General features: G+C 72.4%; 50 protein-coding genes and 1 tRNA gene (2 of these 51 only partly in view). 36 read left to right on the forward strand and 15 right to left on the reverse strand.

The window, feature by feature from the left end:
• The 6 genes from ACZ4TW_RS13050 to ACZ4TW_RS13075 all read right to left on the reverse strand — a co-directional run.
• Positions 1–334, reverse strand: partial view of a Fe-S oxidoreductase gene (locus tag ACZ4TW_RS13050; RefSeq protein WP_465543159.1) — the 5' portion only. The gene continues 86 nt to the left of window position 1, outside the view; only the first 334 of its 420 coding nucleotides appear in the window; its start codon is at positions 332–334; its stop codon lies off the left edge, out of view.
• Entirely contained in the window at positions 331–1,785 is a 1,455-nt protein-coding gene (locus ACZ4TW_RS13055) for a dihydrolipoyl dehydrogenase family protein (RefSeq protein WP_465543160.1), read from the reverse strand. The genes ACZ4TW_RS13050 and ACZ4TW_RS13055 overlap by 4 nt, the downstream gene beginning before the upstream one ends.
• An 88-nt stretch (positions 1,786–1,873) precedes the next feature.
• Entirely contained in the window at positions 1,874–2,716 is an 843-nt protein-coding gene (locus tag ACZ4TW_RS13060; RefSeq protein ID WP_465543161.1) for an arginase family protein, read from the reverse strand.
• Between the two features lie 59 nt (positions 2,717–2,775).
• Positions 2,776–3,393, reverse strand: a complete 618-nt coding sequence (locus ACZ4TW_RS13065) for a J domain-containing protein (RefSeq protein ID WP_465543162.1) — start codon at positions 3,391–3,393, stop codon at positions 2,776–2,778.
• Between the two features lie 84 nt (positions 3,394–3,477).
• Positions 3,478–4,224, reverse strand: a complete 747-nt coding sequence (locus tag ACZ4TW_RS13070) for a PspA/IM30 family protein (RefSeq protein WP_465543163.1) — start codon at positions 4,222–4,224, stop codon at positions 3,478–3,480.
• Positions 4,225–4,276: 52 nt separating this feature from the next.
• On the reverse strand, positions 4,277–6,286 hold the full coding sequence (locus tag ACZ4TW_RS13075; RefSeq protein ID WP_465543164.1) for a TPM domain-containing protein: 2,010 nt from the start codon (positions 6,284–6,286) through the stop codon (positions 4,277–4,279).
• 337 nt (positions 6,287–6,623) lie between these two features.
• Between ACZ4TW_RS13075 and ACZ4TW_RS13080 the strand changes: the two genes are divergently transcribed.
• Positions 6,624–7,787, forward strand: coding sequence for an IS481 family transposase (locus tag ACZ4TW_RS13080; RefSeq protein ID WP_465543165.1), 1,164 nt, complete (start codon positions 6,624–6,626; stop codon positions 7,785–7,787).
• A 54-nt stretch (positions 7,788–7,841) separates the two neighbouring features.
• On the opposite strand, the gene ACZ4TW_RS13085 is transcribed toward ACZ4TW_RS13080, so the two are convergent.
• Together ACZ4TW_RS13085 and ACZ4TW_RS13090 are read right to left on the reverse strand one after the other, a co-directional pair.
• Positions 7,842–7,914, reverse strand: a tRNA-Arg gene (locus ACZ4TW_RS13085).
• Positions 7,915–7,973: 59 nt separating this feature from the next.
• Entirely contained in the window at positions 7,974–8,600 is a 627-nt protein-coding gene (locus ACZ4TW_RS13090; protein WP_465543166.1) for an iron ABC transporter ATP-binding protein, read from the reverse strand.
• 39 nt (positions 8,601–8,639) lie between these two features.
• On the opposite strand from ACZ4TW_RS13090, the gene ACZ4TW_RS13095 reads away from it, so the two are divergent.
• The 8 genes from ACZ4TW_RS13095 to prfA all read left to right on the forward strand — a co-directional run bounded on the left by ACZ4TW_RS13095 (position 8,640) and on the right by prfA (position 19,667).
• Complete coding sequence (locus tag ACZ4TW_RS13095; protein WP_465543167.1) at positions 8,640–10,313, forward strand: arginine--tRNA ligase; 1,674 nt, start codon at positions 8,640–8,642, stop codon at positions 10,311–10,313.
• 11 nt (positions 10,314–10,324) lie between these two features.
• Positions 10,325–11,131: an LmeA family phospholipid-binding protein gene (locus ACZ4TW_RS13100; protein ID WP_465543168.1), complete on the forward strand. Its 807-nt coding sequence runs from the start codon at positions 10,325–10,327 to the stop codon at positions 11,129–11,131.
• A gap of 162 nt (positions 11,132–11,293) precedes the next feature.
• The gene (gene lysA, locus ACZ4TW_RS13105) at positions 11,294–12,733 is read left to right on the forward strand and encodes a diaminopimelate decarboxylase (protein WP_465543169.1); all 1,440 of its coding nucleotides are present in this window, start codon (positions 11,294–11,296) and stop codon (positions 12,731–12,733) included.
• On the forward strand, positions 12,730–14,040 hold the full coding sequence (locus ACZ4TW_RS13110) for a homoserine dehydrogenase (protein WP_465543170.1): 1,311 nt from the start codon (positions 12,730–12,732) through the stop codon (positions 14,038–14,040). Before lysA ends, ACZ4TW_RS13110 begins: the two co-directional genes overlap by 4 nt.
• Positions 14,037–15,134, forward strand: coding sequence for a threonine synthase (gene thrC / locus ACZ4TW_RS13115; RefSeq protein WP_465543171.1), 1,098 nt, complete (start codon positions 14,037–14,039; stop codon positions 15,132–15,134). Before ACZ4TW_RS13110 ends, thrC begins: the two co-directional genes overlap by 4 nt.
• A complete protein-coding gene (gene thrB, locus ACZ4TW_RS13120; protein WP_465543172.1) occupies positions 15,131–16,090 on the forward strand; it encodes a homoserine kinase in 960 nt (319 codons plus the stop codon). Before thrC ends, thrB begins: the two co-directional genes overlap by 4 nt.
• A gap of 259 nt (positions 16,091–16,349) precedes the next feature.
• Complete coding sequence (gene rho / locus ACZ4TW_RS13125) at positions 16,350–18,587, forward strand: transcription termination factor Rho (RefSeq protein ID WP_465543173.1); 2,238 nt, start codon at positions 16,350–16,352, stop codon at positions 18,585–18,587.
• A gap of 3 nt (positions 18,588–18,590) precedes the next feature.
• Positions 18,591–19,667, forward strand: a complete 1,077-nt coding sequence (gene prfA, locus ACZ4TW_RS13130; protein ID WP_465543174.1) for a peptide chain release factor 1 — start codon at positions 18,591–18,593, stop codon at positions 19,665–19,667.
• Positions 19,668–19,698: 31 nt separating this feature from the next.
• Here prfA and epsC read toward each other — a convergent pair whose 3' ends face one another.
• Positions 19,699–20,292, reverse strand: coding sequence for a serine O-acetyltransferase EpsC (gene epsC / locus ACZ4TW_RS13135; protein WP_465543175.1), 594 nt, complete (start codon positions 20,290–20,292; stop codon positions 19,699–19,701).
• A gap of 30 nt (positions 20,293–20,322) precedes the next feature.
• Entirely contained in the window at positions 20,323–21,258 is a 936-nt protein-coding gene (gene cysK, locus ACZ4TW_RS13140) for a cysteine synthase A (RefSeq protein ID WP_465543176.1), read from the reverse strand.
• 132 nt (positions 21,259–21,390) lie between these two features.
• Here cysK and prmC point away from each other — a divergent pair, with 132 nt between their 5' ends.
• Entirely contained in the window at positions 21,391–22,230 is an 840-nt protein-coding gene (gene prmC / locus ACZ4TW_RS13145; protein WP_465543220.1) for a peptide chain release factor N(5)-glutamine methyltransferase, read from the forward strand.
• Between the two features lie 28 nt (positions 22,231–22,258).
• Here the strand turns inward: prmC and ACZ4TW_RS13150 are convergent, their stop codons facing one another.
• Positions 22,259–23,185 carry a TetR/AcrR family transcriptional regulator gene (locus ACZ4TW_RS13150; RefSeq protein ID WP_465543177.1) on the reverse strand — a complete coding sequence of 309 codons (927 nt, stop codon included), beginning with the start codon at positions 23,183–23,185 and terminating at the stop codon, positions 22,259–22,261.
• A gap of 107 nt (positions 23,186–23,292) precedes the next feature.
• On the opposite strand from ACZ4TW_RS13150, the gene ACZ4TW_RS13155 reads away from it, so the two are divergent.
• The 15 genes from ACZ4TW_RS13155 to ACZ4TW_RS13225 all read left to right on the forward strand — a co-directional run bounded on the left by ACZ4TW_RS13155 (position 23,293) and on the right by ACZ4TW_RS13225 (position 36,213).
• A complete protein-coding gene (locus tag ACZ4TW_RS13155) occupies positions 23,293–24,216 on the forward strand; it encodes an ATP-binding cassette domain-containing protein (protein ID WP_465543178.1) in 924 nt (307 codons plus the stop codon).
• Positions 24,213–25,040 (forward strand): ABC transporter permease, encoded by an 828-nt coding sequence (locus tag ACZ4TW_RS13160; protein ID WP_465543179.1) that lies wholly within the window; start codon positions 24,213–24,215, stop codon positions 25,038–25,040. Before ACZ4TW_RS13155 ends, ACZ4TW_RS13160 begins: the two co-directional genes overlap by 4 nt.
• 68 nt (positions 25,041–25,108) lie before the next feature.
• Positions 25,109–25,960: an L-threonylcarbamoyladenylate synthase gene (locus tag ACZ4TW_RS13165; protein WP_465543180.1), complete on the forward strand. Its 852-nt coding sequence runs from the start codon at positions 25,109–25,111 to the stop codon at positions 25,958–25,960.
• Positions 25,957–27,234, forward strand: coding sequence for an MraY family glycosyltransferase (locus tag ACZ4TW_RS13170; protein ID WP_465543181.1), 1,278 nt, complete (start codon positions 25,957–25,959; stop codon positions 27,232–27,234). The genes ACZ4TW_RS13165 and ACZ4TW_RS13170 overlap by 4 nt, the downstream gene beginning before the upstream one ends.
• Complete coding sequence (locus ACZ4TW_RS13175) at positions 27,231–27,710, forward strand: hypothetical protein (RefSeq protein ID WP_465543182.1); 480 nt, start codon at positions 27,231–27,233, stop codon at positions 27,708–27,710. Before ACZ4TW_RS13170 ends, ACZ4TW_RS13175 begins: the two co-directional genes overlap by 4 nt.
• Positions 27,711–27,953: 243 nt before the next feature.
• On the forward strand, positions 27,954–28,751 hold the full coding sequence (gene atpB, locus ACZ4TW_RS13180; protein ID WP_465543183.1) for a F0F1 ATP synthase subunit A: 798 nt from the start codon (positions 27,954–27,956) through the stop codon (positions 28,749–28,751).
• Positions 28,752–28,797: 46 nt separating this feature from the next.
• The gene (gene atpE, locus ACZ4TW_RS13185) at positions 28,798–29,031 is read left to right on the forward strand and encodes an ATP synthase F0 subunit C (RefSeq protein ID WP_022888426.1); all 234 of its coding nucleotides are present in this window, start codon (positions 28,798–28,800) and stop codon (positions 29,029–29,031) included.
• A gap of 29 nt (positions 29,032–29,060) precedes the next feature.
• A complete protein-coding gene (locus tag ACZ4TW_RS13190; RefSeq protein WP_465543184.1) occupies positions 29,061–29,630 on the forward strand; it encodes a F0F1 ATP synthase subunit B in 570 nt (189 codons plus the stop codon).
• 3 nt (positions 29,631–29,633) lie between these two features.
• On the forward strand, positions 29,634–30,425 hold the full coding sequence (locus tag ACZ4TW_RS13195) for a F0F1 ATP synthase subunit delta (RefSeq protein ID WP_465543185.1): 792 nt from the start codon (positions 29,634–29,636) through the stop codon (positions 30,423–30,425).
• A 59-nt stretch (positions 30,426–30,484) separates the two neighbouring features.
• On the forward strand, positions 30,485–32,122 hold the full coding sequence (gene atpA, locus ACZ4TW_RS13200) for a F0F1 ATP synthase subunit alpha (protein WP_465543186.1): 1,638 nt from the start codon (positions 30,485–30,487) through the stop codon (positions 32,120–32,122).
• A 96-nt stretch (positions 32,123–32,218) separates the two neighbouring features.
• Entirely contained in the window at positions 32,219–33,127 is a 909-nt protein-coding gene (locus ACZ4TW_RS13205) for a F0F1 ATP synthase subunit gamma (protein WP_465543187.1), read from the forward strand.
• A 27-nt stretch (positions 33,128–33,154) separates the two neighbouring features.
• Positions 33,155–34,612: a F0F1 ATP synthase subunit beta gene (gene atpD, locus ACZ4TW_RS13210; protein WP_465543188.1), complete on the forward strand. Its 1,458-nt coding sequence runs from the start codon at positions 33,155–33,157 to the stop codon at positions 34,610–34,612.
• Between the two features lie 2 nt (positions 34,613–34,614).
• A complete protein-coding gene (locus ACZ4TW_RS13215) occupies positions 34,615–34,875 on the forward strand; it encodes a F0F1 ATP synthase subunit epsilon (protein WP_067947101.1) in 261 nt (86 codons plus the stop codon).
• A 10-nt stretch (positions 34,876–34,885) separates the two neighbouring features.
• Positions 34,886–35,458, forward strand: a complete 573-nt coding sequence (locus ACZ4TW_RS13220) for a P-loop nucleotide/nucleoside kinase family protein (RefSeq protein ID WP_465543189.1) — start codon at positions 34,886–34,888, stop codon at positions 35,456–35,458.
• Positions 35,458–36,213, forward strand: coding sequence for a YaaA family protein (locus tag ACZ4TW_RS13225; RefSeq protein WP_465543190.1), 756 nt, complete (start codon positions 35,458–35,460; stop codon positions 36,211–36,213). Before ACZ4TW_RS13220 ends, ACZ4TW_RS13225 begins: the two co-directional genes overlap by 1 nt.
• Positions 36,214–36,229: 16 nt before the next feature.
• Here ACZ4TW_RS13225 and ACZ4TW_RS13230 read toward each other — a convergent pair whose 3' ends face one another.
• Complete coding sequence (locus ACZ4TW_RS13230) at positions 36,230–36,838, reverse strand: DNA-3-methyladenine glycosylase I (RefSeq protein WP_465543191.1); 609 nt, start codon at positions 36,836–36,838, stop codon at positions 36,230–36,232.
• Positions 36,835–37,326, reverse strand: a complete 492-nt coding sequence (locus tag ACZ4TW_RS13235; protein WP_465543192.1) for a methylated-DNA--[protein]-cysteine S-methyltransferase — start codon at positions 37,324–37,326, stop codon at positions 36,835–36,837. Before ACZ4TW_RS13235 ends, ACZ4TW_RS13230 begins: the two co-directional genes overlap by 4 nt.
• A gap of 200 nt (positions 37,327–37,526) precedes the next feature.
• Here ACZ4TW_RS13235 and ACZ4TW_RS13240 point away from each other — a divergent pair, with 200 nt between their 5' ends.
• A complete protein-coding gene (locus tag ACZ4TW_RS13240; protein WP_465543193.1) occupies positions 37,527–38,738 on the forward strand; it encodes a DUF4192 family protein in 1,212 nt (403 codons plus the stop codon).
• 69 nt (positions 38,739–38,807) lie between these two features.
• Here the strand turns inward: ACZ4TW_RS13240 and ACZ4TW_RS13245 are convergent, their stop codons facing one another.
• Complete coding sequence (locus ACZ4TW_RS13245) at positions 38,808–40,280, reverse strand: aspartate aminotransferase family protein (protein WP_465543194.1); 1,473 nt, start codon at positions 40,278–40,280, stop codon at positions 38,808–38,810.
• Between the two features lie 31 nt (positions 40,281–40,311).
• Positions 40,312–40,794 (reverse strand): Lrp/AsnC family transcriptional regulator, encoded by a 483-nt coding sequence (locus tag ACZ4TW_RS13250; protein ID WP_465543195.1) that lies wholly within the window; start codon positions 40,792–40,794, stop codon positions 40,312–40,314.
• 165 nt (positions 40,795–40,959) lie between these two features.
• On the opposite strand from ACZ4TW_RS13250, the gene ACZ4TW_RS13255 reads away from it, so the two are divergent.
• The 10 genes from ACZ4TW_RS13255 to ACZ4TW_RS13300 form a co-directional block, all read left to right on the forward strand.
• Positions 40,960–42,390, forward strand: coding sequence for an aminobutyraldehyde dehydrogenase (locus ACZ4TW_RS13255; protein WP_465543196.1), 1,431 nt, complete (start codon positions 40,960–40,962; stop codon positions 42,388–42,390).
• Positions 42,391–42,419: 29 nt separating this feature from the next.
• On the forward strand, positions 42,420–43,583 hold the full coding sequence (locus ACZ4TW_RS13260) for an FHA domain-containing protein (RefSeq protein WP_465543197.1): 1,164 nt from the start codon (positions 42,420–42,422) through the stop codon (positions 43,581–43,583).
• Positions 43,580–44,389 (forward strand): PP2C family protein-serine/threonine phosphatase, encoded by an 810-nt coding sequence (locus ACZ4TW_RS13265; protein WP_465543198.1) that lies wholly within the window; start codon positions 43,580–43,582, stop codon positions 44,387–44,389. Before ACZ4TW_RS13260 ends, ACZ4TW_RS13265 begins: the two co-directional genes overlap by 4 nt.
• Positions 44,390–44,513: 124 nt before the next feature.
• The gene (locus ACZ4TW_RS13270; RefSeq protein ID WP_465543199.1) at positions 44,514–45,926 is read left to right on the forward strand and encodes a serine/threonine-protein kinase; all 1,413 of its coding nucleotides are present in this window, start codon (positions 44,514–44,516) and stop codon (positions 45,924–45,926) included.
• Positions 45,926–51,802 (forward strand): Ig-like domain-containing protein, encoded by a 5,877-nt coding sequence (locus ACZ4TW_RS13275; RefSeq protein WP_465543200.1) that lies wholly within the window; start codon positions 45,926–45,928, stop codon positions 51,800–51,802. The genes ACZ4TW_RS13270 and ACZ4TW_RS13275 overlap by 1 nt, the downstream gene beginning before the upstream one ends.
• 19 nt (positions 51,803–51,821) lie before the next feature.
• A complete protein-coding gene (locus ACZ4TW_RS13280; RefSeq protein WP_465543201.1) occupies positions 51,822–52,793 on the forward strand; it encodes an AAA family ATPase in 972 nt (323 codons plus the stop codon).
• On the forward strand, positions 52,790–54,160 hold the full coding sequence (locus tag ACZ4TW_RS13285) for a DUF58 domain-containing protein (RefSeq protein ID WP_465543202.1): 1,371 nt from the start codon (positions 52,790–52,792) through the stop codon (positions 54,158–54,160). Before ACZ4TW_RS13280 ends, ACZ4TW_RS13285 begins: the two co-directional genes overlap by 4 nt.
• Positions 54,157–56,502: a transglutaminase TgpA family protein gene (locus ACZ4TW_RS13290; RefSeq protein ID WP_465543203.1), complete on the forward strand. Its 2,346-nt coding sequence runs from the start codon at positions 54,157–54,159 to the stop codon at positions 56,500–56,502. Before ACZ4TW_RS13285 ends, ACZ4TW_RS13290 begins: the two co-directional genes overlap by 4 nt.
• On the forward strand, positions 56,499–57,119 hold the full coding sequence (locus ACZ4TW_RS13295; RefSeq protein WP_465543204.1) for an FHA domain-containing protein: 621 nt from the start codon (positions 56,499–56,501) through the stop codon (positions 57,117–57,119). Before ACZ4TW_RS13290 ends, ACZ4TW_RS13295 begins: the two co-directional genes overlap by 4 nt.
• A 464-nt stretch (positions 57,120–57,583) precedes the next feature.
• On the forward strand, positions 57,584–57,671 hold the 5' end (the start) of the coding sequence (locus tag ACZ4TW_RS13300; RefSeq protein WP_465543205.1) for an FtsK/SpoIIIE domain-containing protein. The gene runs 2,504 nt beyond the window's last position; 88 of the gene's 2,592 nt are visible here — the first part of the coding sequence; its start codon is at positions 57,584–57,586; its stop codon lies beyond the right edge, outside the window.

Consider the following 57,671-nt stretch of genomic DNA (forward strand, 5'->3'; position numbering starts at 1 on the left):
TCTCGAACCGGTTCGTCAACGGATTCCGCCCCGACATCCAGTACAGGATCGGGAACAGCATCCCGTACGTGCGCCACTGCTGCCGATGCACGGCCTCGTGCCCGAGGACCGCCTCGGAGACGTTGCGGTCGGTGAGGTAGCAGCCGCCGACGCAGGATCCGCCGCGGCCGAAGGTCCACTTCGGCATGCCCCGGAACACCACGAGGCCATGCCTCACCTCGATCGGTCCGCGGCTCCACAGGAAGCCCCAGGCGAACCCGATCGTGGTCGCCCACCAGTAACCCGCCCGGCTGACCGGCGAATCGGTGAGCCGGATCCGCACCACCCGGCTCATCCGCGCGCCTCCGGCCGGCCGTCGGCCTCGAGCAGCCGCAGCCAGATCTCGCTCAGCGTGGGGAACGCGGGCACCGCGTGCCAGAGCCGTCGGACGGGCACCTCGCCGACGATCGCGATCGTGGCCTGGTGCGCGAGCTCGGCGACACCCTGGCCGACGAAGGTCGCGCCCACCACCACGTCGCGCTCGTCGTCGATGACGAGCCGCGCCCGGCCGTCCCAGTCGTCGCCGAGGATGCCGGCGCCGCTCACGCTCGCGAACGACGCGTCGGCGACCCGCACCGACAGGCCGGCCTCCTCGGCCTTCGCCGCCGTCAGGCCGACCGCCGCGACCTCGGGGTCGCCGAACACGATGTCGGGCACCGCGACGTGGTCGGCCGTCGCCGCGTGCACTCCGAACCGCGCGTCGTCGACGGCCCGGCCGAGCGCGCGGGCCGCGATCACGTCGCCCGCCGCGCGCGCCTCGTACTTCCCCTGGTGCGTGAAGTGCACGCGGCCCGTGACGTCGCCGACCGCGTAGAGCCAGGGTGCCTCCGCGCCGGCGGGGGCGACGGATGCCGCGGCGAGCGTCTCGTCGACCTCGATCCAGGCTCCGGGCTCGAGCCCGACCGTCTCGACGCCGAGGCGATCCGTGCGGGCGCGCCGTCCGGTCGCGACGAGGACCTCGTCAGCGGTCACGGACGTGCCGTCGTCGAGCTCGATCACGACGCGGCCCGCCGGATCGCGGCTCACGCGGACCGGGGAGACGCCGAGTCGCACGGTCGCGCCGAGCGAGCGAAGTCCGGCCATGACGGCCTCGCCCGCGAAGGGCTCGAGCCCGCGCAGCATCGTGCTGCGGACGAGCACCGTCACGCGCGTGCCGAACGACGTGTAGGCCGAGGCCATCTCGGCGGCGACCACGCCACCGCCGATCACCGCGAGCGTCGCGGGGACCTCCTGGGCGCCCGTCGCGTCGCGGCTCGTCCAAGGGCGGGCCTCGGCCACCCCGGCGATGTCGGGCAGGACCGGGTCGGAGCCCGTGCACACCGCGACCGCGTGCCGTGCCCGGAGCACCTCGTCGTCGCCACCGCCCGCGGGGGAGACGATCACCCGGCGCTCCCCGTCGAGACGCCCGTGGCCGCGCACGAGCTCGACGCCCACGCTCTCGAGCCAGCGCTGCCCGCCTCGATCGGTCCAGTCCGAGACGAACGCGTTCCGGCGCGCGAGCGTGGCGGCCACGTCGAGGCCGCCGGTGACGGCCTCTGCCGCACCCGGCACGCGTCGTGCGGCCCGAAGCGCCGAACCGCTGCGCAGCAGCGTCTTGGAGGGCACGCACGCCCAGAACGAGCATTCGCCGCCGACGAGTTCGTGCTCCACGATCGCGACCTCGAGCCCGGCGGCCCGAGCGCGGTCGGCGACGTTCTCGCCGACGGGCCCCGCCCCGAGCACCACGACGTCGTACTCCCGCACCATCCCGGCTCCCTTCCGTGCCGGGCGCCGCCCGGCCGTCCGGACCAGCCTAGGGAGCCTTCGGGACGCGGGCCACGGACGGCGCGGCGCGTCAGCTCGCGCCGGACGCGAGCGCCCCGACCAGGCGGAGGATGGTGGGCAGGTCGTCGATCGCCGCGTCGGGCGACGCCGGGGCGAAGCCCGCGATCGAGGCGCCGGCGAGCGGGAAGCGTGCCACGACCTCGCGGACCAGCGCGACGAGCGAATCGGGCTCCGCGCCGAACGGGAGCGGATACGAGAGCCCCGAGATCGCCGACGGGTCGAGCACGTCGAGGTCGACGTGCACGTACACCCGGGACGCGCCGGTGGCGGCGATGGCGCGGACCACGGCGGCGGCATCGGCGAAGTCGTCGACGCCCAGGACCGCCATCCGCTCGGCATCGATGAACGCCTGCTCGCCCTCGTCGATCGCCCGCACTCCGCCGAGCACGATGCGCGACGCGGGCACGCGCTGGTCGCCCTCGAGCGCGAGCCCATCGGCGCCCTCACCGGTGATCGCTCGCAGGACCATGCCGTTGAAGGCCCCCGACGGGCTCGTGGCGGGCGTGTTCAGGTCGGGGTGCGCATCGAGCCAGAGCACGGCGAGCTCATCGGGGTGGCGGGCGGCCGCCGCCGCCACGGGGGCGAGCGCGATGCCGCAGTCACCGCCGACGGCGATGGGGGTGCCGCGCGCGGAGCCGAGCGCCGCCGCCGTGCGCTCGCGCACGCGCCGGACCGCACTGTAGCGATGGACCCCCGTGCCCAGCGAGTCACCCGCCTCGACGGGCACCTCGACGAGCACGGTCGCCGACGACGGCAGGTCGCCATGGATCGCGAACGCCCCGTCGGCGTGACTCATCGCGCGCGAGGACACGGAGCCCTGCCACTCGGGGACGACGAGGAAGGTGGCCGGCATGACTCCCAGTATGTTCCCCGGCGGGGTCGCGCACTACCGGCGCCCTCTCCTGGTTCCCGCTACTGGTCGGGGAAGCGGACCAGCCCGGCCTGCACGGCGAGCCCGACGCACGCGACGGCCATCAGCCCGAGCCCCAGGAGGCCCGTGATGGTCGTGGACGCGATCACCGCCGCCGCGCTCAGGACCAGCAGGGCGAGCGTGATCCACCACATCCAGCGCCGGCGCGTGAGCGACGTGGCGAGCGCGAACGCCACCAGCAGGCCGAGCCGTCCCCACAGGTCGATCGGTGCCAGGATCGGTCCGGTGCTCGTAGAGAGGACCGCACCGACCAGCAGCACGAGCGCCCAGGCGGCGAAGAGGCGCCAGCTGAACCGGGGGACCGCAGCCGAGGCCCGGCGTGCCGGCGCGCCGTACGCGTCGGCGCCGCGGTGGGCGTCGCTTCCGGATGCCGGTCGACGGCTCGCGGCGGCGACGAGCACCTCGTGCGCCCGTGCGACCTCGACGAAGCGTGCCGCGGCGGTCGTCGCCTCGTCGACCGGGCGGCCGACGAAGCGATCGGGATGCAGCTGGCGCGCGAGCCGCCGGTACGCGCGCTCGATCTCGGGCAGGTCGGCGCCGGGCGGCACGCCCAGCACGTCGGCCGCCTCCTCCGGGCTCATGTCGGGCACGCGCGCCACGCACGACTCCTTCCCGGAGGCGGTCGACAGGACGGACGGCGCGGATGCCGCGGGGCGACGGCCCGGCGGCATCCGCGACCCGGATCAGGACCCGGCGATCTGGCCCTGCGACGAAGGCGAGCCGCCCGCCTTGAGTTCGGCGAGCCGCGCCTCGACCTCGGTGAGCTCGCCGAGGTCGTCGAGCTCGTTGAACTGAGCATCGATGCTCGACGCGGCGATCTCGGCCTGCCCGCGGGCCTTGGCCTCCTCGCGACGGATCTTGTCCTCGAAGCGACCGATCTCGCTCGTCGGATCGAGGATGTCGATCGACTTGACGGCTGCATGCACCTGCTGCTGGGCCTGCGCAGTCTTGGCTCGCGCGATGAGCTCGGACCGCTTGTTCTGCAGGTCGACGAGCTTCTGCTTCATGCCGTTGAGGCCGCTCTTCAGCTTGTCGACGACCTCGGTCTGCGCGGCGATCTGCGGCTCGGCCGCCCTCGCCTCGTTCTCGGACGAGATCTGCCGGCTGAGCGCGACCTTGGCGAGGTTGTCGAACTTGTCGGCCCCGGCGGTGTCACCCGCCGAGCGAAGCTCGTCGGCCTTGCGACTGGCGGCGAGCGCCTTGTCGCCCCACTCGCGCGCCGCCTCGAGGTCCTCGCGGTGGTCGTCCTCGAGCAGGCGCAGGTTGCCGATCGTCTCGGCGATGGCCGCCTCGGCGTCGGCGATCGAGTTGGTGAAGTCGCGCACCATCTGGTCGAGCATGACCTGGGGGTCCTCGGCCTGGTCGATGAGGGCGTTGACATTGGCTCGCAGCAGCTGCGAGATGCGTCCGAAGATGGACTGCTTGGTCATCCTGGTCTCCTTCCGTGGGATGGTCAGTGCCGTGTCGCTGGATCGAGTCGGTTCAGAAGCGGCCTCCGCTTCCGCGTCGGCCACGCGTCCCCGAGCCTCCGAAGCTTCCGGGGGAGCGTCCGCCGCCGAAACCGCCCCCGAAGCCGCCGCCCCGACGGCCTCCGCCGCCGCCGCCGAACATCCCGCCTCCGCCGCCGCCCCCGAGGACCGAGTTGATGAGGATGCCGCCGAGCACCGCACCGAATAGGTCGCCGCCCCCGCCGCCCTGCGGCTGGGGGACACCGCCGTACCCGCCGTACCCTGCGCCGAAGCCGCCCACATCCTGCTGCGCCAGCGACATCGCCTGGCCGGCGAGCTGCTCGGCGCGCCGCGCCGACGCGAGGGCCCGGGCCGGGTCGGTGGCCGCGACCGATTGCGATTCGACGAGCAGCCGACCCGCCTCGGCGAGCCGCGTGCGCGCCTCGGCTCCGATCGCGCCGCGCCGGGCGACGAGGTAGTCCTCGGCGGCCTGCACCTGCGACCGCGCTGCGAGCAGCGTCCGGTCGAGCTCGGCGCGGGCGCGCTCGGCCGCGACCTGCGCGTCGCGCGCGCCCTGCACGGCCTGGTCGATCTCGGCGTTCACCCGGTCGAGGCGCGCCTTCAGCTCGAGGGGCGCGCGCCCGGCCCGCGCGAGCTCGGCGCGGATCGTCGACGACTCCGCCTCGACGCGGTCGGCCAGGCCGGCGAGGCGGCCGTCGGGAAGGCTCCGCGCCGTGCGGACGTCGGCGTCGAGGTCGTCGACTCCGGCGGCGATGGCCCGGTCGGCGGCGCCGAGATCGGCCGCGAGCCGTTCGATCGCGGCGGCGAGCAGCTTCGCCTGGTCGACCGCCTCCTCGGCCGCGCGGATGTCGACCGCGGCGGCCGCCGTCTCGCCCCGTCCGATCGCGGCGCGCGCCGCCTCGATCGAGTCGCGAGCGAAGGCCACGCGCGTGCGCGCCTGCTCGGGGTTGTCGGCGATCGAGGCCAGCGCGGCGCCGGAGTACTGCGCCGCGAGCGCGTGCAGGCGCGACCCGGCGGGGCCGATGGCCTCGTCGGCCGCACGCGCCGCCTGCTCGACACGGGCGAGCGCCTCGGGCGCGTTCTGCTCGAGCGCGCGCAGCTCGTCGAACCGCTCGGCCTGCTCGTCGAGCATCGTGTCGGCCTCGACCGTCAGCGCGAGGATGCGCTCGTACGATTCGCGCTGCTGCGCCTCGGTGTCGGGTTCGTGATCGTCGAGCCGCTGCTGGAGCGTGAACGCCTCGCGCACCTTCTCCTTGGCGGCCTCGAGCGCCGCCCGGAAGCCGGCCGTGGCCTCCTCGCCGTAGGCGGCGACGGCGAAGCCGAGCTCCTCGTCGCTCGTCTTCAGGGCGTCGTCGGCCTCCACGAGCGCCCCGCCGGCGCGGCGTCGGAGCTCCTCCACGGGCACGGGCGGCTGCGGAGGCGGGATGCCGGGCACGGCCGGGCCGACCGGGCCGCCGACCGCGGCTCTGCGGCGGCGCCGCGCGAGCACGATCGCGACGACCGCGATCACGGCCGCGCCGATGAGCACGATCCAGAGCCATCCGAGGCCGCCCCCACCGCCTTCGGCTCCGCCGGAGCCGCCGCCGATCGCCTCGGCCGCGGCGATCGCCGCACCGGCCCAGTCGCCGTCGGCGAGTTCGGGCTCGACCACCTCCAGGGAGATCTTGTCGATATCAGCGGCCGACAGCGAGGCATCCTCGGCGGCCGAGAGGTAGTACGCCCGCCCCTCGATCGCCACCGCGAGCAGGTAGTCCTCGTTGCCCATGTTGTTCGCGTTCGCGGTGTCGGTCGCCCACGACGCGGCATCCTCGGGGTTCGTGAAGTCGTCGACGTACGCCACGAAGAGCTGCCGGCCGGTCGCGTCGGTCGCAGCGCCGATCGCGGCCTCGACCTCGGCGAGCTCGCCCCCGCTCAGTGCCCCGGCCGTGTCCACGACGGGGCTCGCCCCGAACGCGACCGGATCCTCGGCGTGCGCGGCCAGCGGCAGCGCTGCGAGCGCGAGCCCCGCCGCCACGGCGACCACGATCGAACCCCTGCGTACCGACCGCATGCGCACCCGTTGCCTTCCACTCGGAGCGGATGTCTGGAGTCTATGGGCGGCCCGGAGAGCCCGTCCACGCATTCACGGCGTACGTTCAGCCGATCTCCAGCGGCGCGACTGGCGGCCGTGGAAGGTGCGCACGGCGCCCCGCGTCGCACCCAGAAACGGAACGAGCCGGGCCCTCAGTCGATCGACTGGACCCGGCTCTCCACGACGTGCCCCCGGAGGTGTCTGGTTTCAGGACATCGTGAACGGGTGTCTCAAGACATCGTGAACGGCTGGGTGGTCGGCGGCGGGATGTCTCAAGACATCGTGAACGGTGGGCAAGTACGAGCTGCTGATCAAGGCCGTGACCGTGCAAGGGCTCTCCTACGGGCAGGTCGCCGCCCGGTACGGGGTGTCGAAGACGCTCGTGCACAAGCTGCATCATCGGTGGCTCGAGGACGGCGAGGCGGCGTATCAGCCGCGCTCGAAACGACCCGCGTCCTCACCGACCCGCGCTCCGACAGCGGTGCGCGATCGGATCCTGGCCCTGCGGGACGAGCTGGTCCGGATGGGATTGGATGCCGGGTGCGACACGATCCACACCCACTTGACCGGCGAAGGGCATCAGGTCAGCCGGTCAACGGTGTGGCGGGTGCTCGCCCGCGCGGGCCGGATCGAACCGCAGCCGCAGAAGCGGCCCCGCAGCTCGTACTTGCGGTTCGCCGCGGACCGGCCCAACCAGATGTGGCAGTCCGACTTCACCCACTGGGCCCTCACCACCGGGGCCGGGGTGGAGATCATCGGCTGGCTCGATGACCACTCCCGCTACCTGCTGCACCTCAGTGCCCACCGGCGGGTGTCAGGCCGCACCGTCACGGACACGTTCACCAGCGCCGGGAATGAGCACGGCTATCCGGCGGCGACGCTCACGGACAACGGCATGGTCTACACCACCCGGTACGCCGGCACCGCCACCGGCACCGGGAACCCGAACGCGTTCGAGACCCTGCTGGCCCTGTACGGCATCGCCCAGAAGAACGGGCTGCCCTACAAGCCCACCACCCAGGGCAAGATCGAGCGGCTCTGGCAGACCCTGAAAAAACACCTGACCGCCCGACCCACCGCCAGCATCGAGGAGTTGCAGCAGATCCTCGACGCGTTCCGCGAGTACTACAACACCCAGCGCCCGCACCGGTCGATCAACCGGCGCACCCCGGCGTTCGCGTACGAGCTGATTCCGAAAGCCTCACCGACCGCGCCGGACGACCCGAATCTGTGGCGAGTGCGCTACGACCGCGTCGACCCCGGCGGGAAGGTCTCACTGCGCTACGCGAACCGGATGCTGCACCTGGGCATCGGCCGCCCCCACGCCGGCACCGACGTCATCGTGCTCATCCACAACACCCGAGCCACCGTCATCGACCCCGACGGCACCGTCCTCAGCGAACACCGAATCGACCCCGAACGGACCTACCAGGCCGCAACGAAAAACGGCTGAACCCGCGTCATCCGCGGGTTCAGCCGTTCACGATGTCGTGAGACATCACAAACGTGCCCCCGGAGGGATTCGAACCCCCGACCTACGGTACCGGAAACCGGCGCTCTATCCCCTGAGCTACGGAGGCGCACAGCCAGCAACACTACCACCTGCGGGGCGTCCGGTCGGCACCCCGGCGGGCTGCGATCAGCCCTGCGGCAGGTTGTCCATGACCGACGCGACGAGCTGCTGCGCGTCGCCCGGCTCGAACAGCGCCTCGGACTCGACGACGATCCAGTAGTCGCCCGTGAACACCTGCGCCTGGCCGACGCCGCCCGACAGCAGGAAGAAGCCCTCGACGTCGGGGGGCGTGCCGTACGTCGGCACCGCGTTGCTCGACATCGCCGCTTCGCCGACCTGCCGCTCGAACGCGTTCGGCGGCAGTGTCGCGACGCCGACCTCGATGACCTCGCCGCTCGTCTGGTTGCTCCAGCCGCACGCGGTGCCCTCGGCCTCGACGACCTCGACCACGGCCGAACCGGACGGCTCGAAGTCGGGGGCGAGACCGAAGTTCGGATTGAACGCGTAGAGCTGGTCGGCCGTCAGCATCGCGTCGCACGCGATCTCGAACGGCACGGGTTCCTCGGTCGGCTCCGGCGTGGGGGCGGCCGTCCCGGATGCGCCGGGTGCGGCCGTGCCCGTGGGCGCGGCGGCTCCGTCGGTGGGTGCGGGCGAGGCGCCCGGGGCGGTGCATCCGGCGAGGACCAGCGCGGCCGCCGCGGCGGCGAGGGCCGTCGCTGCGGTGCGGGGGCGGAGGGCGTTCGGGCGCGGCATGCGGGAAACCCTACCAACGGTGCCGGGTAGGATCTTCGAGTGACTCCCGCCGACCTCTCGCGTGCCCTCTTCGACCTCGTCACCGACCTGGTCGCGCGACGGCGCGAGGCCGGCGACGACGTCGCGCTCGACCTGGCTCCCGAGGCCGTCACGCTCGAGCGGCCGAAGCTGCGCGACCACGGCGACTGGGCGTCCAGCATCGCCATGCGCATCGCCAAGCCGCTCGGCACCAACCCGCGCGCCCTGGCCACCGAGCTGGCCGAGGGCCTCGCCGCGGTCGAGGGCGTCGCGAGCGCCGAGGTCGCGGGCCCCGGGTTCATCAACATCCGGCTAGATGCCGCGGCCGCGGGCGCGCTGGCGCAGGCCGTCGTCGAGCAGGGGCCCGCGTATGGTCGCGGCGAGTCTCTCGCCGGCCGCGTGATCAACCTCGAGTTCGTCTCGGCGAACCCGACCGGTCCGCTGCACATCGGGCACACCCGCTGGGCCGCGCTCGGCGACTCGATCGGCCGCGTGCTGCGCGCCGCCGGCGCCAAGGTCGCGAACGAGTACTACATCAACGACGCCGGCAACCAGATGGACAACTTCGGCGCCTCGGTGATCGCGGCGGCGAAGGGCGAGCCCACGCCCGAGAACGGCTACCCCGGCCAGTACATCGCCGACCTCGCCGCGCGCGTCCTCGAGCGCGAGCCGCACCTGCTCGAGCTCGACGACGAGGTCGCGCTGCACACCGCGCGCGAGATCGCGTACGAGTTGCAGCTCGGCGAGATCCGCGAGTCGCTCGAGCGCTTCAACGTGCGGTTCGACGTGTGGACGAGCGAGCGCTCGCTGCACGCGAAGGACGAGGACGGCGTGTCGGCCATCGACGCCGCGGTCGAGCGGCTCCGTGCGCAGGGGCACGTGTTCGACGAGGATGGCGCGGTCTGGGTCCGCACGACCGACTTCGGCGACGACAAGGACCGGGTGATCCGTCGCGCCAACGGGGTCTACACGTACTTCGCCGCCGATGCCGCGTACTACCTCGACAAGGGCGACCGCGGCTTCGAGCACAAGATCTACCTGCTCGGGGCAGACCACCATGGCTACGTCCACCGGCTGAAGGCACTCGCCGGTGCCGCCGGCGACGACCCAGAGCGCGACATCGAGGTGCTCATCGGCCAGCTCGTGAGCATCAACGGCGCCAAGCTGTCCAAGCGCGCCGGCAACATCATCGAGCTCGACGACCTGCAGGTCTGGCTCGGAACCGATGCGCTGCGCTACACGCTCGCGCGCTACCCGGCCGACTCGCCCCTCGCGATCGACCCCGAGCAGCTCCGCCGGCGCACCAACGACAACCCGGTCTTCTACGTGCAGTACGCGCACGCCCGTACCGCGGCCGTCGCCCGCAACGCGCACGCGTCGGGCGTCGACCGTTCGGCGTTCGCGCCCGAGCTGCTCGACCACGAGACGGAGTCGGCGCTCCTCGGCGCACTGCAGGAGTTCCCGCGCATCGTCGCCCAGGCGGCCGAGCTGCGCGAGCCGCACCGCATCGCCCGCTACATCGAGGAGCTCGCCGGCCTGTACCACCGCTGGTACGACAACTGCCGCGTGCTGCCGCTCGGCGACGAGCCGGTCGGCGACCTCCACCGGACGCGCCTGTGGCTGAACGACGCGACCGGCCAGGTCATCCGCAACGGACTCGACCTGCTCGGCGTGTCGGCGCCCGAGCGCATGTAGCCTTCGGAGCCATGTCCGCCTCCGACGCCGAGACCGTCCGCATCGAGCCCGTCGGCGAGCCCGACCGCCCCCGCCGCCGCACGAGCGCCGGGGGCCGCGCCCTGATCATCCTCGGCATGCTCGTCGTCATCGTCGCAGGCCTCCTCGTGCTCGTCGAGACCGTCGGCCGCGGCATCGCCGAGCGCAACGTCGCCGCGTCGATCGAGCAGGGGCTTCCCGAGGGCGTCGAGGGCGAAGTCGACGTGGAGATCCGTGGCGTGTCCGCGCTCTGGCAGGCGCTCACGGGGCGGATGGACGAGGTCGTCGCGACGGCGCCCGCACTCGACGTGTACGGGGTGCCGGTCGACGTCACGGTCACCGCGAACGGCGTGCCGCTCGAGCAGGGCGCGCCGGTCGAGCGGGCCGAGGTCGTGGCGAGCATCGACGAGGCGGCCGTCGACGCCATCGCCGAGTCGCAGGGCATCGAGGGCGGCCTCGAGCTGGGCGAGGGCACGGTGGCGTACACCGACGAGGCGACGATCCTCGGCATCCCGATCGGCTTCACCGTCACGGCCGAGCCCGAGGCGGCCGGCGACCGCGTGCTGCTCACCCCGGTGGGCGCCGACATCCAGGCCGGCGGCGGCACCTTCGACGCATCCGGCCTCGTCGACCGCCTCCTGGGCGGCGAGCCGGTGCCGATCTGCGTGGCCGACCGGCTGCCCGAGGGCGTCGAGGTCACGGGGCTCCAAGTCGCCCCCGGGGGCGCGACCGTGCGACTCGAGGCGAGCGGCCTTCCCCTCGTCGAGGACTCGCTGGCCACCACCGGCACCTGCGGCTGAGGGACGGCCGCCGCGGTCGGCGGATTCGGCCCGTCGTCGGGGCGTCGGTAGACTCGCCGTTGAGCCGCCTCACAAGGGCGGCGCGCAGCAGGCTTCAGGAACCAATCCGGGTTCGCTCGCCGCGAGCGACCTGTCGATTCTTCCGTCCCGTGAGGTTTCCCCGTGGCATCCACCGAAGCAGTACCCGGTCGGCTCCGCGCGCCCGACGACGCCAACGCGCTGGCCCCGCAGGTGTGGCCCGAGGGCGCCCACCGCGACGCCGACGGCCGCCTCGTGATCGGCGGCATCCCGGCGACCCGCCTCGCCGAGCAGTTCGGCACGCCCCTCTACGTGGTCGACGAGGCCGACGCCCGGGGCCGTGCGGCGCGCATCCTGGCCGCATTCGAGGCCGCCGCGGCATCCGTCGGCACGACCGTGACGGTCTATTACGCGGGCAAGGCGTTCCTCTCGGGCGCGATCGTGCGCTGGGTGACCGAGGCCGGACTCGCGGTCGACGTGTGCACCGGCGGAGAACTCGCGGTCGCGCTCGCGGCAGGAGCCGATCCGACGCGCATCGGCTTCCACGGCAACAACAAGTCGGTCGCCGAGATCGAACGCGCGGTCGCCGCCGGCGTCGGCGCGATCATCATCGACTCCGAGGTCGAGATCGAGCGGGTGGCGGATGCCGCGGCGCGAGCCGGCCGCGTGCAACGCGTGCGGCTCCGCGTGAACAGCGGCGTGCACGCGTCGACGCACGAGTTCCTCGCCACCGCCCACGAGGACCAGAAGTTCGGGGTCTCGCTCGAACGCGCCGTCGAGATCGGCACGCGCATCAGGTCGCACGCGTCGCTCGACTTCCTCGGGCTGCACTGCCACATCGGCTCGCAGATCTTCGACTCGGCGGGATTCGCGGAGTCGGCCGAGCGGCTGCTCGCCGCGCATGCCGAGCTCGCGCGGGTCGCGCCGCTGCCCGAGCTGAACCTCGGCGGCGGGTTCGGCATCGCCTACACGTCGGCCGACGACCCCGCCCCCATCGAGCAGATCGCCCAGGGCATCGCCGATGCGGTCGCCCGCGGATGCCGCGACCGGGGCGTGCCGGTGCCGAAGCTCGCGTTCGAGCCCGGGCGGTCCATCATCGGCCCGGCCGGCGTCACGCTGTACACGGTCGGCACGGTCAAGCCCGTGCCGATCGCCGACGGAGTCTGGCGCCACTACGTGTCCGTCGACGGCGGCATGAGCGACAACGCGCGCACCGCGCTGTACGGGGCCGATTACACGGTGCGGCTCGCCGGACGAGTCTCGTCCGAGCCGCCCGCGCTCGTGCGCGTGGCCGGCAAGCACTGCGAGTCCGGCGACATCGTCGTCGACGCCGACCACCTCCCGCACGACGTCGCGCCCGGCGACCTGGTCGCGGTTGCCGCGACCGGCGCGTACTGCTGGTCGCTCGCGAACAACTACAACCACGTGCCGCGGCCGCCCGTCGTCGCCGTGCGCGACGGTGCCGCGCGGGTCATCGTGCGCGGCGAGACCGAGGCCGACCTGCTCGCCCGCGACGCGGGCCTCGGCGAGCCCGCGCCCGGCGATCCCGACCACGACGATGACGCACACGGAGTCACCGCATGATCGAATACCGTTCCATCCGGGTCGCGCTGCTCGGCGCCGGCTCCGTCGGCTCGCAGGTCGCGCGCCTGCTGCGCGAGCAGGGCGACGAGCTGGCCAACCGCATCGGCGCGCGCCTCGAGCTCGTCGGCATCGCCGTGCGCGACGTCGACGCGGCGCGCGACGTCGACCTGCCCCGCGAACTCCTCACCACCGACGCCGAGTCGCTCATCGTCGCCGCCGACATCGTGATCGAGCTCATGGGCGGGCTCGAGCCCGCGCGCACGCTCGTGCTGAAGGCCATCGCATCGGGCGCCGACGTCGTGACCGGCAACAAGGCCCTGCTCGCGACGCACGGGCCCGAGCTGTTCGCGGCCGCGCAGCAGGTCGGCGCGCAGCTGTCGTACGAGGCGGCGGTGGGCGGAGCCATCCCGATCATCCGGCCGCTGCGCGACAGCCTCGCCGGCGACCGCATCGAGCGGATCCTCGGCATCGTCAACGGCACGACGAACTTCATCCTCGACCGGATGGACACGACCGGCGCATCGCTCGAGGACGCGCTCGCGACCGCGACCGAGCTCGGCTATGCCGAGGCCGATCCGACGGCCGACATCGGCGGCTACGACGCCGCGCAGAAGGCCGCGATCCTCGCGAGCCTGGCCTTCCACACCACGGTGCCCGTCGAGGCCGTGCATCGCGAGGGCATCACCGGCGTGACCGCCGCGCAGGTCGAGTCGGCCAAGCGTGCCGGGTACGTCGTCAAGCTCCTCGCCATCTGCGAGCGCCTCACCGACCCCGACTCCGGCGAGGAGGGCGTCTCGGCCCGCGTCTATCCCGCAATGGTGCACCGCACGCACCCGCTCGCCGCCGTGCACGGGGCCAACAACGCGGTCTTCGTCGAGGCGCACGCCGCCGGTCCGCTCATGTTCTACGGCGCCGGCGCGGGCGGCGTGCAGACCGCCTCGGCGGTGCTCGGCGACCTCGTCGCGATCGCCCGCCGTCACGTGCTCGGCGGCCCCGGCACGGCCGAGTCGACGCACGCCGAGCTGCCGGTGCTCGAGATCGGCCGCATCACGACCCGGTACGCCATCACGATCGAGGCCGCCGACCAGCCCGGCGTGCTCGCGACCATCGCGCACGCCTTCGCCGACCACGGGGTCAGCGTCGGCGAGCTCGTGCAGACCATCAACGACGGGACCGGCCGGGCTACGCTGGTCATCGGCACCCACGAGGCGCGTGAGTCCGCGCTCGCCGAGACGGTGCGCGCGCTCGCCGACAGCCCCGTCGTGACCTCGGTCGCATCCGTCATCCGAGTCGAAGGAGCAGAGTGAACCACCAGGCAACGAAGGCGCCCTCCCGGCAGTGGCGCGGCGTCATCCGCGAGTACGCCGACCGCCTCGACGTGACGGATGCCACGCCCGTCGTCACCCTCGGCGAGGGCGGCACGCCGCTCCTGCCCGCGCCCGCGCTCTCGCGCCGCACGGGCGCCGACGTGTGGGTCAAGTTCGAGGGAATGAACCCGACCGGCTCGTTCAAGGACCGCGGCATGACGATGGCCGTGACCAAGGCCGTCGAGCGCGGCGCCGAGGTCGTGATCTGCGCCTCGACGGGCAACACGTCGGCGTCGGCCGCCGCGTACGCCACGCACGCCGGCATCAAGGCCGCCGTGCTCGTGCCCGAGGGCAAGATCGCGATGGGCAAGCTGAGCCAGGCGATCGCGCACGACGCGCACCTCATCCAGATCCAGGGCAACTTCGACGACTGCCTCGACATCGCTCGCGACCTCGCCGAGAACTACCCGGTGCACCTGGTCAACTCCGTCAACAACGACCGCATCGAGGGCCAGAAGACCGCCGCCTTCGAGGTCGTCGAGGTGCTCGGCGACGCGCCCGACTTCCATTTCATCCCGGTCGGCAACGCGGGTAACTACACCGCGTACACGCGCGGCTACCGCGAGGACATCGAGGCGGGCAACGCCACGCGCCTGCCGCGCATGTTCGGGTTCCAGGCCGCCGGCTCGGCACCGCTCGTGCTCGGCGAGCCCGTGAGGCACCCCGAGACCATCGCGAGCGCGATCCGCATCGGCAACCCCGCGTCGTGGCACCTCGCACTCGAGGCGCGCGACGCGACCGACGGCTACTTCGGCGCCATCGACGACGACAGGATCCTCGAGGCCCAGCGCATCCTCTCGGCCGAGGTCGGCATCTTCGTCGAGCCCGCTTCGGCGATCAGCGTCGCCGGACTGCTCGAGCGCTCCGCCGCGGGCCAGGTCCCGAGGGGCGCCCGCGTGGTGCTCACCGTCACCGGGCACGGCCTGAAGGACCCGCAGTGGGCGCTGCGCGGCCCCGACGGCTCCGACGTGCAGCCCACCGTCGTCCCGGCCGATGTGGCGCACGTCGCCGCGGTGCTGGGGCTCGCCTCATGAGTGCCGCGGCCGAGACCGCGCCCGCGCACGCGCCCGACCTCGCCGGGCGTCGCGTGCATGTGAAGGTCCCCGCGACCTCGGCGAACCTCGGTCCCGGCTTCGACACGCTCGGGCTCGCGCTCGCGCGCTACGACGAGCTCGAGGTCGAGGTCATCCCCGACGGCCTCGACATCGAGGTGCGCGGCGTCGGCGAGGGCGAGGTTCCGCTCGACGAGTCGCACCTCGTCGTGCGCGCGATCGCGCACGCCTTCGCGCACTACGGCCTCGAGCGCCCGCCGCTGCGCCTGATCGCGCACAACGCCATCCCGCACGGGCGCGGGCTCGGCTCGTCCGGCGCCGCGATCGTCGCCGGGATCATGGCCGCGAAGGGCCTCCTCGAGCCCGAGATCCAGATCTCGCCCGACGAGCTGCTCGAGCTCGCCACCGAGCTCGAGGGGCACCCCGACAACGTCGCGCCGGCGCTCTTCGGCGGCCTCACGATCGCGTGGGTCACGCCCGAGGGGCCGCGCCACAAGAAGCTCATGGTGCACCGTGGCGTCTCGCCGCTCGTGCTCGTGCCCGAGCACGAGATGTCGACCGCGCTCGCGCGGAGCCTCCAGCCCACGTCGGTGCCGCACGAGGATGCGGTGTTCAACGTGTCGCGCTCGGCGCTGCTCGTCGCCGCACTCATCCAGAGCCCCGAGCTGCTCCTCGCGGCCACCGAGGACAAGCTGCACCAGCGCTACCGCGCCGAGGCGATGCCCGAGACCGACCGGCTCATCCGCGTGCTCCGCGCGGCCGGACACCCCGCCGTCGTGTCGGGCGCAGGCCCGTCGATCCTCGTCCTCGCGAGCGACCCGATCGAGCGGGCGGATGCGATCCGGATCGTGGAGGGCGCCGCGGAGACGTCGTGGCAGGCGCTGCCGCTCGCGGTCGACTTCCTCGGTGCGACCGTGCACCCGGTCGACGAGGACTGATCCGGTCCGGTCGGCGCCGGCCCCGCGCCATCCGCCGATGCACGGCGCGGCGCGTGGTCGGGCAGCCGATCCGCTGGTGCTAGACTGAATCCGCACCCGGCAGGCGCAGCGTTCGCGCACCGGCCGCATCGTGCAATTCCCGGCATCTCATGCTTTCGCCCACGCGCAGGTCTGCGCCTCGTGCGCATCACCTTCGCGTGTCAGCGACCAGCTCTCCTCGGCCAACCCAGATTCCTGGCGAGGGGAAAGGACGAACCCAGTGACCAACGGAACCGACTACGCCGAGGGCGTGGCGAACCGCACCCGCCTGACCGCGATGAGGGTCGCCGAGCTCCAGGAGCTCGCCGCCTCCCTCGGCATCGCGGGCGCATCGAAGCGTCGTAAAGGAGAACTCGTGGAGTTGATCTCCGCCCACACCGACGGAACCGGCACCACCGAGCTCGACGAGGTCGTCGACGCCGCGGCGCCGGTGCGCGACGAGGCCGCCGCCGTCGAGGCGCCGACGCTCGACGAGCCCGCCCTCGTTCCCGCAGAGGATGTCGCGGCGCCCGCGGCGCCGGCTGAGGCCGACGCGGCTGCTCCCGTCGAGGCCGCGCCCGTCGAGGCCGCGCCGGCCGAGACTGCGGCTGCGGGCGTGCCCGTTGAGGCGGAGACCGCGCCTGCCGAGGCTGAGGCCCAGGCCGCGCCCGTTGAGGAGACGCAATCCGACGCCGCAGCGCCTGCGCCGGCCCAGGCCGAGCCGACCCGCCGGGGCCGCCAGCCGCGCCGCGCGACGAGCGCGACCGCCGCCGCCCAGCACGCCAACGCGGGGCTCTCGGGCGTCGAGCTCGTTCCCGCGCAGGCCGCCGAGCCCAGCACCGACGAGGCGCGCGAAGCCGCCCGTGCCGCCGTGCGCGAGCAGCTCGCCGCCGCGACGGGCGAGGCCCGTCAGGCCGGCGAGGCCGAGGGCGAGGGCGGCGAGCAGCCCGCGACCGAGCCGCGTCAGGGTCGCAGCCGCAACCGCGGTCGTCGCGGCGGCGACCGGGGCGAGCGCGGCGAGCGCGGCGAGCGCGGCGAGGCGCAGAAGGCCGAGCAGCCCGAGCGCCAGGGCGGTGAGCGGCAGGGCGGACGCCGGGCCGACGAGCAGCCCGAGCCCGAGCGCCAGGGCGAGCCCGACAAGGGTCGCCAGGAGCAGGGCGGCCGGGGCCAGCAGGGCCGCGGCGACCAGTCCCGCGGCGAGCAGCAGGCCGAGGGCGAGGGCGGCCGTCGCAACCGGTACCGCGACCGCAAGCGCCGCGGCCAGGGCGCCGGCGACGACGTCGAGCCCGAGATCCTCGACGACGACGTGCTCGTCCCGATCGCGGGCATCCTCGACGTGCTCGACAACTACGCGTTCGTGCGCACGACGGGCTACCTCCCCGGCCCGAGCGACGTCTACGTGTCGCTCGGACAGGTGAAGAAGTACCACCTGCGCAAGGGCGACGCCGTCGTCGGCGCCATCAAGCAGCCCCGCGAGGGCGAGGGCAACACGCGCCAGAAGTACAACGCGCTGGTCAAGATCGACTCGGTCAACGGCCAGACCGCCGAGGAATCGGCCGCGCGCATCGAGTTCGGCAAGCTCACGCCGCTCTACCCGCAGGAGCGCCTGCGCATGGAGACCGAGCCCACCAAGCTCACCCAGCGCATCATCGACCTCATCGCGCCGATCGGCAAGGGCCAGCGCGGCCTGATCGTCTCGCCGCCCAAGGCCGGCAAGACCATCGTGCTGCAGCAGATCGCGAACGCCATCGCGATCAACAACCCCGAAGTCCACCTCATGGTCGTGCTCGTCGACGAGCGACCGGAAGAGGTCACCGACATGCAGCGCACGGTGAAGGGCGAGGTCATCGCCTCGACCTTCGACCGTCCTGCGGAGGACCACACGACGGTCGCCGAGCTCGCGATCGAGCGCGCGAAGCGGCTCGTCGAGCTCGGTCACGACGTGGTCGTGCTGCTCGACTCGATCACCCGGCTCGGCCGCGCGTACAACCTCGCGGCACCGGCATCCGGTCGCGTGCTCTCGGGCGGCGTCGACGCGTCGGCGCTGTACCCGCCGAAGCGCTTCTTCGGCGCGGCGCGCAACATCGAGAACGGCGGCTCGCTGACGATCCTCGCGACCGCGCTGGTCGAGACCGGCTCGAAGATGGACGAGGTGATCTTCGAGGAGTTCAAGGGCACCGGCAACTCCGAGCTGCGCCTCTCGCGCCAGCTCGCCGACAAGCGCATCTTCCCGGCGGTCGACGTCAACGCGTCGTCCACGCGCCGCGAGGAGATGCTGCTCTCGGCCGACGAGGTCAAGATCACCTGGAAGCTCCGCCGCGCGCTCGCCGGCCTCGAGCCGCAGCAGGCCCTCGAGGCCGTGCTCGGTCGCCTGCGCGAGACGCAGTCGAACACCGAGTTCCTGCTGCTCATGCAGAAGTCGGCGCCGGTGGGCGGCAATGGCAACGGCCACGGGCACGACTCCGACCACCACCGCTGATCGATGTTCGAGTCCGTCCAGGCACTGATCGCCGAGCACGCCGCGCTGCAGGAGGAGCTCGCCGACCCGGCGCTGCACGCCGATGCCGCGCGCGCGAAGAAGGTGAACCGGCGCTACGCCGAGCTCAGCCGGATCGTCGCCGCGAACGCCGCGTGGCAGCAGGCGCAGGACGACCTCGAGGCGGCGCGCGAGCTGGCCAAGGAGGATGAGGCGTTCGCCGAGGAGGTGCCGGCGCTCGAGGAGCAGCTCGCCGAGTCGCAGGAGAAGCTCCGGCGCCTGCTGATCCCGCGAGACCCCGACGACGGCCGCGACGTGATCATGGAGATCAAGGGCGGCGAGGGCGGCGCCGAGAGCGCCCTCTTCGCGGCCGACCTGCTGCGCATGTACATCCAGTACGCGCAGTCGAAGGGGTGGAAGACCGAGCTGCTCGAGCGCGACGAGTCCGACCTCGGCGGGTACAAGAACGTGCAGGTCGCGATCAAGTCCAACGCGACCGACCCGTCGCAGGGAGTGTGGGCGCACCTCAAGTACGAGGGCGGCGTGCACCGCGTGCAGCGCGTGCCGGTCACCGAGACGCAGGGCCGCATCCACACGTCGACCACGGGCGTGCTCGTCTTCCCCGAGGTCGACGAGCCCGAGGAGGTCGACATCAACCAGAACGACCTCAAGATCGACGTGTACCGCTCGAGCGGCCCCGGCGGCCAGTCGGTGAACACGACCGACTCCGCCGTGCGGATCACGCACGTGCCGACCGGCATCGTCGTGGCGATGCAGAACGAGAAGTCGCAGCTGCAGAACCGGGAGGCGGCGATGCGCGTGCTGCGCGCACGCCTGCTCGCGCGCCAGCAGGAGGAGCTCGCGGCCGCGGCATCCGACGCCCGGAAATCCCAGATCCGGTCGATGGACCGCTCGGAGCGCATCCGCACCTACAACTTCCCCGAGAACCGCATCGCCGACCACCGCACGGGCTACAAGTCGTACAACCTCGACCAGGTCATGGACGGGGCGCTCGAGCCCGTCATCGAGTCGGCCGTCCGGGCCGACGAGGAGGCCCGGCTCGCCGACCTCGGCGACCAGTAGCCCGTTCGCCCCGCCGGCCGCGCCCCGCGCGTCAGATGTGCCAGTCGACGTGCCAGTCGTGCACGCCTCGCGCCGCGTCGGCGGTCGCCGGCGACAGCGGACGAGCGACTGCCGGGATGCCGACGAGCAACGACTGCGGCGGTGCGCCCTTGGTCACCACGGCGTTGGCGCCGATGGCGCTGCCCGTGCCGATCTCGATGTCGCCGAGCACCTTCGCGCCCGCGCCCACCGTCACGCCGTCGCCGAGGGTCGGATGGCGCTTCGAGCCCTTCGGCGCACCTCGCGGCGCCTTCCCGCCGAGCGTGACCCCGTGGTAGAGCATCACGTCGTCGCCGACGACCGCCGTCTCGCCGATCACCACGCCCATGCCGTGGTCGATGAAGAAACGGCGGCCGATCGTGGCGCCGGGGTGGATCTCGATGCCCGTGAGGAATCGCGTGAGCTGGGAGACGATGCGCGCCGGCAGTCGCAGCAGGGGGACCTGCCACATGCGGTGCGCGAGGCGGTAGGCCCAGATGGCGTGCAGGCCGGAGTAGGCGAGCACCACCTCGATGCGGCTGCGGGCGGCGGGGTCGTGGGACCGAGCGGTCGCGATGTCTTCCCTGAGGCTGCCGAGGATTCCCACCGGCTCAGTCAACCAGATCGCCGCTGGGCGTCAGTCGACCAGCCCCTCGTAGAGCACCGTCGAGAGGTACCGCTCGCCGTAGCTGGCGAGGATCACGACGATGGTCTTCCCGGCGTTCTCGGGACGCTGGGCGAGCTGCGTGGCCGCGTACACGGTCGCGCCCGACGAGATGCCGCCGAGGATGCCCTCCTCGACGCCCAGTCGGCGCGCGGTCGCGACGGCCTGGTCGATGTTCACGTCGATGATCTCGTCGTAGACCTCGCGATCGAGGATGGACGGCACGAAGTTCGCGCCGATGCCCTGGATCTTGTGCGGGCCGGGCTGGCCGCCGTTCAGGATCGGCGACTCGAGCGGCTCCACGCCGACGATCTGCACCTCGGGCTTGCGCTCCTTCAGCACCTGGCCGACGCCCGAGAGCGTGCCGCCCGTGCCGATGCCGGAGACGAAGATGTCGACGCCGCCGTCGGTGTCGTTCCAGACCTCCTCGGCCGTGGTGCGGCGGTGGATGTCGACGTTGGCCTGGTTGTCGAACTGCTTGGCGAGCACGGCGCCGGGGGTCTCGGCGGCGATCTGCTCGGCGCGGGCGACGGCGCCCTTCATGCCCTCGGAGCCCGGGGTCAGCACCAGCTCGGCGCCGTAGGCGCGAAGCAGGGCCCGCCGCTCCTTGCTCATGGTCTCGGGCATCGCGATCACGACGCGGTACCCGCGGGCGGCGCCGATCATGGCGAGCGCGATGCCCGTGTTGCCGCTCGTGCCCTCGACGATCGTGCCGCCGGGCTTCAGCTCGCCCGAGGCCTCGGCGGCGTCGACGATGCCGATGCCGAGGCGGTCCTTGACGCTCGCGGAGGGGTTGTAGAACTCGAGCTTGCCGAGCACGGTGGCGCCGGCGCCATCCGTCACGCGGTTCAGCTTCACGAGCGGCGTGCGCCCGAAGACCTCGGTGATGTTCTCGTAGACCTGAGCCATGGTGCTCCCTCTCGTGACGCGGGCGTCGTGCCGCGCTCCAGCATACGGAGCACGGGTTCGGCGGGGGAGTGGGTTACATTCCATTGCGTGAATGCACCGCCCGATGCGCCCTCGTCCCGCCCGCTCCGCGACGTGCGCGACGAGACGGTGCGCGCGCTCGCGGCGGCGGGCGTGCCCGATCCCGAGGTCGACGCCGACCTGCTGCTCGGGCATGTGCTGGGTCTCTCGCGCGGCGGGGTGCACGCGAAGCTGGTCGTGGGCGCCGACGTGGGGGCGACGGATGCCGCGGCGCTGGCCGAGCTCGTCGCTCGCCGCGCGGGCCGCGAGCCGCTGCAGCACCTCACGGGCCGTGCCGCCTTCCGTTCGCTGGAGCTCGCCGTCGGCCCGGGCGTGTTCGTCCCACGTCCCGAGACCGAGCTGCTCGCGCAGCTCGCGATCGATGCGCTGCGGGCGGCCGCGGAGCCCGAGCCCATCGCGCTCGACCTCGGCTCCGGCAGCGGCGCGATCGCGCTCGCGATGGCGACCGAGGTGCCGCACGCGCGCGTCTGGGCCGTGGAGAACTCGCCCGAGGCGTTCCCCTGGACGCGGCGCAACGTCGAGGAGGTGGCCGCCGAGAACCTCGAGCTCGTCTTCGGCGACCTCGCCGTGGCGCTGCCCGAGCTCGACGGCCGCGCCGCCGTGGTGGCGTCGAACCCGCCGTACATCCCGGCCGGCGCGATCCCGCGCGACCCGGAAGTGCGGCTCTACGACCCCGAGCACGCGCTGTACGGCGGTGCCGACGGCCTCGACGTGGTGCGCGTGCTCTCACGGCGGGCGCTCGCGCTGCTGCACGCGGGCGGCACGCTCATGATCGAGCACGGCGAGGCGCAGGCGGCCGAGATCGCGGCGTTGCTGTCGGGCGACGGATGGCACGCCATCGCGCATCACCGCGACCTGACGGGTCGCGACCGGGTGACGACCGCGCGGCGCTGAGCCCGCGGCATCCGCCTCGGGACCCGCGTCAGCGGACCTGCAGACGCGCCCCGGCCTCCTTCACCGCCTGCCGTTCGGCCTTGCGGGCGTCGCGCAGCCGCTTCTCGGCCTCGCGTACCGCCTTGCGGGCCTCGCGAACGCGCTTGTCGGAAGCGATCTCGGCGGGCTCCCGGGCGAGCGCTGGGGCGGCGGGGCGCGTGCCGCCCGCGCGCTTGGCGAGGTAGTCGGCGACGCCGTCGAGCACGCGCTCGAGCCCGAACGCGAACGGGTCCTCGCCCTCGGCGAACACGCCCGCGTCGACCGCGCGGCGGAGGGCCGGGAACTCCTCGGCGGTGACGAACGCGTCGAGGATCGCCGAGCGGCCGTCGTCGATCGCCTGGGGGTCGATCCCCGCCTCGCCGGCGGCGACTTCGTACGAGCGCTCGATCGTGCTCTGCCAGCGCAGCTGCCCCGTGAGCAGCAGGATGATGGCCACACGTTCATCCTCGTCGAGCGTCGCACCCGAGAGGGCGGCGAGCATCGCATCCATCCAGGCGAGGTTGTTGGGCGTCACGGGCGTGCCCTGGATGGGGATGTCGAGCAGCCACGGGTGCTCGCGATGCACGTCGACCTGCGCGCGGCCGATCGTGCGCAGCCGGCCGCGCCAGTCGTCGGGGTCGAGCGCGGGGTCGGGCTCGGGCGGCAGGCCGATGCCGCGCTCCTGCATGAGGACGAGGAGGTCGTCCTTCGCGGTGACGTAGCGGTAGAGCGACATCGTGGTGTACCCCAACGACTGCGCGACGCGGCTCATCGAGACGGCGCCGAGCCCCTCGGCGTCGGCGATCTCGACGGCGGCGTCGACGATGCGCTCGATGCTGAGCTCACGCTTCGGACCGCGCTGCGGGTTGGCGGCCACGCCCCAGGCGAGCGCGACGCCGCGCGGCAGCTCGGGCTCGACGGGGGTGTCGGCGGTCATCCGGCTCCAATCGGCGGGCGGGGCTTGCGTCCAGTGTAGAACTGTGTATTAGTTAAACAACCGCGGATTACATACACAGTTTACGTCGCACACAGAAAGGCACGGCCATGACCCTCGCGATCGACGCGCGCGGCATCGCCAAGCGATTCCGCTCGGTCGAGGTCCTCAGCGACCTCGACCTCGCGGTCGACGCCGGCACCGTGTTCGCCCTCCTCGGGCCGAACGGAGCCGGGAAGACCACGACCATCGGCATACTCACCACACTGGTGCAGCCCGACGCCGGCACCGCCTCGGTCGCCGGCGTCGACCTCCGCACCGACCCCGAGGGGGTCCGAGCGCGCATCAGCCTCACCGGGCAGTCCGCCGCCGTCGACGGCGTCCTGACGGGGCGCGAGAACCTCGTGATGATGGGGCGGCTCTCGGGCCTCGGCGCCGCCGCCGCCAGGGCGCGGGCCGGCGAGCTGCTCGAGCGGTTCGACCTGACGGATGCCGCCGGCCAGCGTGTCGCGACGTACTCGGGCGGCGTGCGTCGACGACTCGACCTCGCCCTGAGCCTGGTCGTTCCGACCCCGGTGATCTTCCTGGACGAGCCGACCACCGGACTCGACACCCGGAGCCGGCTCGGGCTGTGGCGCACCATCCGCGACGTCGCCGAGGCCGGAGCCACGGTCTTCCTCACGACGCAGTACCTCGAAGAGGCCGATCGGCTGGCCGACCGCATCGCCGTGCTCGACGGCGGCCGGATCGCCGCGGAGGGGACCCCGTCCGAGCTCAAGGCGAGGGTCGGCGGCGAGCTCGTCGAACTCCTGGGATCCGATGACGAGGTGCTCGCGGCGCTGCCCACCGACGGCACGGTGCACGGGCTGCGGGCCGCCGTCGACGAACTCGACCGCCTCGCGCCATCCGTCGCCGGCGGGGCACGGGTCGTCATCCGGCGGCCCAGCCTCGACGACGTGTTCCTCGCCATCACCGCGCACGACGCCCAGCCGGGCCACCACGCCGAGCTCATCGCAACGAAGGGCCGATCATGACCACGCTCGTTCCCACCACCGCGACCGCCGCCGCTGCCGGGCCGGCCGCCGCCGTGCGGGCCCGCCCGTCGGGGCTCGGCGCCGAGGCCGTCTTCATCCGGCGGAGCATCACGCACTCCCTGCGCGACACCGAGGCGCTGCTCATGGCGGTGATCCTCCCGACCATGCTCATGCTGCTGTTCACCTACGTCTTCGGCGGCGCGCTCGACCCGTCCGGCGGCTACGTCGACTATGTCGTGCCCGGCATCATCCTGCTCTGCGCCGGCTTCGGGGCGAGCTCGACGGCGCTCTACGTCGCGCGCGACATGACCACGGGCATCATCGACCGATTCCGCACCATGCCGCTGCGCGCCGGCGCCGTGTTGACGGGCCACGTGGTCGCCAGCGTGCTGCGCAACCTGGTGGCGACCGGCGTCGTGATCGGGGTCGCGCTGCTCGTCGGCTTCCGCCCGACCGCGACGGGCGCCGAGTGGATCGCCGCGATCGGCCTGATCGCGCTGTACATCCTCGCGATCACCTACCTGTTCGCGGCGATCGGGCTCGCGGCGTCGAGCCCGGATGCGGCCAACGCCTACGGCTTCATCCTGCTGTTCCTGCCCTACCTGTCGAGCGCGTTCGTGCCCGTCGAGACGCTTCCCGACTGGCTCGCCTGGATCGCCGAGCACCAGCCGATCACGCCCGTGATCGAGGCGATCCGGAGCCTGCTCATGGGCACGCCGATGGGCGACGCGGCCTGGTGGGCGGTCGGATGGTGCGTGCTCGTCATCGCCGTCGCCGCGATCTGGGGCGGCCGGCTGTTCCGCCGCAAGGCGGGGCGTCGCTGAGGCGCCGGCCGCGCGGCATCCGTCACGCCCAGCCCTCGTGGCCGTGCCACGTCTAGAATCGAGCGGTCATGACTGTCATCCACGACTGCTCGGTCGAGTCCGAGCTCCTCGCCGGCATGCGCCTGGCCCGTCGCGCCATCGGCAGCGGCGAGCTCGTCGTCATCCCCACCGACACGGTCTACGGCGTGGCCGCAGACGCGTTCAGCCCCGCCGCCGTGCAGCGGCTCCTCGACGCGAAGGGCCGCGAACGCACGTCGCCGCCGCCCGTGCTCGTGCCCGGCATCCCCACGCTCGATGCGCTCGCGGTCGAGGTGCCCGAGGCGGTGCGAAAGCTCGTGGCGGAGTTCTGGCCGGGCGGCCTGACCGTCATCCTGCGCGCGCAGCCGTCGCTGCAGTGGGATCTCGGCGAGACGCGCGGCACCGTCGCGCTGCGCATGCCAGACCAGCGCATCGCGCTCGAGCTGCTCTCCGAGACCGGTCCGCTCGCGGTCTCGTCGGCGAACCTCTCGGGGATGCCGTCGGCGACCACCGCGCAGGAGGCCGCCGACATGCTCGGCGACCGCGTCGCGGTGTACCTTGACGGCGGCAGGGCCGGCGCCGGGTACGAGGCGATCGGCGAGCGCCCCGGCGACACGTCGTCGACGATCGTGGATGCCACGGGCATCGATGCCGAGGGCGCGGGCGTGCTCCGCATCGTGCGCGCCGGCGTGATCTCGCGTGAGCGGATCGCCGCGGTCGTGGGCGAGGAGCTGCTCGCCGAGCGGCCCGAGCACGTCGGCGCCGAGCCCGTCGCCGCCGAGCCGTCGGCCGGCGGCGATGCGCCCCCCGGCGGCGCACATGCAGGTGCCGGCTCGGCGGCCGGCAGCCGGACGGATGTCGCCGGGACGGATGTCGCCGAGACGGACGCCGCCGCCTCATGACGCTGTTCGTCGCCCTCGCGCTCGTCGCCGCGGTCGTGACGTTCGCCGGCTCGCTCGTGGTGTGGAAGCTGAGCCTGAAGTACCGGCTCTACCCGAAGATCCGCGAGCGGGACGTCCACACGCGGCCGACCCCACGGCTCGGCGGGATCGCGATGTTCGGCGGCATCCTCGTCGCGTTCGCCGCGGCGGCATGGGTCTCGACCCTCGGGATCGCGCGCTTCTCGATCGTCGAGATCATCTTCCAGGACCGCTGGCAGGTGCTCGCCATCCTGGTCGCCGCCGGGCTGATCGTCGCGATGGGCGTGGCCGACGACATCTGGGAGCTCGACTGGGTCACCAAGCTCGCCGGCCAGTTCATCGCCGCCGGCCTGATCGCCTGGCAGGGGGTGTCGATCGTCTCGTTGCCGATCGGCGGACCCGACGGCGGCATCACGGTGGGCTCGTCCTGGATGAGCGCGACCATCACGGTGTTCACGATCGTGCTCGTGATGAACGCCATCAACTTCATCGACGGCCTCGACGGCCTCGTCGCGGGCGTCGCGCTCATCTCCAGCGGCGTGTTCTACCTCTACTCGTACCTGCTGGTGCAGCAGACGTCGCCGACGAACTACTTCAACCTCGCGTCGCTGCTCGCGGTGCTCGTGGTCGGCGCGTGCGCGGGGTTCCTGCCGCTGAACTGGCATCCCGCGAAGCTGTTCATGGGGGACGCCGGCGCCCTGCTCGTGGGCCTGCTCATGGCGACCTCGGCCATCGCCGTCACCGGCCAGGTCGACCCGTCGCTCCTCGGCACCGACGAGCTGTTCCCCGCGTTCATCCCGATCATCATCCCGTTCGCGGTGCTGGTGATCCCCCTGCTCGACTTCGGCCTCGCCGTCATCCGTCGCCTGCGCGCCGGCAAGTCGCCGTTCGCCGCCGATCGCAAGCACCTGCACCACCGCCTGCTCGACATGGGCCACTCGCACCTGCACGCCGTGCTGATCTTCTACGGCTGGACCGCCGTCGCCTCCTTCGGGTGCCTGCTCGCGTTCGTCTTCCCGGTGTACTTCGGCATCGACTCGAGCTGGGCGTTCCTGATCCTCGGGATCGGCTTCGTGATCCTCGCGGCGCTCACGCTCGCGCCCCTCGGGCGCCGCAAGCGCCAGACCGTGGCGGCCGAGGCGGATGTCGCGACCGCGCCGTACGCGCCGGGGCTCGACGAGCTGGCCGGCGCGACCCCCCTCACCGACCCCCAGCGTCCGGCGACCCCGGGCGAGCAGCCGACAGGAGCCCGATGACCGACGCGACCCGCGATCCCGCCGACCGCACGCCCACCTCCAACCCCGTGCTGCGGAGGGCCCTGCTCTGGGGAGGACTGCTCGCCGCGGTGATCGCCGTCGTCGGCGGCGTCATCGGGTTCGCCGTGGCGGGCACGGAGGGCCTGCTGAGCGCCCTGCTCGGCACGCTCATCGCCGTCGTCTTCATGGGCATCACCGCCGCGAGCATCCTGCTCGCCAATAGCTTCGCCGGATCCGACCTCTTCGTCGGCGCCTTCTTCGGCATCGTGCTGGGCGGGTGGCTGCTGAAGTTCATCCTCTTCATCGTCCTCGTGGTGCTCCTGCGGGGTGCCGAGTGGCTCGATCCGGTCGTGCTGTTCCTCTCGATCGTCGCGGGCGTGATCGGCTCGCTCGTGGTCGACGTGCTCGTCGTGGCGCGCTCGCGGCTGCCCTACGCGAGCGACACGCAACTGCCCCCGCCGCCGTCCGACGACTGACGCGGACGCGGGCAGCGGGCCGCCCCGCGGGCTCGGCATGCGCCGATCGGCATGCGACCCGGTCGGAACGGACTTCTACACGGCGTAGCGATTCGGCAGAGCCCCGACTTCTTGCTAGAGTGTGGGAGATCCCCCACGGCTCCGCCCTGCTCAGGCATGTGCACCGAACCGTGTTCCATGTTCGTCGACGCGAGAGCCCTGCTCCACGCCCCGAAACAGGAGATAGCGCTGCTAGCTAACGCTGTGAACCTGCTGGTTCCGACTGCAACCGATGATGGTGAATTCCACGGGCCGTCGATCGAGGAGTTCTTCCCGGACCCGTTCCTGTTCGTCGACACCCCGTTCGAGATCAACCGGATCATCCTGGTCCGGTGGATCGCGGTGATCGCGCTCCTGCTCGTCTTCTGGCTCGGCACGCGCCGCATGCGCGTCGTGCCCGGCCGGTTCCAGAGCCTCGTCGAGATGGGCCTCGACCTCGTCCGGGTGAACGTCGCCGACGACCTGCTCGGCAAGAAGGACGGCAAGCGGTTCCTGCCGATCCTGACCACCATCTTCTTCCTGGTGCTGTTCATGAACATCACCGGCGTCATCCCGGGGCTCAACATCGCCGGCACGTCGGTCATCGGCGTTCCGCTCGTGCTCGCGATCGTCTCGTACGTCACCTTCATCTACGCGGGCATCAAGCAGAGCCCCGGCAACTTCTTCAAGAACTCCCTCTTCCCGTCGGGCGTCCCGTGGCCGGTGTACATCATCGTCACGCCCATCGAGCTCATCTCGACGTTCATCATCCGCCCCGTCACGCTGACGCTGCGACTCATGATGAACATGATCGTCGGCCACCTGCTGCTCGTGCTCTTCTTCGCGGCGACGCAGTTCTTCGTCTTCACGCTCGGCGGCTGGTACACCCTGCTCGGCGCGGGCACGCTGGCCTTCGGCCTCGTGTTCACGCTGTTCGAGGTGCTGGTCGCCGTCCTGCAGGCCTACGTCTTCACGCTCCTCACCGCGGTCTACATCCAGCTCGCGGTGGCGGAGGAGCACTGAACCAGGGCATCCGCCCGAACGAAACCCCAGGAAAGGAAACCCCAACGTGGACGCAACCACCGTTCTCGCTGAGATCAACGGCAACATCGCGACGGTCGGCTACGGCCTCGCCGCCATCGGCCCGGCCATCGGCGTGGGCATCGTCGTCGGCAAGACCATCGAGGGCGTGGCTCGCCAGCCCGAGCTCGCCGGTCGCCTCCAGGTGCTGATGTGGATCGGCATCGCCTTCACCGAGGCGCTCGCCTTCATCGGTATCGCGACCTACTTCATCTTCGTCTGATCCCTTTCGCAGCGAGTTAGGAGGCCACTGTGCTTCACGCAGTACTCAGGGCTGCTGAGGAGGGTCACGAGGCGGCGCCGAACCCGGTCCTCCCGGCGACCTACGACATCGTCTGGTCGGCGGTCTGCTTCGTCGTCATCCTCGTGTTCTTCTGGCGGTACGTGCTCCCGCGCATGCAGAAGCTGCTCGATGAGCGCGCCGACGCCATCGAGGGCAACATCGCGAAGGCCGACGAGGCCCAGCGCAAGGCCGAGGCCGCGCTCGAGGAGTACACCGCGCAGCTCGCCGACGCCCGCGCCGAGGCCGGACGCATCCGCGAGACGGCCCGCGAAGACGGCAAGAAGATCGTCGCCGAGGCCAAGGAGCAGGCGACGACCGAGGCGGCGCGGGTGACCGCGACCGCCCAGGCGCAGATCGAGGCCGAGCGCCAGGCGGCGCTCGTGTCGCTCCGCTCCGAGGTCGGCACCATCGCCATCGACCTCGCGTCGGGTGTCGTCGGAGAGTCGCTCTCCGACGATGCGAAGGCCAAGGCCGTCGTGGACCGCTTCCTCGCCGACCTCCAGGCGTCCGATCAGGCCGCCGCAGGGAGGACGAAGTAACCCATGGGCAGCGCAACGAGAGAGGCCCTGGCCGGCACGCGAGCCGAGCTCGCGGCGGTCGGCCGGGCCGAACTCCCGGTCGCCGGCGACCTCCTCGCCGCGACCCGGGTGATCGCCGCGACGCCGCAGCTGCGGACGGCGCTCACCGACAACGAGGCCGATCCCGCCGAGAAGCGCTCGCTCCTCGAGCGCGTGTTCGGCGGCAGGATCGCGCCGGCGGCCGTCACGCTCCTCGCGAGCGCGGCGTCGCAGCGGTGGTCCTCGGCGTCCGACTTCCTCGACGGACTCGAGGAGCTCGGCCTCCGGGTCGCGGCCGACGCCGCCGGTGACGCCGAGGTCGACGCCCAGCTGTACGCCTTCCAGCGCACGGTGGCTTCCGACGCCGAGCTCGAGCTCGCGCTCGGGTCGAAGCTCGGTTCGACCGACGCCAAGGTGAAGCTGGTCGAGCGCCTCCTGGGCCCGGTCGCCTCGCCCGCGACGGTGCTCATCGTGCGGCACCTGGTGCAGTCGCCTCGGGGCCGTCGCATCGGCGGCATGCTCCGCGAGGCGGCATCCGTGGTCGCCGACCAGCGCGGGTTCGACGTCGCGACCGTGACGTCCGCGGTGCCGCTGACCGACGACCAGATCGCCCGCCTCGAGCAGACGCTCGGGGCCCGAGCCGGTCGCCGCATCCGGTTCGACGCCATCGTGGACCCCGCGGTCCTCGGCGGAGTCCGGGTGCAGATCGGCGACGACGTCATCGACGGCAGCGTCGCCAGCCGCCTCAACGACCTGAGGCAGAAGCTTGCCGGCTGACGCCGGACGACAACGACCGGCGTCCCGCGCCGCGACATCCAGAAGCTAAGGAAATGGCAATGGCAGAACTCTCCATCAGCCCCGACGAGATCCGTTCGGCTCTCTCGGAGTTCGCCCAGGCGTACGAGCCGGGCGCGGCGCAGAAGACCGAGGTCGGCTACGTGACCGACGCGGCCGACGGCATCGCCCATGTCGAGGGCCTGCCCTCGGTCATGGCGAACGAGCTCGTCCGCTTCGCCGACGGCACGCTGGGCCTCGCGCTGAACCTCGACGAGGACGAGATCGGTGTCGTCGTGCTCGGCGAGTTCACCGGCATCGAGGAGGGCATGGAGGTGACCCGCACGGGCGAGGTCCTCTCGGTGCCCGTGGGCGAGGGCTACCTCGGCCGCGTCGTCGACCCGCTCGGCGCCCCGATCGACGGCCTCGGCGAGATCGCGACCGAGGGCCGTCGCGCGCTCGAGCTCCAGGCGCCCGGCGTCATGCAGCGCAAGTCGGTGCACGAGCCGCTGCAGACCGGCATCAAGGCGATCGACGCGATGATCCCGGTCGGCCGCGGCCAGCGCCAGCTCATCATCGGCGACCGCCAGACCGGCAAGACCGCCATCGCGATCGACACGATCATCAACCAGAAGGCGAACTGGGAGTCGGGCGACCCGACCAAGCAGGTCCGCTGCATCTACGTCGCGATCGGCCAGAAGGGCTCGACCATCGCCTCGGTGAAGGGCGCGCTCGAGGATGCCGGCGCGATGGAGTACACGACCATCGTCGCCGCTCCCGCGTCCGACCCCGCCGGCTTCAAGTACCTCGCGCCGTACACCGGCTCGGCCATCGGCCAGCACTGGATGTACGCCGGCAAGCACGTCCTGATCATCTTCGACGACCTGTCGAAGCAGGCCGAGGCCTACCGCGCCGTCTCGCTGCTGCTGCGCCGCCCGCCGGGCCGCGAGGCCTACCCGGGCGACGTCTTCTACCTGCACTCGCGGCTCCTCGAGCGCTGCGCGAAGCTCTCCGACGAGCTCGGTGCGGGTTCGATGACCGGCCTGCCGATCATCGAGACGAAGGCGAACGACGTCTCGGCCTACATCCCGACGAACGTGATCTCGATCACCGACGGCCAGATCTTCCTCCAGTCCGACCTGTTCAACGCCAACCAGCGTCCCGCGGTCGACGTCGGCATCTCGGTCTCGCGCGTCGGCGGCGACGCGCAGGTCAAGTCGATCAAGAAGGTCTCGGGCACGCTCAAGCTCGAGCTCGCCCAGTACCGCTCGCTCGAGGCGTTCGCGATGTTCGCGTCCGACCTCGACGCGGCGAGCCGTCGTCAGCTCGAGCGCGGTGCGCGCCTGACCGAGCTGCTCAAGCAGCCGCAGTACTCGCCGTACCCCGTCGAGGAGCAGGTCGTCTCGATCTGGGCCGGCACCAACGGCAAGCTCGACGAGGTTCCCGTCGAGGACATCCTGCGCTTCGAGCGCGAGCTCCTCGACTACCTCGGCCGCAACACGACGGTGCTCGCCGAGCTCCGCGACACGAACGTCCTGAGCGACGAGAACGTCGCGACGCTCGAGTCCGAGATCGACAAGTTCAAGCTCGAGTTCCAGACGGGCGAGGGCAAGCCGCTCGCGTCGGTCGGCAGCGAGCAGTTCGAGGCGATCGGCGAGGACGAGGTCGTGCAGGAGAAGATCGTCAAGGGCCGTCGCTAGTCGATTCCTTGCGTTCCCTGAGGCTCTCGGGGAACCGGCCGGACCGGCCGCGGCACCGGGAGCCTCAGGGGCAGGAACCCAGGACACAGGAGAAACATGGGAGCGCAGCTTCGGGTCTACCGCCAGAAGATCAAGTCGGCGCAGACGACCAAGAAGATCACGCGAGCGATGGAGCTCATCTCCGCCTCGCGGATCCAGAAGGCGCAGGCGCGCGTCGCCGCGTCGACGCCGTACTCCGACGCGATCACCCGCGCGGTGTCGGCGGTGGCGAGCTACTCGAACGTCTCGCACGTGCTGACCACCGAGCCCGAGCGGGTCGACCGCGCGGCGATCGTGATCTTCACGTCCGACCGCGGCCTCGCCGGCGCGTTCAACTCGCAGGTCCTCCGTGAGGCGGAGGAGCTCGCCGAGCTGCTCCGCAGCCAGGGCAAGGACGTCGTGTACTTCCTCATCGGCCGCAAGTCGGTGGGCTACTTCACGTTCCGGCGCCGCGACTACGAGCGCAGCTGGATCGGCGGGACCGACAACCCCGAGTTCGAGACGGCCCAGGAGGTCGCCGACGCGGTCCTCGAAGCGTTCCTGCGCGACTCCGCCGACGGCGGCGTCGACGAGATCCACATCGTCTACAACCGGTTCGTGAGCCGCATCACCCAGGTGCCGGTCGTCACGCGACTGCTTCCGCTCGAGGTCGTCGAGGCCGAGGAGGAGGCCACTCCGTCCGGCAGGGCCGAGGTCTTCCCGCTGTACGAGTTCGAGCCCGATGCCGAGACGGTCCTCGACGGACTGCTCCCGGTCTACATCGAGAGCCGCATCTTCAACGCCATGCTGCAGTCCGCCGCCGCGAAGCACGCGGCCACGCAGAAGGCCATGAAGTCGGCGACCGACAACGCCGACAAGCTGATCACCGACTACACGCGCCTGGCCAACGAGGCGCGCCAGTCCGAGATCACGCAGCAGATCGCTGAAATCGTGGGTGGAGCCGACGCGCTCTCCTCCTCCAAGTAGCCAAGATTCATCCAGAAGGAAGAGAACATGACTGACACCGCCATCGCGCCAGTCCCGAGCCAGACGGGCGCCGCGGGCCGTATCGCCCGCGTGACCGGCCCGGTCGTCGACATCGAGTTCCCGCACGACTCGATCCCCGACATCTACAACGCGCTGAAGACCACGATCACGATCGGCGAGGCGGCGACCGAGCTCACGCTCGAGGTCGCGCAGCACCTCGGCGACGACCTCGTCCGCGCGATCGCGCTGAAGCCCACCGACGGGCTCGTGCGCGGCCAGGAGGTGCACGACACCGGCGCGCCCATCTCGGTTCCCGTCGGCGACGTGACCAAGGGCAAGGTGTTCAACGTCATCGGCGATGTCCTCAACGCCGAGCCGGGCGAGCAGGTCGAGATCACCGAGCGCTGGCCGATCCACCGCAAGCCGCCGAGCTTCGACCAGCTCGAGTCGAAGACGCAGCTCTTCGAGACCGGCATCAAGGTCATCGACCTGCTCACGCCGTACGTGCAGGGTGGCAAGATCGGCCTGTTCGGCGGTGCGGGCGTCGGCAAGACCGTCCTCATCCAGGAGATGATCCAGCGCGTCGCGCAGGACCACGGCGGTGTCTCGGTGTTCGCCGGTGTCGGTGAGCGCACGCGTGAGGGCAACGACCTCATCCACGAGATGGAGGAGGCGGGCGTCTTCGACAAGACCGCCCTCGTCTTCGGCCAGATGGACGAGCCGCCGGGGACGCGTCTGCGCGTCGCCCTCTCGGCACTCACCATGGCGGAGTACTTCCGCGACGTGCAGAAGCAGGACGTGCTCCTCTTCATCGACAACATCTTCCGCTTCACGCAGGCGGGTTCCGAGGTGTCGACCCTGCTCGGCCGCATGCCCTCCGCGGTGGGCTACCAGCCGAACCTCGCCGACGAGATGGGCATCCTGCAGGAGCGCATCACCTCGACGCGCGGCCACTCGATCACCTCGCTGCAGGCGATCTACGTGCCCGCCGACGACTACACCGACCCCGCGCCCGCGACGACCTTCGCGCACCTCGACGCGACGACCGAGCTCTCGCGTGAGATCGCGTCGAAGGGTCTCTACCCCGCGGTCGACCCGCTGACCTCGACCTCGCGCATCCTCGACCCCCGCTACCTGGGCGAGGACCACTACCGCGTGGCGACGACCGTCAAGCAGATCCTCCAGAAGAACAAGGAGCTGCAGGAGATCATCGCGATCCTCGGTGTCGACGAGCTCTCCGAGGAGGACAAGATCACGGTGTCGCGTGCGCGCCGCATCCAGCAGTTCCTCTCGCAGAACACCTACATGGCGAAGAAGTTCACGGGCGTCGAGGGTTCGACCGTCCCGCTGAAGGACACCATCGAGTCGTTCGACGCGATCGCCCGTGGTGACTTCGACCACGTCGCCGAGCAGGCCTTCTTCAACGTCGGCCCGATCTCCGACGTCGAGGAGAAGTGGGCGAAGATCCAGAAGGAGAACGGCTGATCATGGCCGCCCTCAACGTGAGCGTCGTCTCGGCCGACCAGGAGGTCTGGTCGGGCGAGGCGGCCATGGTGGTGGCGCGCACGGTCGAAGGCGAGATCGGCATCCTGCCGGGTCACGAGCCCATGCTGGCCATCCTCGCCGGCGGCGAGGTGCGCGTCACCCTGCCGGGCGGCGAGAAGATCACCGCGAACGCGGAGGACGGCTTCCTCTCGGTGCAGTCCGACGCCGTGCAGGTCGTGGCCTCGCGGGCCGCACTCGCCTGAGAGGACGCGGATGCAGGGGGAGCAGCCGTTCGACCGCCAGTTCGGCGACCTGAGCGTCACCCAGCTCATCGTCATGGCCGGGTTGCCGGGCGCGGGCAAGTCGACGATCGGTGAGATCGTCGGCGCCCGCCTCGGCGCCACGGTCGTGTCGGTCGATCCGATCGAATCGGCGATCCTCCGAGCGGGTATCGACGCCGATCAGCCCACTGGACTCGCGGCGTACCTCGTCGCCGAGCAGATCGCCGAGAAGGAGCTCGACTCCGGCCGCACCGTGATCGTCGACGCGGTCAACGCCGCGGAGTCGGCGCGTCTCCAGTGGCGCGACCTGGCGGAGCGGTCCGACGTCCGGTTGCGCGTCATCGAGGTGGTCTGCTCCGATGCCGGGGTGCACCGGGCGCGGCTCGAGAAGCGCGAGCGGAACCTTCCGCACCTCGACGAGACGACGTGGCGGGCCGTGGAGCAGAGCCTCGAGGGCTACGCTCCGTGGACCGGCCCGTCTTCGGCCCTGCCGCGAGTCACCATCGACAGCGCGCAGTCGCTCGGCACGAACGTCGAGGCCGCGCTGGCCTTCATCGCCGCGTAGTGCTGGTCCTGCTGCCGCCCTCCGAGACCAAGCGCGACGGTGGGGACGGTCCCGCGCTGAGCCTCGTCGGGCTCACATTCCCCGGCCTCATCGAGCCGCGCCGCGCGGCGCTCGAGGCCCTTTCGGGGCTGGCGGCCGACGCCGACGCCATGATGCGGGCACTGAGGCTCGGTCCTCGGCAGGCGGCCGAGGTCGACCGGAATCGGCGCCTCGGTGAGGCGGCCACGATGCCGGCGGTCGACCGGTACACCGGTGTGCTCTACGACGCACTCGACGCTCCGACGCTCGACGAGGATGCGCGGGCGTATGCGGCACGGCACCTCGCGGTGCATTCGGCCCTGTTCGGGTTGGTCGGCGCGGGCGACCCCATTCCCGCGTACCGGCTCTCGCACGACTCGCGGCTTCCGGGGGTGCGGCTCAAGGCGCTGTGGCGCGGGCCGATCGCCGCCGAGCTCGACGCCGTCCCGGGGCTCATCGTCGACCTGCGTTCGGAGGGATACGTGGAGCTCGGGCCGGTGCCGACGCGCGACGATGCGGTCTTCATCCGGGTGGTCTCGGTCGATGGGACGGGTCGCCGCCGGGCGCTGAACCACTTCAACAAGCGCACGAAGGGGCTCTTCACCCGCGCACTGCTCGAGGATCGCCCGGAGCTCGGCGACCGCGATGATCTCATCGAGTGGGCGCGCACCCGCGGGTTCGGGCTCGAGCTCGGATCGCCGGGAACTGCGGCGCACGAGCTCGAACTCGTCGCCTGATCGGAGCCCCGGTCGCTCAGGCGACCGCCGACGTGGGCCCGCCCGCCGCGCGGAAGCACCCGGCGAGGTGATCGTCGACCATTCCGGTCGACTGCATCAGGGCGTACATGGTCGTCGGGCCGACGAAGCGGAAGCCGTGCGTGCGGAGGGCCCGGCTCATGGCCGCCGATTCCGGCGTCGTGGCGGGCACCTCGGTGAACGAGACGGGAGCGGCTCCGCGCGGCGGGGGAGCGAAGCCCCAGAGCAGTTCGTCGAGCGGTCGGTCGAGTGCGAGCGTTGCGCGCGCGTTCGCGATGGTCGCCTCGATCTTGCCGCGGTGCCGGATGATGCGCGCATCGCCGAGCAGCCGCTCCACGTCGGCTTCGGTCATGGCCGCGACCCGTTCGGGGTCGAATCCGTGGAACACCTCGCGGAACGCCTGCCGCCGCCGGAGGATGGTGATCCACGAGAGCCCGGCCTGGAACCCCTCGAGGCACAGCTTCTCGTAGAGGCGGGTCGGATCGTGCTGCGGCCTGCCCCATTCCTCATCGTGGTAGCGGCGGTACTCCGGATCGGAGGCGCCCCAGGCGCAGCGTGCCACGCCGTCGTCGCCGACGACGACCTCGGGGCGGGTCGGGCCGCTCACGCGGCGAAGCCGATGCGCTCGTGGGCCAGCAGCCACAGCTTGGTGGGAACGCCCTCGCCGCCCGAGTAGCCGGTGATGCGCCCGTCGGAGGCGAGGACGCGATGGCAGCCGACGATGATGGGCACCGGGTTTGCGCCGACGGCACCCCCGATCGCACGCGCCGAACCGGGCCGCCCGACCGCGGCCGCGAGCGCGCCGTAGGACGTGGCTTCGCCCCACCCGAGGCGGGCGAGTTCACCCCACACCGCCTGCTGGAACGGCGTGCCCACCAGCCGGACGGGGATGTCGAAGCTCGTGCGGGCGCCCGCGAAGTACTCGAGGAGCTGGTCGCGCGCCGACTCCAGCACGGCGTTCGGGCGCTCGGGGAAGTCGTCGTGGGGGAGCGTCCCGTCGCGTTCCATCGTCAGGGCGGTGAGCCGCTCCTCGTCGGCGAGGAGTTCGATGCGCCCGACGGGGCTCTCGAAGCGGAGGAGGTATGGGGAGGTCATGCTTCGAGGGTAGCCTCGGCCTCCGTCATGGACTGGCGGGAATCGGACACTGCGGAAGGTGGGACGGAACCGGACATGTCGAGGACGAGTCGACCGCGCCTCGCCTCCACCCGTCCTCCACACGCCCCGGGGGTCGACCGACTCGGCACGCGGTTGCGCCGACGATCGAGGGAGCCCATCCGGTCCGCGACGCTTCCGGGATGACGACGATCATCCGCGCCAGTGCGGCGCACGACTTCCTCGCCCTCATCCCGACCCTCGTGGGCTACCGCCCCTCCCGTTCCCTGCTGTGCGTGGCGTTCGAGGGCAACCGCACCGCAGGTGTGTTCCGACACGACCTGCCCCACGGCGCGGCCGGCCGTGATGCCCTCGTCACCGCGCTGGTCGGGACCCTCTGCCGCATGGTCCACGTCGATGCGGCGGTGCCCATCGCCTACACCGACGAATCGTTCGCCGGCGGGATGCCGGAGCGCGCGCTCCTCGAGCACCTGGTCCGGCAGGCCGAGGCGGCCGGCTTCCTGGTGCGCGACGCCCTCTGCGTCGCGGCGGACGGCTGGGGCTCGCTGCTCGACGACGCGCTGCCCGAGGGCGGCCGCTCCCTCGAGCTCGTCGACGCCAGCCCGGTCACGCGCCATCCCGAGGCGGTGCGCGATCCCGCGGAGTCCGCCGCGGCGCTCGTCCGCATCCCCGAGGCCGATCCGGCGCTCGCCCGCCGCATCGACGACGTGCTCGCCTCGCTTCGGGCCCCCGGGTTCGACGTCGTCGCGGAGGACGATCATGGAGTCGGCGATGACCCGGCCGTGCCGGTGCCCGAGGCGCTCCTCGACCTCGATGACGTCATCGGCGACGCGCTGGATCCGCTGGTGGCCGGCGAACTGCTCGCCCGTGGGAACGCAGGGCGGTCGCCCGAGATGCTCGCCTGGCTGGTGCACCTCGCCGCGTGTCCGGTGTTCCGCGATGCCATGATGCTGCAGGTCGCGTTCGGACCCGTCATCGGCGAGCTGGCCCTGGACGCCGCGGAGGACGCGCACCGCGGCGATGCGATCGGCCCCGAGGTGAATCGTGACCCGGGTGAGGCAGGGGAGTCGACCGAGGCGTTCCTCTCGAGGCTCCTGCTCGGGCATGCGAGCGTGCGTCCCGACGTGGACCGCATCGAACGCGCACTCGAGACGCTCGTCGTCGCCATCGCGAACTCGCCGGCGCCCGAACGAGCCGGGGCGGCCTGCGTCGCCGGATGGCTCGCCTGGGCGCTCGGCCGGGGCTCGTCGGCGGGCGCGCTCGTCGAGGCGGCCCTCGAGGCCGACCCGGATCTCACCATGGGCGGGCTGCTGCACCGGTTCATCGGCAGCGGGGCCATGCCCGAGTGGGCGTTCAGCCCGGCGATCCCGTCGGCCGCCGGCCGCGCCCGGTGACGCGGCGCGAATGCGACGGGCCGGGGCCGGGTGGCGCGACGCGCCCCCCGACCCCGGCCCTTCCGGCGATCAGACGCGCGCGGGCACCAGCAGGTGCTCGCCGCCGTGGCGGTGCCCGCGGAACTCCGCCGCGCGGTTCGTCGCCTCGGTGAGCACCCCGCGCAGGATCTGCTCGATCTCCTGGAACTCGGGCACGCCGATGGTCAGCGGCGGCGCGAGCTGGATGACGGGGTCGCCGCGGTCGTCGGCGCGGCAGTAGAGCCCGGCATCGTAGAGCGCCTTGGAGAGGAAGCCGCGGAGCAGGTGCTCGGACTCCTCGTCGTTGAAGGTCTCGCGCGTGGCCTTGTCCTTCACCAGCTCGATGCCGAAGAAGTACCCGTCACCGCGCACGTCGCCGACGATCGGGATGTCGAGCAGCTTCTCGAGCTCGGCCCGGAAGAGCGGCGAGTTCTCGCGTACCCGCTCGTTCAGGCCCTCCTCCTCGAAGATGTCGAGGTTCTCGAGCGCGACCGCGGCCGAGACCGGGTGCCCGCCGAACGTGTACCCGTGGTAGAACGAGGTCGTGCCCGTCTTGAACGGCTCGTAGATCTTCTCCGAGATGATCGTGGCGCCGATGGGGGAGTAGCCCGACGTCATGCCCTTCGCGCACGTGATCATGTCGGGAACGTAGCCGTAGGCGTCGCACGCGAACATGTGGCCGATCCGGCCGAAGGCGCAGATGACCTCGTCGGAGACGAGGAGCACGTCGTACTGGTCGCAGATCTCGCGCACCCGCTGGAAGTAACCGGGAGGGGGCGGGAAGCACCCGCCCGAGTTCTGCACCGGCTCGAGGAAGACCGCCGCGACCGTCTCCGGGCCCTCGAACAGGATCATCTCCTCGATGCGGTTGGCGGCCCAGATGCCGAAGGCCTCGAGCTCCTCGGACGGGGCGCCGACGTCGGCCGCGCGGTAGAAGTTCGTGTTGGGGACGCGGAAACCGCCCGGCGTGAGGGGCTCGAACATCTGCTTCATGGCCGGGATGCCGGTGATCGCGAGGGCGCCCTGCGGCGTGCCGTGGTAGGCGACCGCACGCGAGATGACCTTGTGCTTGGTGGGCTGGCCCTTGAGCTTCCAGTAGTACTTGGCGAGCTTGAACGCCGTCTCGACCGCCTCGCCTCCGCCGGTCGAGAAGAAGACGCGGTTGAGGTCGCCGGGTGCGTACCCGGCGAGCCGGTCGGCCAGCTCGATCGCGGCGGGGTGGGCGTAGGACCAGATCGGGAAGAACGCCAGCTCCTCGGCCTGCCGGGCCGCGACCTCGGCGAGGCGGCGGCGCCCGTGCCCGGCGTTGACCACGAACAGGCCCGAGAGGCCGTCGAAGTACTCGCGCCCGTGGATGTCGTAGATGTGGTGGCCCTGACCTCGTGTGATGATCGGGACGCCGTGCTCCTCCATCGTCGACTGACGCGCGAAGTGCATCCAGAGGTGGTCCTTCGCCTTCTGCTGCAACGCGGCGTCGTCGAGGCCGACGCTGCCGCGGCTGGTCGCCGAATCGAGGGTGGTCATGGGGGATCTCCTTTCGGGGCGGGCCCGCGGCTCAGCGGGTGCCCCAGTTGTAGAACTGCTTCTGCAGCTTCAGGTAGACGAACGTCTCGGTCGTCTGCACGCCGTCGAGTGCGCGGATGCGGGAGTTGAGCAGCGTGATGAGCTGCTCGTCGTTCTCGCACACGACCTCGGCGAGCAGGTCGAAGCTGCCCGCGGTGAGCACGACGTAGTCGATCTCGGGGATCGCCGCGAGCTCCTCGGCGAGCACGCGCGTGTCGCCCGCAGCGCGGATGCCGATCATCGCCTGGCGCGTGAAGCCGAGCTGCATCGGATCGGTCACCGCGACGATCTGCATCACGCCCGCCTCGGTGAGCCGCTGCACGCGCTGGCGCACGGCCGCCTCGCTCAGCCCGACCGCCTTGCCGATGTCGGCGTACGAGCGACGACCGTCGGCCTGGAGCTGCTCGATGATCGCCTTGGAGACGTCGTCGAGCTGCACCGGCCGGTGGTTCGTCGGGCGGGGCGCGTTCGTCATGCGATCGATCATGACAGTCGGGCTTGCCGATGACAAGGGATTCCGTCGATTCGTGGCTGATTCGCAACTGATTCCATTGTAGTGAGCCTTCCGCCGGGGCGCCGGGTGTGCGAACATGGTCGCCATCTCAGACCCCCGCACCCACCCCGCACCCCGGAGGACCCCGTGCCCCAGACCCTGCGCAACTTCATCGACGGCCGATTCGTCGACGCCCGCGGCGACGAGGCGCTCGAGCTCGTCGACCCTGCCACCGAGGAGGTGTACGGGCACGCGCCGATCTCGACCGCTGCGGACATCGACGACGCGTATGCGGCCGCCGGCCGCGCGTTCGAGGCGTGGGGCCAGACCACGCCGGCCGAGCGCCAGCTCGCCCTGTTCCGCATCGCCGACGCCATGGAGCGGCGCGCCGAGGAGTTCGCCGATCTCGAGTGCCAGGACACGGGAAAGCCCCGCGCGAGCCTCGTCGCGGACGAGATCCTCCAGTCGGTCGACCAGCTGCGCTTCTTCGCGGGCGCCGCGCGCAACCTCGAGGGGCGGGCCGCGGCCGAGTACCTCGCCGGCCACACGTCGTTCGTCCGCCGCGAGCCCATCGGCGTCATCGGCCAGGTGACCCCGTGGAACTATCCGCTCAACATGGCGGTCTGGAAGATCGCGCCGGCCATCGCGGCGGGCAACACGGTCGTCGTGAAGCCCTCCGACACGACGCCGCTGTCCACGCTCAAGCTCGCCGAGGTCGCGGCCGAGTTCCTGCCGGCCGGCGTGCTCAACGTCGTCACCGGCGATCGCGCGACCGGCGCCGCGCTGCTGCAGCACGCGACGCCCCGGATGGTGGCCATCACCGGATCGGTGCGCGCGGGCATGGAGGTCGCTCGTGCCGCCGCCGCCGACCTCAAGCGCGTCCACCTCGAGCTCGGCGGGAAGGCGCCCGCCATCGTGTTCGACGACGTCGACCTCGCCGCGGCCGCGGAGGGCATCGTCGCGGCCGCGTACTTCAACGCCGGCCAGGACTGCACCGCCGCCACCCGCGTCCTCGTGCACGAGTCCGCGCACGACGACCTGGTCTCCGCGCTCGTCGAGGCGGCACGGGCGAACGCGCGCACCGGGGGCCCGCGCACCGACGGCGTGTTCTACGGTCCCCTCAACAACCCGACGCAGCTCGCCCACGTGTCGGGTGTCATCGACCGCCTCCCCGACCACGCCGACATCGTGACGGGGGGTCGGCGCCAGGGCGACCGCGGGTACTTCTGGGAGGCGACGGTCGTCACGGGTCTCCGGCAGGAGGACGAGGTCGTGCAGCGCGAGGTCTTCGGTCCGGTGCTGACCGTCCAGTCCTTCCGCGAGGAGCGACAGGCGCTCGCCATGGCCAACGGCGTCGACTACGCGCTCGCCGCCTCGGTGTGGACCCGCGACCACGCGCGCGCCATGCGGTTCGCCAAGCACCTGGACTTCGGCTGCGTCTGGATCAACACGCACATCCCGTTCGTCTCCGACATGCCGCACGGCGGGTTCAAGCACTCCGGATACGGCAAGGACCTCTCCAACTACGGCTTCGAGGACTACACCCGCATCAAGCACGTGATGAGCAGCATCGGCTGACCGCCCGCCGTGGTGCCAGACTGGACCCCATGGTGGTCGGAGCGGTGCGCAGCAGGGTCGAGCCGGATGCGCCGCAGTGGGATGCCGTCGTGGGCGAGCGCTTCATCGCGGCCGTCGCCGCGCCGGCCCGCGATCGGGTGCTCACCGCGCTCGCCGAGGCGGCGTCGGCCGACGGGATCGAGCTCGAGGAACTCGTGGCGCGCATCCCCATCGGTCCGCAGGGTGCCGACGACTTCGCGCTCGTCTGGTGGCCCGAGTCCGGCGACCCCGTCACGGCGATCGTGCGCGGCGACGCCGTCGTCGACCTCGCTTCGCCGGGCGGCGCGCGTCGGCTGGACTCGCGCGGCATCACGCCATGGCACCTCGCCGAGTTCACCGCCGTGACGAGGGTCCGCATCGCAGGCCAGGCCTCGCCGCTCGAGGCGGTGCGGCAGGCCGGGCTCCGGGGCGATCCGGTGCCGTCGCGGCGCGCGTCCTTCCGTGCGGCGGCGGTCGAGTGGTCGTGGCGCGAAATGCCGTCCGGTTCGGGCCCGGTCGCCGGCGACCCCGATGCCGACACGGTGCTGAGCGGTAACCGCCCGCCATCGGGCGGGCCCAGGCCCGGAGCGATCGACGCACGGCCGAACGCCGAGGGCCCGTCGACGGTGCCCATCCGGATCGTGGTCGACGACACCATCCGCTACGTCCGCGGCGACGCCGCCGAAGCCGACACCGTGATCTCGGCCGGGCTGCGCGCGCACGACGATCGGGATGACGGATCGGCCGACGACGACGTGCGAGCGGATGCCGCGGCATCCGTCGACCGGCGCGTCGCCGTCGCCCGGTACCGCGTCGGCGGCGGCGAGTCCATGCCGATCGAGGTTCCCGTCTACCTCGGCCGCAATCCGAGCGCTCCGCGCGTGGCGACCGGGCCGGTGTCGCTCGTCCGGGTCGACTCGCCGACCGGCGTCGTGTCGTCGACGCACCTCGAGCTGCGCGCCGAGGGGCGCCGGCTCGTCGCGACCGACCTTCGCTCGACGAACGGCACCGTGGTGCGCTCGGCCACCGGGACGCGGCGACTCCGGCCCGGCGAGTCGCTGGTGGTCACGCCCGGCACCACACTGGAGCTCGGAGGAGAGTCGGTCGTCGAGATCCTCCCCGCCGTCGACGGCGTCGAGGCGACATCCGGGAACGGACAGGGGGGAACCACGTGACGCAGATCGGCAACGGCAACAGCCGGCACGCCGTGACCCTGCCCGACGGCACCGAGGTCACGCTCTCGTGGGCGGCCGCGACCGACACGGGACTGCGCAGGGCCGTCAACGAGGACAGCTTCGTCGCGCAGGCCCCGGTGTTCGCCGTGGCCGACGGCATGGGCGGGCACGCCGCGGGCGACTTCGCGAGCGCGGCGGTCGTGACCCGGCTCGCCGAGCACGGCGGCAAGTCGTCGGTCGGCACAGCCGACATCGACGGCTCCCTCCGGCTCGCGGTCCAGGACATGGGCCGCGGCGCAGGGGTGACCGACGAGGGCAGCGGCACGACCGTCACCGGCGTGGCGCTCGGCGTGATCGGCGACGAACCCGCCTGGATCGTGTTCAACATCGGCGACTCTCGCGTCTACCGCCTCGTCGGCGGCGTGCTCGAGCAGCTGACCGTCGACCACTCCATCGTGCAGGAGCTGGTCGACGCCGGGCAGATCACGCGCGAGGAGGCCGACACGCACCCGCACTCGAACGTCATCACGCGCGCCGTCGGCTTCCACGAGGCACCGATCCCCGACTACCGGGCGATCGCGCTCGAGGAGGGCATGCGGCTGCTCGTCTGCTCCGACGGGCTCACCAAGGAGCTCACCTCCTACGGCATCCGGCACTTCCTGATCTCCGGCCGCCGGCCCGAGCAGGCGGTGCGCCAGCTCGTCGAGGCCGCGGTCGGCAACGGCGGCCGCGACAACGTCACGGTCGTCGTGGTCGACGTGCTGCGGGTCGTCCGGCGAGAGCACGCCGAGGCCGCCGGGGCCTGAGCCGGGCGCGCGCACGCGCGGCCTCGGCAGCGCCTGGGGACAGCCTGCATGCGAGGCATCCGTCGACCCTACAATTGGGGGGCGGTGCGCCGCACCCGAGGACACCGACGACGCTGGGAGGAACGTGTCGAGGCGACTGCCGTCAACGCCGCCGAACCTGCCCGGCTTCTCGTTCATCCGCGTGCTCGGATCGGGCGGCTTCGCCGACGTGTTCCTCTACGAGCAGAACATGCCGCGTCGCCTGGTCGCCGTCAAGGTGCTCCTCGCCGAGGTCGTCAACGATGAGGTGCGGCAGATGTTCCAGGCCGAGGCCAACCTCATGGCGCAGCTGTCGAGCCATCCGTCGATCCTCACGGTGTACCAGGCGAGCGTCGCCGCCGACGGCCGCCCGTACCTGGTCATGGAGTACTGCTCCGCGACGCTCGGGCAACGGTACCGCGCGGTGCAGCTGCCGATCGCCGAGGTGCTCTCGATCGGGGTCCGGGTCGCCAGCGCGGTCGAGACCGCGCACCGGCAGGGCGTGCTGCACCGCGACATCAAGCCGTCGAACATCCTCACGACCGCCTACGGGCACCCCGTGCTCTCCGACTTCGGCATCGCGTCGACGCTCGGCCAGGCCGAGGCGAGCGACGCGGTCGGCCTCTCGGTGCCGTGGTCGGCGCCCGAGGTGCTGCTCGACGAGGTCGCCGGCACGGTGGCGAGCGAGGTCTGGTCGCTGGGGGCGACCGTGTACTCGCTGCTCGCAGGCCGCAGCCCGTTCGAGGTGCCCGGCGGAGACAACGGCACGATGGCGCTCGTCGCTCGGATCGAGAAGGCGAAGCCTCCGCCCACGGGCCGCGCCGACGTCCCGGCCAGCCTCGAGGCGGTGCTCTCGCGGGCCATGTCCAAGCGGCCGTCCGCGCGCCAGGCGAGCGCGCTCGAGTTCATCCGCGACCTGCAAGCCGTCGAGGAGGAGCTCGCGCTGCCCCAGACGCCGCTCGAGGTCGCGATGGACGACTGGGCGATCGCGACGGCCGTCGACCTCGACGAGCGAACCCGCATCGGGGCGGGCTCGACGGTCGGTCCCGAATCGTCGCGGCGGCGTCGGCGCCGGTCGGCGACCGTCACGCGATCGTCCGCGCACACGGGCGACTCCCGCTCGCACGGCTCCGCCTCGAACCGCGCGGGAGGCGCGCCGCCCACCACGCGGCGCCTCCTCATCGGCGTCGCGGTCGCGGCGGCGGTGTTCGTTGCCCTCGTCGGGGCCGGCCTCCTCACGCTCGTCCGCGGCGCCGGCACCATCCCGGTGGTCACCGACGTCAGGGCCGAGACGGATGGCACGGCCGTGGTCTTCTCCTGGGACGATCCCGGCGGACTCCGCCAGGGCGACGCCTACGTCGTGACCGTCGACGGCCGGGAGTGGCCGCCGCAGCGCGAGGCGACCCTCTCGGTGACGGCCGAGGAGCCCGGCCGGGTCTGCGTCAGCGTCACGGTCTCACGTGACGGCAAAGCGGGCGCGCCGAGCGCCGAGCGGTGCGCCGAGGTCGAGGTTCCGTGATGGACGTGCGGGGGATCTGGCGTCGGCGTCGCTCGGCGCTGATCACGGGCGCGTCGATCGGCACGGTGGTGGCGGTCGTCGCTGGGATCGCGGCGGCATCCGGGGGCTACACCGCGCAGCGCGTCGACCTCGGCGATGCGGCCGTCTGGGTCGCCAACGACACGTTGCAATCGGTCGGCCGCGCGAACACCGCGCTGCTCGAGCTCAACACCGTGGTCGAGACGGGCGGGACGCGGGCCGAGGTCGTCCAGCAGGGCTCGACGGTGCTCGTGCTCGATCCGGGCCGCGCGAGCGTGGGGATCGTCGACCCCACGACGTCGACGGTCACCGACACGGTCGCGGTGCCGCCCGACGAGGCGGCGCTGGCCCTGACCGGTGACGACGTCGTGGTGACCTCCGACGGCGGCCTCTGGGTGCAGCCCATCGGCGAGTTCGGCGCCTTCCACAGCGAGGACGAGCCCGCGCTCTCCTTCGGACGGCAGTCGGTGGTCTCGGTCGACGACGCGGGCCGCATCCTCGCCTTCACGCCGTCGACCGGCCAGGTCGCGCGGGTCCTCGTCGACGACCCCGACTCGATCGACGCGACCTGGCGGCTCGACCGGCTGGAGGAGCCCGCCGAGGCCCAGATCACGTCCGTCGGCGGACGATGGGCCGTGCTCGACGAGCGCAGCCGCCTGCTGCAGCTCGAGGGCGATCGCAGGGTCGACCTCTCCGACCTCGTCGACGACACCGACGAGCCGGTGCTGCAGCGGCCCTCGCTCGACGGCGACGGCGTCGTCGTGGCCACGCGCGAGCTCCTCATCGAAGTGCCGTTCGACGGGTCCGACCCGGTGGTGCTGTTCGACGAGGCCTCGGGCGCGCCCGCGACGCCGGTGCGGCACGGTGCGTGCCTGCACGCGGCGTGGGGCGACGGGTCGGTCTGGCGAGCGTGCGGCGACCGACCCGGGAACGACGCGAAGCTCGAGAGCGCCCTGCGCGGCGCGTCGCTCGCGTTCCTCGCCAACGGCGAGTCGCTCGTCCTCAACGACCACCGCTCGGGGCGGAGCTGGGCGGCCTCCGGCGACTACGGCCTGATCGACAACTGGGACGACCTGCTCGCCATCGAGCGCGACGACGAGACCGTCGAGCAGAACGACCCCGACACACCGCCGGCGATCGAGAAGAGCCAGGTGGCGCCGGTCGCGGTCGACGACGCGTTCGGGGCTCGTGCCGGCCGGTCCACGCTCATGCCCGTGCTGCTCAACGACTACGACGCCAACGGCGACGTGCTGGTGATCTCGGGCGTCGAGGGCGACCTGCCTCCCGGCGCACGCCTCGACCTCGTCGCCGACCGGCAGCAGGTGCAGCTCACCCTCGACGACGCGGCGACCGGCACGTTCGCCGTGCGCTACGCGATCGACGACGGTCGCGGGGGCAGCGCGCAGGCGAACGTCGCCGTGACGGTCCGCGCGCCCGACGAGAACGCGCCGCCGCAACAGGTGCGCCAGAGCCGCGCCGTCGTGGAGGTCGCGGGCCGGGTCACCGTGCCGGTCCTCGGCGAGTGGGTCGACCCCGACGGCGATCCCGTGTTCCTCCGGTCCGCGGGCGTGGACGGTCCTGACACGGTGATCTCCACCGCCGACGGCGTCGTCCAGTTCGACGAGCACGACGGCGAGGGGGCGACCCGGCCGGTCTCCCTCGTCGTGTCCGACGGCCGCGACGACGGCGTCGGCACGCTCGAGGTGGCCGTCCGCGCGGTCGGCGAGGCTCCGCTCGTCGCCGACTCGTTCGTCGCCCTGGCGACGGTCGGCCAGGAGATCGTCCTCGAGCCGTTGCGGCACGTTCGCGGTGGATCGGGCGAGCCGCGGCTGTCCGCCGTGCCCGCGAAGCCCGAGGCGCGGATCACGCCCGACTTCGACGGCGGCACGTTCCGGTTCGTCGGCGAGGCCGTACGCACGCACTACCTCGAGTACACCGTGACGGATGGCGCGCAGACCGCGACCGGACGCGTCCGGGTCGAGGTGTCCGCGCCTCCCGCGCGCGACACCACGCCGATCACCGTGCCGCACACCGCGTTCCTCCGATCCGACCAGCCCACGGATGTCGACGTGCTCGCCACCGACATCGACCCGACCGGCGGCGTGCTGATCATCACCGCGACGGGCGAGGCGCCCGACGACCCCGGCGTGCGGGTCGAGGTCGTCGAGCATCGTGTGCTCCGCGTCACGCTCACGCGGCCGCTCGAGACGGGTTCGGCCACGTTCGGCTACCGCGTGAGCAACGGCCTCGCCGAGGCCGAGGGAGAGGTCACGGTCGTCCAGGTGCCCGAGCCCGACCTCCTCCAGCCGCCGGTGGCGACCGGCGAGAGCGCATCGGCCCGGACGGGCGACGTCATCGACATCGCGGTGCTCGACAACGACCAGCACCCCGATGGCGACGAGCTGATCCTCGCCCCCGACCTCGTCGAGGGGCCGCAGTCCGGGCTGCTCTTCACCGCGGGCGACCGTCTGCGCTACCACGCGCCCGACCAGCCCGGCGAGTTCACGGCGGTCTACCGCGTCGAGGGACCCGACGGCCAGTACGCGACCGCACCGGTGCGCATCACCGTCCGCGAGGCCGACGTGTCGACCAACACGGCGCCGGTGCCGCGTACCGCCACCGCGAGGGTCCTCTCGGGCGACACCGTCCGCATCCCCATCCCGCTCGGAGGCACCGACCCCGACGGCGACTCGGTCCAGCTGCTCGGGCAGGAGTCCAACCCCGAACGGGGCTCCGTCGTCGCGCGAGGCCCCGACTGGCTCGAGTACCGCGCCGGCGAGTACTCGGCCGGGACCGACGCGTTCTCGTACGCCGTCGTCGACGCGCTCGGGGCACGCGCGACGGGCACCGTGCGCGTCGGCGTGGCGCCGGCACTCGACGGCGCCCGCTCGCCGGTGGCCGTCGAGGATGTCGTCACGGCGCGCCCGGGCCGCACCCTCGTGGTCCGCGTGCTCGAGAACGACTCGGATCCCGACGGGTCGGCGTTGAGCGTCGAGTCCGTGGAGCCCGTGACCGACGGGGCGACCGCCGAGATCGAGGGGCAGACCGTGGTGGTCGACGTGCCCGACCAGGAGGGCCAGTACGGCTTCATCTACACGATCGAGAACGAACGGCTCGGTTCCGCGTCGACGTTCCTGCGGATCGAGGCCGACGCCGACGCGCCGCTCGCGCGGCCCGAGGCATCCGACGTCGTCCTCAACCTCGTCGACGTGCTCGACGAGGAACGCGTCGACGTCGACGTGCTCGAGGGCGTGTTCATCGCCGACGCCGACGCCGGCGACGCCGATGTCGCGCTGGTGCCCGGCTACGAGGACGGCGCTCGCGTGGCCGGCGACGGCACCATCAGCGTCGAGGTCCGCGATCGGCGCAGGATCGTGCCGTTCTCCGTCGGCCACCCCGACGACCCCGACCTGCGCGCCCACGCCTTCATCTGGGTGCCCGGCCGTGACGACGCGCTGCCGCAGCTGCGGCGCGACGCGCCCCAGGTCCGGGTCACGACCGGCGAGGAGGTCCTCCTCGACCTCGAGGACTACGTCGTCGCGGCCTCGGGTCGCCCGGTGCGCCTGACGGATGCCGCGACGGTGCGAGCCTCGCATGACGACGGCAGCGACCTCGTCGTCGATGCCGACACGATCCGCTTCCGCAGCGAGGAGGGCTACTTCGGGCCCGCGTCGATCTCCTTCACCGTGACCGACGGCGAGTCGGCCGACGCCCCCGGGGCGCGCACCGGGACGATCGTCATCCCCATCGACGTGCGACCGCAACCCGGCCAGCCGCCGACCTTCACCGGCGGCATGCTCGAGTTCGAACCCGGCCAGACGCGCTCGATCGAGCTCGAACGCCTCACCAGCCGCCCCGACGAGGACGGACCCGAACTCCGCTACAGCGTCGTCGGTCCGGTGCCCGAGGGGTTCGAGGCCGTGCTCGACGGCGACGAACTGCGCGTCCGCGCACTGGAGTCGACACGGCAGGGCACGCGCGCCACGATCACGATCGGCGTGGCCGCCGGCGACGTGCAGGGCACGCCGGGGCGCATCGAGCTGCGGGTCGTCCCGTCCACCCGACCGCTGGCCCAGCCGGCCCCCGACGACGCAGTGGCGCCGCGCGGCCAGACGACGACCGTCGACGTGCTCGCCAACGACGGCGCCGGCAATCCCTTCCCGGGCACGCCGCTCCGCGTGGTCGGAGTGCGCGGCCTGGACGCGGCGAGCCTGCCGGCCGGCGTCTCGATCACGCCGAGCGCCGATCGCTCGCAGCTCGCGATCACGGTGTCGCCGACCGCCGCACCGGTGAACACGACCATCCAGTACCAGGTCGCCGACGCGACCGGCGATCCCAGCCGCTACGCGTGGGGCAGTGCGACCATCTCGATCCAGGACCGACCCGAGCCGATCGCCGACGCGCGCATGACGGCGTTCCGGGACGGCGCGATCGACCTCGCGTTCGCGGCGGGCGCCGCGAACAACTCGCCCATCGAGGGGTACCGCATCGCCCTGCTCGACCCGTCCGGCGGCGAGGAGCTGCGCGTGTCCGAGTGCGTAGCCACCACGTGCACCGTGCCGACGCCCGGCAACGGGCCGGGCGCCGCGGTCGACGTCCGCATCCAGGCGCGCAACGGCATCGGCCTCTCCGATCCCGTGGAACTGCCGACGCCCGTCTGGTCCGACGTGATCCCGCCGGCCGCCGCCGGGTTGCGCGCCGTGCCGCTCGACGGCCGGCTCCGCGTCGAATGGCAGCCGGTTCCGGTCGGCTCGGGCAGCGACATCCAGTCCTACGTCGTCACCGTCGCCGGCTCGCCCGTCGAGATCCCGGCGTCGCGCGCCTGCACGGCGTCGCTCTGCTCCATGCAGTCGCAGGAACTCGTCAACGGCAGCACCGTCGACGTCACGGTGAGCGCGCGCAACGGTGCCTTCCCCGCGCTCGCCGCCTGGACAGAGACGAGCACGAGCGGCACGCCGTTCGGCTCACCCGTCTCCGGCGAGATCTCGGTCTCGGCCGACGCGGTCGCCGGCTCGGTCGTCGTGTCGTGGTCGCCCTTCGACGGCAACGGCGATGCGATGGGCGGCTACTTCGTGCAGCGACTCGTCGAGGGCGAGTCATCGGTGCCCACCGGCGCCCAGGCCTGCTCGGTCAGCTCGCCCGCACCCGGCACGGTCGCGGCCCCATCCGTCGGCGGCGTCGTCGCCGAGGTGGTGCGCGTTGGTCCGGATGCCGCGAGCGTGCAGTTCGCGGGCACGGCCACCGAGTCGGCGCGGTACTCCTTCATCGTCTGGGGCTACAACCGGGCCGGGTGCGTGCACACCGATGTCGCGAGCACCGTCGTGCGGCCCGCCCCCGGTGCGGTCGTCGACGTCCGGAGCACCATGGCGTGGCTGAACGCCGAGACCTGGGACCGCTACATCGACGACGTCGACGCCGGCACGCGGCGCCTGCAGATCATCGCCGTCGCTGCCGACGGCACGCGCATCGGCTCGCCGACCGACTTCGGCGGCTCGGGCTGGCTGCGGCAACTGCTCAACCGGCCCTTCGGCGAGACCGCGCGGTTCCAGGTGCGCTCGTGCTCGGTGTGGGGGTCGTGCGGCCCGTGGTCGCAGACCATGCCCTCGGGGGAGTCGCCCACGCTCACGTTCGCGCTGCCCGGTCGCGCGTACGACGCGGCGACCACGACGTGGTCGTGGACCGCCGATCCGGCGAACAACGGGCTGCCCGCGGCGTACCGGTGCGGCACCGAAGGCGATCGGGTCGGCCGTCAGGCCCAGTCCGCGACCTCCTGCCAGGTCCCGGGCGCCAAGGCCGGCGATGCGGTCTGGTTGGATGTTGAGGTCGCGGGCGTCACCGCGAGGTTCGTGGCGCGATGAGGCAACGGGAGGGGCACGCATGACCATGACTCCGGAGGACGCGACGCGGTTCGCGGCGAACCTGGATCGGCTCGTGGGCGCCGTCGAGGAGGTCCTCCTCGGCAAGAACCGCGTCATCCGGCTCGCGTTCACCGCGCTGCTCAGCGAGGGACACCTGCTGCTCGAGGACGTCCCGGGCACGGGCAAGACCTCGCTCGCGCGCGCCATGGCGCAGTCGGTCGCCGGCACGAGCAACCGGGTCCAGTTCACGCCCGACCTCCTGCCCGGCGATATCACGGGCGTCTCGGTCTACGACCAGCGCTCGGGCGTGTTCGAGTTCCACCCCGGCCCGGTCTTCGCGAACATCGTCCTGGCCGACGAGATCAACCGCGCGAGCCCGAAGACGCAGTCGGCGCTGCTCGAGGTCATGGAGGAGGAGCAGGTGACCGTCGACGGGCAGACGCACCACGTCGCACGCCCCTTCATGGTCATCGCCACCCAGAACCCGGTCGAGCAGGCCGGCACCTACCGGCTGCCCGAGGCGCAGCTCGACCGGTTCCTGATGCGCACCTCGATCGGCTATCCCGACCACGCGTCGACCATCCGCATCCTCGAGGGGACCGACCAGCGGGCGCACGACCAACGCGTCGAGGCCCGGTTGCGTGCCGACGAGATCATCGAGATGGCCGCGCTGGCCCGCACGGTCTACGTCGACCCGACGATCCACGACTACGTCTCCCGGCTGGTCGATGCGACCCGCACGGCCAAGGAGGTGCGGCTCGGGGTCAGCGTCCGCGGGGCCCTCGCGCTGGTCCGCGCCTCCAAGACGCACGCCGCCGGCCGGGGCCGGCATTACGTCGTGCCCGACGACGTGAAGGCGCTCGCCGAGCCGGTGCTCGCCCATCGCCTCATCCTCGACCCCGAGGCGGAGTTCGACGGCGTCACCGCGTCGAACCTGATCGCGCAGGTGCTCATCGAGACGCCGCCCCCGTCTGCGAGGCAGGCCGGGTGACGTTCCACACGCGTTCGACGATCCCCGAGGAGGCCGCGAGGGAGGGCCTGCTCGCGGTGGTCATCGAGCGCGCCGTCGTGGCGGCCCGCGCCGCGGCATCCGTCGTCGACCGCTGGACCGGCGCGGTGCGCGGCGTCGTCACGCCGCTCGGCTGGGGCGCGGTCGGCGGCGCGGTCGCCTCGCTCATCCTCGGGTACGGGTGGGGCTGGACCGAGCTCGTGACGATCGGCTGGGGGCTGGCCCTGCTCGTCGCGCTCGCCTCGGCGTGGCTCGCGGGCCGCGGCGCGGGCAGCATCGAGCTCACCCTGCCCGTGGACCGGGTCGCGGTCGGGGAGGCCGCAGAGGCGCGGCTGGTCGCCCACAACCCGGGCCGGCGGCGCTTCTCCGGCGCCCGCCTGGAACTGCCGGTGGGCCAGCGGGTGCTCACCCGCATGATCCCCGCGCTGCCGCGGGGCGGGTCGGTGGACGAGCGCGTGGCGATCCCGACCGAGCGGCGCGGCGTCATCCCCGTCGGGCCGGTCCGCACCGTGCGAGCCGACCCCGTCGGCCTGATGCGGCGCGAGATCGTCTGGTCGGGCGTGCGGATGCTGCACGTGCACCCCCGCACGGTCGCGGTCTCGCCGCTCAGCACCGGGTTCCTGCGAGACCTCGAGGGAACGCCGACGCGCGACCTGACGGTGAGCGACATCGCCTTCCACGCGCTGCGGGAGTACCAGCCCGGCGACGATCGCCGGTACATCCACTGGCGCAGCTCGGCCAAGACGGGGACCTTCATGGTGCGCCAGTTCGAGGAGACGCGCCGGAGCCGGCTCATGGTGCTCCTCGACCTCGCCGCCGATGCCTACGACGACTCCGACGACTTCGAGCTCGCGGTCAGCACCGCCGCGTCGCTCGGCGCCCGCGCCATCCGCGACGCCCGCAGCCTCAGCTTCGTGACCTCCGCGCCGGTGCGGTCCATCCCCGAGCGCACGCGCGCGGAGCGGGCCGAGCGGTCGCGCACGGCCCGGGCGCTCCCGCGCGGAGCTGCGATGCGCGAGCTGCCCACCGCGTCGCGGGACCGGCTCCTCGATGCGCTCTGCCTCGTCGAGGTCGACGAGCGCGCGACCGGCCTCGCCGACACCGTGCGGGCGGCGGCCGAGACGGTGACCGGCGTGTCCCTCGCCTTCCTCGTCACGGGAGCCGCCCGGACCGTCGCCGATCTCCGCGCCGCCGCCGCCCGGCTCCCGCTGGGCGTCGCCGGCGTCGTCGTGCGCTGCGCCGACGAGGGCGAGGCGAGCGCTCGCTCCGTCGGCGGCCTGTCGGTGTTCGACATCGGGTACCTGGACGACCTCCGGGCGATCCTCGCCAGAACGGCGTCGGTGGCATGAGCGGGCCGGCAGACCTGCGCCGGATCGACCCGGGCGCGACGGCGCGGATGCTGCGCGCCCGCCCTCGGGGACTCCGCGGGCAGAGCGCGCTGTCGGTCGCGGTCACGGTGGCCATGGTTGCCGCCATGCACCTCGCGGCGATGATCCCGTGGTGGCCGACGTACGAGAGCGGCGCCTTCGTGGTCGCGGCCGTCGTCGGCGTCGTCGCCGGGTGCGCCGTGGGCCTGCTGGGCGCCGCGTACGCGTGGCCGTCGTGGGCGGTCGCGTCGGGCATCGTCGGCGCCTTCCTCGTGCTCGGGGTGCCGGTGGCCGTGCCAGGCCGGGCGTACGGCGCCGTGCTGCCGACGGCGGAGGGCCTGGTCGAGCTCGTGACGGCGACGGCGCTGTCGTGGAAGCAGCTCGTGACGATCTCGGTGCCCGTCGGGTCGTACCAGGCGCTGCTGGTGCCGCCGTTCCTCCTGGGCCTGATCGCGTCGGCCGTCGCGGTGACGATCGCCCTGCGCACGCGGCGGCCGGCGTGCGCCGTCGTCCCGCCGGCCGTCGTCCTCATGGCGGGGATCGCGCTGGGGGTCGTCCACGACGACCTTGCGATCGAGGCGGGGCTCGCCTTCCTGCTCACCTGTGCGGCCTGGCTCGTCCGAGTGGCCATCGCGGAGCGGCGCAGCGCGGTCCTCGAGCGGCCCGGCGACGCCGCGATCGTCGACGTACGGCGGATCGTCGGCGCCACTGCCCTCACGGCCGTCGCGCTCGTCGGGGCGACGGCCGCCGCGTTCGCCGTGCCGCCCGGGCAACGCGACGTGATCCGCGCCGAGCTGCAGCCGCCGTTCGCGCCCGACGACTACGACAGCCCCCTCGCGGGCTTCCGGTCTGCGTTCGACCCCGAGGTCGCCTCGAACGAGATGCTCGCGGTGAGCGGACTCCCCGAGGGGGCGGGCATCCGCGTCGCGACGCTCGACACGTACGACGGCGTCGTCTACTCGGTCGGCGGTGGCGACGGCTCCGCGGCGTCCGGGCAGTTCGCGCGGCTGCCCTACCGCCTCGACCAGTCCGATACCCCCGGCGACCCCGTCCGCCTCGACGTCGACGTCCTCGACTACGACGACGTCTGGGTGCCCGGGGTGGGCCGGCTCGAGCAGATCGAGTTCGATCGGCTCCCACGCGGTCCGACGCTGGCCGAGGAGTTCCACTACAACGACGTGACCGGGACCGCCGGCGTCCGCTCCGGGCTCGAGCGAGGCGACGAGTACTCCGCGCGATCCGTGGCCGCGCTCGAGACCGTCGACCTCGCGACGCTCGAGCCCGGCGGCGCGGTCCTGCCAGACGTCCCCGAACTGCCCGACGAGCTCGCACGCCTGCTCGACGAATGGGCTCCCGCATCCGATCCGCAGGGCGTGCGCCTCGCGGCCGTGATCGCGGGATTCCACCGCGAGGGCTACGTCAGCCACGGACTCGAGGGCGAGGAACCGAGTCGCTCGGGCCACGCGATCGACCGGCTCGCCGAGCTCGCGACGGCGAAGCCGATGATCGGGGACGGCGAGCAGTACGCGGTCGCCGCCGCGCTCATGGCTCGCAGCATCGGATTCCCCGCGCGCGTCGTGGTGGGCTACCTCCCCGCGCGAGACGCCGAGCCCGTCGCCGGCGCGCGAGTGTTCCTGAGCAGCGACCTGCAGGCGTGGATCGAGGTCCAGTCCGACGAGGGAGCGTGGATCCAGGTCGACCCGAACCCGGAGCCGCGGGAGATCCCCGAGCGCCAGCCGGACGAGCCGACCATCGTGTCGCGCCCGCAGTCGGCGCTTCCGCCGCCCGAGGATCCGACGCCGGTCGACGACCTCGCTGCCGAGCCCGACCCCGGCGGTGACGATGCCGACGACGCGAACGAATGGCTCGTCGCGCTCATGGAGGTGCTCAGGACCATCGGCCTCGTGCTGGCGGTCATCCTGCTGTTCGCGACGCCGTTCGTCGCCATCATCCTCGCGAAGTGGCGACGCCGGCGACTGCGCCGTCGCGCCGCGACCGCGGTCGAGCGCATCGAGGGCGGATGGGAGGAGTTCACCGACACCGCGGCGGATTACGGCTATCCGATCGTCCCGACCGCCACGCGGGCGGAGCAGGCCGCGACCGTCGGGGGACTCGGGCCGCTCGTGCTCGCCGCGGTCGTGGACCGCGCCGTCTTCGCGCCGGACGGACCCGCGGAGGGCGACGACGACCGGGTGTGGACGGCGGTCGACGAACTGCAGCGCCGGCTCGCCGAGCCGCGCCGGTGGCGGGAGCGCCTCCGTGCCGCGGTCTCGCTCGGCTCGCTCGGCGGGTACGCTGGCTCGCGGAAGGGAGCCGGGTCGTGAACTGCCGGATCTGCGGGGCGGAGCTGCCCGAGGGCGCGATGTTCTGCGGCGAGTGCGGGAGCTCGACGTCGGCGACGCCCGAGTCCCGCCGACCGCTCGACCCGCGGCCGGGCGACACGTACGTCATGCACCGCTCGGAGAGCGGCGTCATCAGCATCCCCATCGAGGACCTGCCTCCGGTGGAGGACGAGCCGGCCGCGGTCGAGTCCGCTGCAGAGGACGCGTCGGGCGTCATGCCGGAACCGGCGGTCGAAGGGCCTCGTGCCTCGGAACCCCCGACCGCGCCCGACGCACCCCGCTTCGTGCTGACGTTCAGCACCGGCGAGGTCGTGACGGTGTCCGGCGACGGACTCATCGGACGCCGCCCGGTGCCGGAGCCCGGCGAGGCCTTCGCGCACCTCGTGCAGATCATCGATCGCGGTCTCTCGGTGTCCAAGACGCACCTCGAGTTCGGGGAGCACGACGGCGGGCTGTGGATCGCGGATCGGTACTCGTCCAACGGCACCGTCGTGCGCCGCCCGGGCGAGACCGGGTTGCGGTGCGAGCCGGGGCGCCGCGTGCTCGTTCCGCGCGGCAGCCGGGTGGAGATCGGCGAGCAGGCCTTCACCGTGGCCTGACGCCGGCCACGCCACCCATCCTCCCCAGTCGACCGCGGCGGCGTCGTCGACCCCCGTCGCGTCGGGGAACGGACCTGCGGCGGTCGTCGCTGCTGGAATGGGCGCGTGCTCGATCGCCCGACCCCCGCCGGCCCGGCGTCACTCGCGCTGCCCGCGCCCGCACCGCAGCCCGCCCGACCGGGGTTCCCGTGGATCGCCTCGATCGCCCCCGTCGTCGGTGCCGTCGCCATCTGGGCGATCACCGGATCGGCGTTCGCGCTGCTCTTCGCCGCGCTCGGTCCGCTGGTCGCGGTCGCGACCATGCTCGACGCCCGGCGGCACTCCGCCAGGGCGCGAGCTCGAGCCCTCGCCACGAGGCGAGACTCGCGCGACCGGCTGCGCGAGGAGATCGAGCGACGGCACGGGCTCGAACGCGACGCGCGTGGCGGAGCACGCCGTCGGCGCGGAACGCGGCACACCGCGCCGTGCCCGCGTGGCACCTCCCGGTTCCGCGCACGGTCGCGGTCGGGAGCGGCACGGCCGCCAGCGACCTCCGCGTCGACGGCGCGGCCG

The organism is Agromyces sp. NPDC029043 (genome assembly GCF_055564615.1).

Bases quoted from the DNA above. Each gene is read 5' to 3' on its own strand.
- ACZ4TW_RS13165 (WP_465543180.1), top strand. From the start codon at position 25,109: ATGACTGTCATCCACGACTGCTCGGTCGAGTCCGAGCTCCTCGCCGGC.
- ACZ4TW_RS13060 (WP_465543161.1), bottom strand. From the start codon at position 2,716: ATGCCGGCCACCTTCCTCGTCGTCCCCGAGTGGCAGGGCTCCGTGTCC.
- ACZ4TW_RS13205 (WP_465543187.1), top strand. From the start codon at position 32,219: ATGGGAGCGCAGCTTCGGGTCTACCGCCAGAAGATCAAGTCGGCGCAG.
- ACZ4TW_RS13245 (WP_465543194.1), bottom strand. From the start codon at position 40,280: ATGACCACCCTCGATTCGGCGACCAGCCGCGGCAGCGTCGGCCTCGAC.
- ACZ4TW_RS13290 (WP_465543203.1), top strand. From the start codon at position 54,157: ATGAGCGGGCCGGCAGACCTGCGCCGGATCGACCCGGGCGCGACGGCG.
- prfA (WP_465543174.1), top strand. From the start codon at position 18,591: ATGTTCGAGTCCGTCCAGGCACTGATCGCCGAGCACGCCGCGCTGCAG.
- ACZ4TW_RS13175 (WP_465543182.1), top strand. From the start codon at position 27,231: ATGACCGACGCGACCCGCGATCCCGCCGACCGCACGCCCACCTCCAAC.
- ACZ4TW_RS13260 (WP_465543197.1), top strand. From the start codon at position 42,420: ATGGTGGTCGGAGCGGTGCGCAGCAGGGTCGAGCCGGATGCGCCGCAG.
- ACZ4TW_RS13220 (WP_465543189.1), top strand. From the start codon at position 34,886: ATGCAGGGGGAGCAGCCGTTCGACCGCCAGTTCGGCGACCTGAGCGTC.
- ACZ4TW_RS13170 (WP_465543181.1), top strand. From the start codon at position 25,957: ATGACGCTGTTCGTCGCCCTCGCGCTCGTCGCCGCGGTCGTGACGTTC.
- ACZ4TW_RS13150 (WP_465543177.1), bottom strand. From the start codon at position 23,185: ATGACCGCCGACACCCCCGTCGAGCCCGAGCTGCCGCGCGGCGTCGCG.
- ACZ4TW_RS13155 (WP_465543178.1), top strand. From the start codon at position 23,293: ATGACCCTCGCGATCGACGCGCGCGGCATCGCCAAGCGATTCCGCTCG.
- ACZ4TW_RS13240 (WP_465543193.1), top strand. From the start codon at position 37,527: ATGACGACGATCATCCGCGCCAGTGCGGCGCACGACTTCCTCGCCCTC.
- ACZ4TW_RS13100 (WP_465543168.1), top strand. From the start codon at position 10,325: ATGTCCGCCTCCGACGCCGAGACCGTCCGCATCGAGCCCGTCGGCGAG.
- ACZ4TW_RS13110 (WP_465543170.1), top strand. From the start codon at position 12,730: ATGATCGAATACCGTTCCATCCGGGTCGCGCTGCTCGGCGCCGGCTCC.
- thrB (WP_465543172.1), top strand. From the start codon at position 15,131: ATGAGTGCCGCGGCCGAGACCGCGCCCGCGCACGCGCCCGACCTCGCC.
- cysK (WP_465543176.1), bottom strand. From the start codon at position 21,258: ATGGCTCAGGTCTACGAGAACATCACCGAGGTCTTCGGGCGCACGCCG.
- ACZ4TW_RS13055 (WP_465543160.1), bottom strand. From the start codon at position 1,785: ATGGTGCGGGAGTACGACGTCGTGGTGCTCGGGGCGGGGCCCGTCGGC.
- ACZ4TW_RS13235 (WP_465543192.1), bottom strand. From the start codon at position 37,326: ATGACCTCCCCATACCTCCTCCGCTTCGAGAGCCCCGTCGGGCGCATC.
- ACZ4TW_RS13275 (WP_465543200.1), top strand. From the start codon at position 45,926: ATGGACGTGCGGGGGATCTGGCGTCGGCGTCGCTCGGCGCTGATCACG.
- ACZ4TW_RS13195 (WP_465543185.1), top strand. From the start codon at position 29,634: ATGGGCAGCGCAACGAGAGAGGCCCTGGCCGGCACGCGAGCCGAGCTC.
- atpD (WP_465543188.1), top strand. From the start codon at position 33,155: ATGACTGACACCGCCATCGCGCCAGTCCCGAGCCAGACGGGCGCCGCG.
- ACZ4TW_RS13215 (WP_067947101.1), top strand. From the start codon at position 34,615: ATGGCCGCCCTCAACGTGAGCGTCGTCTCGGCCGACCAGGAGGTCTGG.
- ACZ4TW_RS13070 (WP_465543163.1), bottom strand. From the start codon at position 4,224: ATGACCAAGCAGTCCATCTTCGGACGCATCTCGCAGCTGCTGCGAGCC.
- ACZ4TW_RS13090 (WP_465543166.1), bottom strand. From the start codon at position 8,600: ATGCCGCGCCCGAACGCCCTCCGCCCCCGCACCGCAGCGACGGCCCTC.
- ACZ4TW_RS13280 (WP_465543201.1), top strand. From the start codon at position 51,822: ATGACCATGACTCCGGAGGACGCGACGCGGTTCGCGGCGAACCTGGAT.
- ACZ4TW_RS13160 (WP_465543179.1), top strand. From the start codon at position 24,213: ATGACCACGCTCGTTCCCACCACCGCGACCGCCGCCGCTGCCGGGCCG.
- ACZ4TW_RS13250 (WP_465543195.1), bottom strand. From the start codon at position 40,794: ATGACGAACGCGCCCCGCCCGACGAACCACCGGCCGGTGCAGCTCGAC.
- atpA (WP_465543186.1), top strand. From the start codon at position 30,485: ATGGCAGAACTCTCCATCAGCCCCGACGAGATCCGTTCGGCTCTCTCG.